The organism is Phenylobacterium sp., assembly GCF_030693625.1.
Taxonomy (GTDB): Bacteria; Pseudomonadota; Alphaproteobacteria; order Caulobacterales; family Caulobacteraceae; genus Phenylobacterium; species Phenylobacterium ferrooxidans.
Genome location: NZ_JAUYAF010000059.1, coordinates 1 through 42,457, shown reverse-complemented (window position 1 = coordinate 42,457; position 42,457 = coordinate 1). Strand labels below are relative to the sequence as shown.

Below are 42,457 nucleotides of genomic sequence, written 5' to 3'. Positions count from 1 at the left end.
GCAGCTCCGAAGGCCGCAGCCAAGCCCGCAGCCAAGAAGCCTGCCGCGAAGGCCGCCGCCCCCGCCAAGGCCGCTGCGCCGAAGGCGGCCGCGAAACCCGCCGCCAAGGCTGCGGCTCCGGCCAAGGCCGCGGCTCCGGCCAAGGCCGCGGCTCCGAAGGCCGACGCCAAGCCTCCGGCTGCGAAGGCGCCTGCCAAGGCCGCCGCGCCGAAGGCTGTGCCCAAGCCGGCTGCAAAACCCGCCGCCGCCAAGGCCGCGCCGAAGGCGGCTGCGACGCCTGCCGCCGCCGTCGCCAAGAAGCCCGCCGCGGCCAAGAAGCCTGCCGCCCCCAAGGCCGCGCCTAAGAAAAGCTGATCTTTACCGCTCACCCCGGCGAAGGCCGGGGCCCAGATCCCAAGGCTCTGCGCGTCTGGAGAAGGGTCTGGGATCTATCGGCGGACGCATCGCTCTACGACCTGGTTCCCGGCCTTCGCCGGAATGGGCGGAATGCTCGCTAGTTCGCCGACCGCCGCAGGGCGACCAGGGCCTCGTCGAGGCAGGCCCGGTCGCCGGCGATGACGATCTGGCCGCCCTGCTGGCCGACGGGGTTTCCGCGCCAGTTGGTGACCAGGCCGCCGGCCCCTTCGATCAGGGGAATGGCGCTCTCGATGTCCCAGGATTTCAGGCCGGCCTCGATGACCATGTCCATCGTGCCCGCCGCCACCATGGCGTAGGCATAGGCGTCGCAGCCCAGCCGGGCGAGCTTCGCCGCCGCGCGGACCTGGGTCCAGGCGCCCAACTCGGCGCCGCTGAAGCAGCCCTCGGGGTCGGTGGTGGCGATGATGGCGTCGGTCAGTTTGGGGCAGGCGCGCACCTTCAGCACCTTCTCGGTCCCGCGCGCGATCAGGCGCGAGCCCCCGGCGTGGCCGATGTAGAGCTCGCCGATATAGGGCTGGCCGATGGAGCCGAGCACCGGGCGGCCCTCGTGCCGCAGCCCGATCAGGGTGGTCCAGACCGGCAGGCCGGCGATGAACGCGCGGGTCCCATCGACCGGATCCAGCACCCAGACAAACTCGGCGTCCGGGCGGTCCTCGCCGTATTCCTCACCGATCACCCCGTGGTCCGGATAGTGCTCGGTGATCAGCTTGCGGATGGCCGCCTCCGCGCCCTTGTCGGCGGCGGTGACGGGGTCGAACCAGATGGCCGTGCCCTTGTCCTCCAGACCGTGATCGGCCCGGAACAGCGGGGCGATGACCTCGCCTGAGGCGCGGTTCAGGTCGATCAGAAAGCTGTCGAGAGCGGCGAGACGGTCGGGAGCGAGCATGCACCCGCTTTATCCCGCCGCTCGCGCTTCCGATATCCCCCCAGATACTGAAGCGGGGGCTTTAGACGGCCTCGTGTTCGCCGTTGAGCGACTTGGCGAGGTCCAGCAGCCGGCGGCGCGGACGCTCACCCAGCTGGTAGTAGGCGCGGATCAGGTCGAGGGTTTCCTTGCGGGCGAACATCTCGCCCCCGCCGTCGCCTTCGTTGGCCGGTTCGCGCTGGGCCAGTTCCGAGAGGCCGTCATAGAAGTAGCCGACCGGCACTTCCAGGGCTTCGGAGAGCTGCCAGAGGCGCGCGGCCGAGATGCGGTTCGCGCCGCATTCGTACTTCTGGATCTGCTGGAACCGCACGCCGCAGGCGCCGGCCAGTTGTTGCTGGGTCAGACCCAGAAGACGGCGGCGCCGGCGAAGGCGCTTACCGAGATGAACGTCGATGTCGTTACCCATGGGTTGCACCGCCCCCTTCTTCGTATCTGTTGGCGCCCGTCCCAAAGCGAGACGGTCTGGCCTGAAACCGGCAAGTCGCGCGCCAGGGGACTCCGGCTCGCGTTGCACGGATCAGGGCGCGCGTTTAGGAGGGGGCATGGCGGAGACGCGACCCTCCCTGGCCCAGCACGTCGTCTGGCGGCTCGAGGCCCTGGCCTATGACCTGGTCACCGGCCTGGCGCGGCTGTTCCCCATCGATGCGGTGTCGGACTTCGGGGCCTGGCTGTTCCAGCGCCTGGGGCCGCTGACAAGCACCCACAAGGTCGTGCAGACCAACCTGCGCATCGCCTTCCCCCAGGCCGACGAGGCCGAGATCGCGCGCCTGACCCACGAGAGCTGGGCCGAGGCCGGGCGGGTGGCCCTGGAATTCCCCATCCTCGACAAGATCGTGGGCGACCCGACCCGGGTCGAGGTGGTGAACGCCGAGCGGCTGAGGCAGATCGCCGACACCGGGGAATCGGTGGTGTTCATCTCGGGCCACTTCTCCTCGATGGAGGTGATGCCCGCTGCTATCGTGCATGCTGGGATCACCTGCCAGATCACCTATCGGGCGATGAACAACCCCCATGTGGACGAGAGCTTCCGCCGCAGCCGCTTCCGCTATGGCGTCCGGCTGTTCGCCCCGAAAGGGACCGAGAGCGCCCGCGAACTGATCCGGGCCCTGGGGCGGGGCGAGTGCGTGGCCCTGATGAACGACCAGAAGTTCAACGGCGGGGTGGCCGCGCCGCTGTTCGGCGTCACCTGCTACACCGCGCCGGGACCCTCCAGCTTCGCCCTGCGCTTCGGCATTCCGCTGCAGCCCATGTCGGTGCAACGCACCCACAAGGCGCGCTTCAAGGTGGTGGTTCACGACCCGATCCACCTTGCCAACACCGGTCACCGCAATGAGGACATCGCCGCCGGCGTCGCCCAGGTGAACGCTTTCATCGAGGACCGCATCCGCGACCGGCCCACCGAATGGTTCTGGGTCCACAAGCGCTGGCCCAACGAGGTCTACAAGCGGAGCCGTAAGTGAGCGGGGCCCTGAACGCCATCCAGCGCATGGACGCCCTGGCGGCGGGGCAGGGCGGCTTCTTCTATCCCTGGACCTCGAACCTCGGCGCCGGCGACGGCGAGGAGGCCTCTGCGGAGCTGGTGGAACGCCATCTGTCGCCGGACCTGACCGTGCTGGAGGCCGGCTGTGGCCACGGCCCCGATGTGCTGCGCTTCGCCCCCCAGGTGGCCCGCTATGTGGGTTACGATTTCTCGGAAGGCTTCGTGCGCATCGCCCGCGAGGGGGCCGACCAGGCGGGGCTGAAAGACGTCGAGCTGATCTGCGCCAACTCCAGCGCGGGCGCCAATGGCGGCCGTCCGCGCATCCCCATGGACGACGCCAGCGTGGACCTGATCGTCTCCCGGCGCGGCCCCACCAACTTCATCCTCGACGCGCCCCGCGTGGTGCGGCCCGGCGGCTGGCTGATCCAGCTCAATCCGGCGCCGTCGCCGCGCCAGGCCTGGGACGACGAATTGCCGGAGGACCTGCGGTCGGAGCCCGCCCGGGACTTCGACATCGCCGGCCACATCTCAGGCCTGCTGGCGCAGGCGGGCCTGGCCCTGCATTCGGGTTGGAGCTTCGATGTGCCGGAGCATTTCACCGACGCCCGCCAGCTCTACGCCTACCTGGCCTGGAACCAGTTCCATGGCCTGGGGCTGCGCGCCCAGCCCCTGGAAAGCGCCTTGCCGTCCCTGCAGACGGTGATGGCGAAACATGCGGGACCAGAGGGGCTGGACGTCCGGCGGCGGCGCTATCTCTGGTGCGCTCGCATCGCTTGACGGTGACAGGGTGGCAGCCCGCGCGGCGTCGATCAAGCCAAGCTATTGTGCTTTGCCAGGCCGCCGGACGTCGCTGATTTTCCCGCCATGACTTCAGATATCCATGGGCATTGGCACGGTGTCCTCGACACCGGCGCGGTGAAGGTGAAGCTCGGGTTTCGGCTCGACGGCGACACGGCGTGGCTCGACACCCGCGCCGCCGGGGTGCTGGAACTGCCGCTGGCCCGGGACGGCCAGAGGGTCGCCTTCGGGAGCGTCCCCTTCGATGTCGTGCTCGACCTGCAACGGGTGGGCGAGAGGCTGGAGGGGACCTGCTTCCACAACGCGGTCGATTTCCCGGTCAGCTTCGCGCCTGGCCTGGCGCCGCCAGCCGTCCACGCGGCCCGGCCGCAGACGCCCGCGCCGCCATTCCCGTATGAGACTGAAACCGTCACCTTCACCGGCGCCGACGGCTCCAGGCTCTCGGGAACCCTGACCCGGCCGTCGGGGCCTGGCCCTTATCCCGCGATCGTCCTCTCCTCCTGGTTTGGCCAGACCGACCGCGACCAGATGGTGGCCGGCCACAGGCCCTTCGCCCTGTGGGCCGACGAGTTGACCCGTCGCGGCTTCACCACCCTTCGCTACGACAAGCGCGGTGTCGGCGCCTCGGAGGGCCGTTTCGACACCGCCACGACGGCGGACTTCGCCGCGGATCTCGCCTGCGCCGTCGCCATCCTGCGGAACCGGACCGACATCGGCGCCGTGGGCCTGCTGGGCCACAGCGAAGGCGGCCACATCTCGGCTGACCTCGCCGCGGCCGACCCCACCATCGCCTTCTGCGTGATGATGACCCCCACCGGCGTGCCCGATGAGCTCATCCTGGAGGCTGAGATGTTTAACGCCGCGCGGGTTGTGGGCGGCGTACCCCGCGACTTCGACCGCACCGTGCGCTTTGTCCGCGCGCTTTCCGAAGCCTCCAAGGCCCCGACCGCCGGAGAGACCGTGACCCTCGCCAGGGAGATCCTGGCGGCGGAAGCCTATCCGCCAGAGCGCCTGGACAGCCGCGCCGCTATCGCCGCCTCGCCCTGGCGCCGCTACTGGGCCACCTACGACCACACGGCGGGACTTCGGGGCCTGACCTGCCCGGCCCTGGTGGTGTTCGCCGGCATGGACCTGCAGACTCCGCCAAGGGCCCACGCGGCGAAGATCATGGCCGCCAATCCATCGGCCAACGTCGTGACCCTGCCAGGCCTCAACCACTTCCTGCAGCCGGCGATCACCGGCGCGCCATCGGAGTACGGGGAGATCGAGACCACCCTGGACCCGTCGGTCATCAAGGCCGTCTGTGATTGGATTGTCGAGGTTGGCAGGCCCTAGAGCATGATCGCCTGAGACGGAACCGCGCAGCGGTCCCGGCTCAGGCGTGAATCATGCTCTCGCTTATATCTGGAGCCTGATCCACCGCATCGGCGGAATCGCGACGCGATTCCACCTCAACGGATCAGGCTCTAGGCCGGCGTCCTCGCCCCGACCATCAAGGTCGGGTCCAGGTTCCGCCCGCGCCACTTCATGCGCCAGCAGAGGTGGGGGCCCGTCGCGCGGCCCTCCTTGCCCACGGCGCCGATGACCTGACCCTGGCTCACCATCTCGCCGCGCCGGACGTCCACCCGCGACTGGTGCAGATAGAGGCTGATCAGGCCCTGGCCATGGTCGATCATGGTCAGGCCGCCCTCGAAGTGCATGCCGGTCTCGGCGAAGGCCACGACGCCGGCCGCCGGTGCGCGGATCGAGGCGCCGGTGGGGGCGGCCAGGTCGGCGCCGTAGTGGGGCGTGCGGGGTTCGCCGTTCAAGACGCGCTGGCCGCCGAACCGCCCGCTGATGCGGTACTTGGCTAGAGGCGCGATGAAGCCGGTCTTGAACCCGTCCAGGTCGGCGCGGCTGGCGAAGCCCTGGGCCTTGCGGCCCGCCTCAGCCCGGATGCGGGCCAGCAGGGCCTCGCCCGTGGGGTTGACCTGGTTATTGGCCAGGCCGCCGATCCGCTGGATGTCGAAGTCGCCGGGCGCGATCTGGGCCATGTGGCTGGCCTCGCCGTCGCCATTCACCACGCGGATGATCGCCTGGGGCTCGGCGTCGCGGTCGAAACCGACGATGAAATAGCCGGCCTCCGAAGCCAGGCCCTCATCCACCCCGTTCACGAAGACCCGGGCGCGGGGGCGGGTGCGGCCGATGGCGAAGCCGCCCTGCTGGTAGCGGCCGGTCAGCGACAGCCCGGGCCCGGCGGCGCGCGCCGGGGTCCAGAGGCTGATCGCCCCGAGACCAAGAAGGGCGCCGCGCCGGTTCAGCGGTTGGTCGCCTGCCAGCGGGCCAGGCTCTCGGCGGGGCCGGCATAGGCTTCCTGCAGCGGCGCGCTCCAGTAGCGCAGGGCCTCCAGCGGCACCTTAACCCCGGAGACGGCGCAGACCACATAGCGGCCCGGCTTCAGGACGACGAACTCGCCGTCGCCATAGTGGACGACAGCCAGGTCGGCGGTGGATCCGGAAAGGTCATGGGCGTTCATGGGCGCCATCTTAAACGAGAGGGTGGCCTCAGAACAGGTCGCCCTGCGCGGAAGGTGTCGCGGGCGGCTTGGGCGCGCGGGCGGGGCGCGCTGGCGCAGGTGGCGGCTCAGGCGCGGCGGTGGGCGTGCCGTCGATAGTGGCCTCACGCGTCGTGTCGGCGAAGACCAGGCTCACCCCCTCGCCGCTGTGCAGGGATGCGCCGTCCAGGGCCAGGGAGCCATCGGCCCGGATCACCTTGGCGAAGCCCCGGCGAGGCGGGGCCTTGGGGTCGAGGGGCGCCAGCAGCTTGGCCTGATAGGCCAGCCGCTCGGTCATCCGCTCCAGGCCGCGGGCCAGGGCTGGCTGCAGGCGGATAGAGGTTCGGGCCAGAACCTGGGCCCGCTGCTCCTGCGGACGCTGAAGCAAGGTCGGGACCAGGCGGGCGGCGGCGCGGCTCAGCTCGGTGCGGTGCGCCGCGACATTGCGTTCGAGGCCCGCCGCGAGGCGTGGTGACACGCTCGCCAGCCGCTCGGCGCGGGCTTGCTGGGGCCGCTGCAGCAGCCCTGGCGTCAAGCGTGAGGTGGCGCGGATCAGCTGTGTGTCGTGGATCGCGAAGTTGCGGTTCAAAGCGGCGGCCAACCGGCTGGCCGTTAGATTGAAGCGCTGGGCGGCCATTTCCACGAGGTCTCGAACCCGGTCCAACGCCCGCTTGGCGTTGGCCACTCGCTGCCGGCGATCCTCGACGATGCGGCCGCCCTGGCGGTGCAGGCGCGACGTCAAATCGAGGGTGGCGGCGCGCAGCTCGGCCAGGACGGGTGTAGCCATCTCGGCGGCCGCCGTCGGCGTCGGCGCGCGGCGGTCTGAGACGAAGTCGATCAAGGTGGTGTCGGTTTCGTGCCCCACCGCCGAGATCAGCGGGATGGTCCCGGCGGCCACCACCCGGGCCAGGCCCTCGTCGTTGAAGGCCCAGAGATCCTCCACCGACCCTCCGCCGCGCGCCACGATCAGCACGTCGGGGCGCGGCACAGGGCCGTCCGGGGCCATGGCGTTGAAGCGCTGAATGGCGTTGCTCACCTGGGCGGCGGCGGCGTCCCCCTGGACCACGCAGGGCCAGACGATCACCCGGCAGGGCCAGCGGTCGCGGATGCGGTGCAGGATGTCGCGGATCACCGCCCCGGTCGGGCTGGTGATCACGCCGACCACCATCGGCATGGCGGGCAGGGGGCGTTTGCGCGAAGTCTCGAACAGCCCCTCGGTCTGGAGCCTGGCCTTCAGCCGCTCCAGCTGGGCCAGCAGGGCGCCGACGCCCGCGGCCTCCATGGTCTCGATGACGATCTGATAGCGGGAGCCGGCGGGGTAGGTGGTGATCTTACCGGTGACGATCACCTCCAGCCCCTGCTCGGGCCGGACCGACAGGTTCTTCACCGAGCCCTTCCACACCACCCCGTCGATGGCGGCGCGCTCGTCCTTCAGCGTGAGATAGACGTGGCCGTTGCCGTGGTGGGTGACCTTGGACAGCTCGGCGCGCAGACGGACGAAGCCGTAGGCGTCCTCAAGCGTGCGCTTCAGCGCGAACGCGAGTTCCGAAACGGAATAGGCTTTGGCGTTGGAGTCGGTCGACTCTGCCAGGACATCTGTCATGGCAGGAGATTAGCGAGGGCCGGGTCGAAACCCAAACCCTCGCCCGCTCTCCAGGCGGTAAACTAGATGTAGCGGCGCAGCGAACGGGCCAGTTCGTTGGGGCCCGAGCGCTTCTTGGCCTGGGCCGGCTGATAGGCGACCCGGGCGTGTTCGGCGCAATAGGGGCCGTCATCCTGGCGGCGGCCGCAGAAGGTGAAGCCATCGGTGGAGGGATCGCCGATCGGCCACTTGCACATGTGGGCGCCGAGCGTCAGCACGGTGGCCGAGCCGGGGGCTTCGTCGATATAGCGGACCGGGGCCGGCACGGGCGCCTGGGCCACCAGGGGCTCGGCGATGCGACGCGGGGCGGCCGGCTGCGCCACAGCGCGTTGCGGACGCGGGGCCTTGAAGACCGGGCGGGCGGGCTTGGAAGGGGTGGCGCGGCCCGACAGGCCCAGCCGGTGCACCTTGCCGATCACCGCGTTGCGCGTGACGCCGCCAAGCTGCTTGGCGATCTGGCTGGCCGACAGGCCGTCCTGCCAGAGCTTCTTGAGATTTTCGACGCGTTCGTCTGTCCAACCCATGGTCTTGCTCCGCGTGTCCTGGTTCCATCAGCCCCGCGCGGCAGACCCAGGATCAATATGTTGTGGCAGCGCGCTACTCACGACATCACCAACTACCAGATATCGTAAACAGATCCTTAAGACCCACAATAGGCGCCCCTGTCTTCATCCACAGGAACCACATATAGCGTCGGAAGGCCGCACTCTTGCGCTTCCCGCGGCCTGGGCGCACATGAGCGCCCATGAAGGATATGCCCGACGCCGCAGCCGTTATGCCGCCCGAGCCCCGGGACTATCACGGGGTCAACTGGGCCGGCTTGCGCACCCTCTATCTCCGCGAGATCCGCCGGTTCTGGAAGGTGGGGATGCAGACCCTGGCGGCCCCGGTGGTCACCGCCCTGCTGTACATGATGGTCTTCGTGGTGGCCGCCCAGGGCGCGAGGGTCCCGGTCCATGGCGTGGCCTTCGCCACCTTCGTGGCGCCCGGCCTGATCATGATGCAGATCCTCAACAACGCTTTCGCCAATTCGTCGTCGAGCCTGCTGCAGGCCAAGATGAACGGTCTGACCGGCGACTTCCTCACCCCGCCCCTGACGCCCCTGGAGCATGTGGCCGGCTTCGCGCTGGGCGCCGCCACCCGCGGCATCGTGGTGGGCGCGGTCACCTGGCTGGCTGTCCTGCCCTTCGCAGACCTGCCGGTCACCCACCTCTGGGCGATCCTCTATTTCGGCGCCGGCGCCTCGATGATCCTGGGCCTGCTGGGCGTCATGGCCGGCCTCTGGTCGGAGAAGTTCGACCACATGTCGGCGGTTACCAACTTCATCATCATGCCCATGACCTTCCTGTCGGGCACCTTCTATCTGGTGGAGCGCCTGCCCGAGCCCTTCCGCTCGGCCAGCCACTACAACCCGTTCTTCTATCTGATCGACGGCTTCCGCTACGGCTTCATCGGCCATGCCGAAGGCTCGCTGATCGCCGGCATGGGCATGACCGCCGGCCTGGTGATCGCCTTCAGCTGCATCTGCCTGTGGATGTTCGAGACCGGCTACAAGCTCAAGACCTGAGCGCGTCACACACCGGTCGTCGCCCAAGAATATTGACAGAGCGGGGTTCGAAGACGAAAACGTCGAGCCTTCCTGTCCCCGCCGCCACGCGCCGGGGACGCTTCTCTTTTGGGAGGTATCCCCAGTGACTGAAAAGACCGCGACGCAAGCCGCGCCCGTCCCCAGCGATCACATCATGGGCGTGTACAACCGCACCCCGCTGGCGTTCGAGCGAGGCGAGGGCGCGCGACTTTTCACCACCGATGGGGAGGCCTACCTCGACTGCATGGCGGGCATCGCCGTGAACGCGCTCGGCCACGCCAATCCCAAGCTGGTTCAGGCGGTGAAGGACCAGGCCGAAAAGCTCTGGCACGTGTCCAACATCTTCACGATCCCGGGCCAGGAAAAGCTCGCCAAGGTGCTGACCGACGCGACCTTCGCCGACGAGGTGTTCTTCACCAACTCCGGCGCCGAGGCCATCGAGTGCGCCATCAAGACGGCGCGCAAGTATCACTGGGCCAAGGGCCAGCCCGAGCGCATCGACATCATCGGCTTCGAAGGCTCCTTCCACGGCCGGACCCTGGCGGCGGTGAACGCGTCGGGCAACAAGGCCTATCTGGAGGGCTTTGGCCCGCCGATGCCGGGCTTCGTCCAACTGCCCTACGGCGACCATGAGGCGTTGAAGGCGGCCATCGGCCCGACCACGGCGGCCATTCTCATCGAGCCCGTGCAGGGGGAAGGCGGCGCCCGCGCCCTGCCCGAGGTCTGCATGCGCGGTTTGCGCCAGCTGTGCGACGAGCACGGCATCCTGCTGATCTATGACGAGATCCAGTGCGGCCTGGGCCGGACCGGCAAGCTGTTCGCCCACGAATGGGCCGGCGATGCGGCCCCGGACATCATGGCGGTGGCCAAGGCGCTGGGCGGCGGGTTCCCGGTGGGCGCCTGCTTGGCCACGGCCGAGGCCGGCCGCGGCATGACGGTCGGCAGCCACGGCTCCACCTACGGCGGCAACCCGCTAGCCATGGCCGTGGGCCTGGCGGCCATGGAGGAGCTCAACAGCCCCGAGCTCCTGGCCCACGTCCGGGAGGTCGCCGGCTACTTCGTGCAACAGCTCTCGGGCCTGCAGGAACGCTTCCCCGACGTGGTGGAGGACATCCGCGGCAAGGGCCTGCTGATCGGCATCAAGTTGAAGACGCCGAACCGCGAGTTCATGCAGCACGCGCGCGACCAGCACATGCTGATCGCCGGCGGCGGCGACAACTGTGTGCGGCTGCTGCCGCCGCTGACGCTGACCCTGGAAGAAGCCCAGGAAGCGATGTCGAAGCTGGAGGCGTCCTGCGAGGCGGCGCGAACCCAGGCGAAAGCCGCAGCCTGACCTAACTCCGCTCATCCCGGCGAAGGCCGGGACCCAGATTAGGACTCCTCGCTCCCAGGCTGAACCTGGGCCCCGGCCTTCGCCGGGGTGAGCGGGAGTTGGGAGATTCCCCGATGACCCAAGTCAGACACTTCCTCGACCTCTGGCGGATACCCCCCGCCGACCTGCGCGTGATCCTCAATGACGCCAAGGCCCGCAAGGCCGCGCGCAAGGGCTGGACCCAGGGCCGCATCGACGCCGACGCGCCCGGCGCCGAGCGGACCCTGGCCATGATCTTCGAGAAAAACTCCACCCGCACCCGCTTCTCCTTCGACGCCGCCATGCGCCAGCTCGGCGGCAATGTAATCATCTCCACGGCCAACGACATGCAGCTGGGCCGCGGCGAGACCATCGAGGACACCGCCATGGTGCTCTCGCGGATGGTCGACGCGGTGATGATCCGCGCCAACCGTCACACCGATCTGGAGACCTTCGCCGAGGTTTCCAAGGTGCCGCTGATCAACGGCCTATCGGACAAGAGCCACCCCTGCCAGATCCTGGCCGACCTGCTGGCCTTCGAGGAACGCTGCGGGTCTGTTGAAGGTAAAACGCTGGCCTGGATCGGGGACGGCAACAACGTCTGCTCGACCTTCATCCACGCGGCGCCCGTGTTCGGGTTCAAGCTGAAGATCGCCAGCCCCGCCAAATACCATCCCGACCGCGTCGATCTCGCCCGCGCCGCCGACCTGCAGGGCCGGATCGAGGTGAGCGACAATCCGCTGGAGGCTGTCACCGGCGCCGACTGCGTCATCACCGACACCTGGGTCTCCATGGGCGACACCGACCGCGACGACCGGCTGGCGGCGCTGGGCCCTTATCAGGTCACTGAAGCCCTGATGGAAAAGGCCAATCCCGGCGCGGTCTTCATGCACGACCTGCCCGCCCACCGGGGCGAGGAGGTCACCGGCGAGGTGCTGGACGGTCCCCGCTCGCTCGCCTGGGATGAGGCCGAGAACCGCATCCACGCCCAGAAGTCGATCCTGGCCTGGTGTTTTGGCGCCATCGGCTGATCTGCCACGCTCGCAAAGCGGCGGGCCTTTCCCTATATGGCCCGCCCATGAGCATCGACACCACCGCCGCCCCCGACGACCTCGTCGCCCCCTTCCAGATCGAGGGTGAGCCCGTGCGCGGCCGCCTGGCCCGCCTGGGCGCCGCCGTGGACGAGATCCTGGCGGCCCACGACTATCCCGAAGCCGTCGCCAACCTGCTGGGCGAAGCCTGCGCGCTCGCGGCCCTGGTGGGCTCCAACCTGAAGTTCGACGGGCGGCTGATCGTCCAGGCCCAGGGCGACGGCCCGGTCCGCTACGTCGTGGTGGACTACGACACCGACGGCGCCCTGCGCGGCTATTGCCGCTATGACCCCGACGCCGTGGCCAAGGCGGCCCAGGGCTTCGTGCGGCCGGGCGCCAAGACGCTTTTGGGGGAGGGGGTCTTCATCATGACTGTCGACCAGGGCGCCGACATGGACCGCTACCAGGGCATCACCACCATCGAGGGCGAGACCCTGGCCCTGTGCGCCGAGCAGTACTTCGCCCAGTCGGAACAGACCCCCACCCGGGTGCGGCTGGCGGTGGGCCAGGCCGATCTCGGCGACGGCCTGCGCTGGCGGGCCGGCGGCATGCTGATCCAGAACATCGCCGAGGACGAGAACCGTGGCCCGACGGCGGAGGCCTGGGTCCGCACCCAGGCTTTCTTCGAGACCATCGGCGAGGACGAGCTGATCGACCCCACCATCTCGGCCGAAACCCTGCTGTTCCGCCTGTTCCACGAGGACGGGGTCCGGGTCTTTGAGGCCAAGCCGCTGAAGGCCTTCTGCCGCTGCTCCCAGGACCGCATCGAGAGTGTGCTGACCTCGTTCTCGCCCGAGGAGCGCGCCGAGATGGTGGAGGACGACGGCCTGATCAAGGTGACCTGCGAGTACTGCTCCAGCACCTATTCCGTCGACCCGGCGGATTTGAAGGCTGAGGCCTGAGAACCCTCCCCTATCGAGGGGGGTAAGCCCTCAGGCCGCGTCCAGGGCCCGTTCGACGTCGCGGATCAGGTCGCCTGACCCCTCCAGCCCGACGCTCATCCGCACCCAGCCCTCGGTGAGGCCGATGCTCAGGCGCTCGGCCTCCGGCATGGAGCGGTGGGTGGTGGTGGACGGGTGGGTGGCCATGGACTTGGCGTCGCCCAGGTTGTTGGAGATGTCGACGATGGCGAGGGTGTCGAGGAAGCGCCAGGCGGCCTCGCGGCTGCCCAGGTCGAAGGCCACGACGCTGCCGCCGCCCGACATCTGGTTGGCGATGATGGCGGCCTGGGGGTGGTCGGGGCGGCCGGGATAGATCACTCGCCGGCACTTGGCGTGGGCGCCGATGGCGTCGGCCACCTTGGCGGCGTTCTGCGTCTGGCGGGTGACCCGCAGCTCCAGGGTCTCCAGAGCCTTGACCAGCACCCAGGAATTGAACGGCGACAGCGCCGGCCCGGTGTGGCGCAGCAGGTCCTTGTAGCTCTCGGTCATCAGCTCCGCGCCGCCGAGGATCGCGCCCCCCAGCACCCGGCCCTGGCCGTCGATATGCTTGGTGGCCGAATAGACGACGATGTCGGCGCCCAGCGCCAGCGGCTTCTGGAAGAGCGGGGTGGCGAAGACATTGTCCACCACCAGTTTGGCGCCGGCCGCATGGGCGACGTCGGCGACGGCTCCGATGGCGGTCACCTCCAGCAGCGGGTTGGCGGGCGTCTCCACCAGGAAGGCCTTGGTGTTGGGCCGCACGGCGTTCTTCCAGGCCTCGATGTCGGTGGCGTCGACAAAAGTCACCTCCACCCCGTAGCGGGGCATCAGCTCCGACAGGATCCAGCGGCAGGATCCGAACAGGGCCCGGCCGGCCACGATGTGGTCGCCGGCCCGAACCAGGCCCTGCAGGGCCACATGCACCGCGGCCATGCCCGACGCGGTGGCGCGGCACTGCTCGGCGCCTTCCAGCAGCGCCAGCCGGTCCTCGAACATCTGGGTCGTGGGGTTGCCGAAGCGCTGGTAGATGAAGCCCGGCTCCTCGCCGGAAAACCGCTTGTCGGCCGCGCTGGCGCTCTCGTACGAGAAGCTCTGCGTCAGGAAGAGGGCCTCGGAGATTTCGCCATAGGGAGAGCGGGCCATACCGCCGCGCACCAGCTTGGTCTCTTGCTGCCAGGTGTTCGGATCTTCGGCCATGGGGCGCTCCTTTAAAGGGTCCGCAGAAAGCGCCTTCGCGCGCCAAACCGGAATCCAGTTTTCCTGCGAAAGCCTTCAGGGAGGGCGGCATGAACCTCACGGCGCGCCTCGGGGTCAAGCTTCAGCATTCGCCGTCTGGCTGAATCGGCTTCCGACTTGCTCAAAAACACGGCAACCTCAGCTTAACTACAGGGAGGACACCACCTAATGCCGCTCAATATGCTGTTTCGCCTTCTCGGCCTGATCCTGGTTGTGCTGGGCCTGCTCAACGTCGCCATCGGCTTCCTGCCGGCCTCGGTCCTGGCTTCCATTCCGAAACAGCTGATGCTGGTGGAAGGGTTCGCCCAGTCGGTGAGCCTGCTCGGGCTCGGCGCCATGATCTACCTGCTGGCCGAGATCGCCGCCAAGCGTCCCGCCAAGAGCTACTAGCCCACGATGCCGGTCAATTTCGCGATCCGGGTCTTCAGCCTGATCCTGACCTTTTTCGGCGCGCTGAACCTCGTGATCCTGGCCCTGTCGGACCATCTGCAAAGCTGGGTTCCGGCGGTGCTGCGCCCGGCCGCCAATTTCGGTGAGGCGCTCGCCCTGTTCGGGGTGGGCGCCGCCGTCGCCATGCTGGCCGAGATCGCCGCCAAGGTCGGACGGAGCAAGCACTAGGCGGGCGGGGGGTGGGTGAAGGAGAGACCCCAGCCCCCGCTATACCGCTCACCCTGGCGAAGGCCGGGGCCCAGATCCTATGGCTAGGCCCGTCCGGAGAATTCCGAGCGGGCCTTTCTGCGTTCTCGGCGCTTTACGATCTGCGTCCCGGCCTTCGCCGGGATGAGCGGCGTTTGGACCATCCCAACCAACACGCCGCACTTGCCAACTCTCGCCCTCCCGGCGAGTGTCCCGCCGATGACCGACGCGACCCGCGCGGGGATTCTCCCCTGCCAATCCATCGATGACCTGATCGCCCAGGGCGCCATCGCCTCGGCGACGCCCTTCGACGCCGATCAGGTGCAACCCGCCAGCCTCGACCTGCGCCTGGCCGCCCGCTGCTGGCGGGTGCGGGCGAGCTTCCTCCCCCGCCTGGGCCGCACGGTGGCGAGCCGCATCGCCGACGTGGCCATGCATGAACTGGACCTCTCCAGGGGTGCGGTTCTGGAGAAAGGCTGCGTCTATATCGCCGAGCTGCAGGAGCGGTTGCACCTGCCGCCGGGCGTTTCGGCCCGCGCCAATCCCAAGAGCTCCACCGGCCGCGTCGATGTCTTCGTGCGCCTGCTGTCGGACAACCAGCCGGCCTTCGATGACGTGATCGAGGGCTATGACGGCCCCACCTATATCGAGATCGCGCCCCAGACCTTCTCCATCCTGGTGCGCGCCGGCACCCGGCTCAACCAGCTGCGTCTGAAGCGCGGCGCCCCGCCGAAACTGCTCACCAAGAGCGTCGGGGTCGACCTCTCCGACGGGGTCGCGGGGTTCCGCGCGCGCCGCCACGCCGGCGTCATCGACATGGACAATGTCGACGGCCACGACCCGCGAAACTACTGGGAGCCGCTGATCCCGCAGAACGGCGAGCTGCTGCTGGATCCGGGCGAATTCTACATCCTGGCGTCCAAGGAGGCGATCGAGATCCCGGTGCTGCAGGCCGCCGAGATGACCCCCATCGACCCCTCGGTGGGCGAGTTCCGGGTTCACTACGCCGGCTTCTTCGACCCCGGCTTCGGGACTGAGGAGGCCCAAGGCGTGGGCTCCAAGGGCGTGCTGGAGGTCCGCAGCCACGAGACTCCCTTCCTGTTGGAAGACGGCCAGACCGTCGCCCGCCTGGTCTATGAGCCCCTGACCGCCAAGCCCTCGCGCCTCTATGGCGACCAGGGCAGCCACTACCAGCGCCAGGGCCTGAAACTCTCCAAGCACTTCCAGCGCTGGACCGCGAACCGCTAGTGCAGGCTGAGGCGAAATCGCTGGGGCTGACGCTCCGATGGTGGCTGATCCTCGCCACCTACCTGTTGGCGGCGATCAATTTTGGTGTGACGCGTCTGCGCTTGAACGCGCCTTCCCAAATCTATGAAGCATTGGACCCGTACGCTGGCTTGATCGGGACTCTGTCGTTTCTGGGATGGTGTGGAGTCACCGGCTATGTCGTCCGGCGCTACCGTCGACGGGCCTGGCCGGTGCTGGTCGGCGCGCCGTTCGCCGTGTTCACCGCATTGGGCGTGGCCTGGTATATTCTAGCGGTCCTGTTCAGCGGCCAACTCTGACCTAAAACGTTCGTCGGCGCGGGGAGACGCAAGGCGTCGGCTCCAAGGTTGCGCTGGAGCCAGCCACGAAACTTGACCGATGACAAGGTCGCTTGACATATTGAGACATGTCATGTTTGCTTGTCATATAGACAAGGACGCATATCATGACCGATCCTCGAACCCGCAAGCTGCGTCGCCAGAGCCTGATCGGACTCGGTGGCCTGATGATGCTGGGGCTGCTGATGGTGCTGCTCAGCCGCATCCAGGGCCTCGAGCGGCCGGTCCGGATCGTCGGCGCCACCGTGCTGGTCTCCGTCATCGTCGTCTGGTGGACGGTCTTCGCCATCCGCATCTACCGGGCTCAGGACGAGTATCTGCGGCAGGCCGAGCGGGTGGCTTGGTACTGGGGTGGGCTGTTTGGCCTGCTGCTGTCCTTCCCGGCCTTCGTCTTCATCGGCATGGGCGGCCTGACCTGGCTCTGGCCGGCCGTCGAGACCAGCCCGAGCCTCGGGCGCGCCTTCACCTTGGGCTACATGTTGCCCCTGGCCATGCAGGTCACCGGCGCCCTGGCTGTGGGCCTGTGGTGGCGGCTGGCCCGGCGATGAAGAACCGCCTCAAGGTCCTGCGGGCCGAGCGGGACTGGAGCCAGGCCGAGCTGGCCGCCCACCTCGACGTCTCGCGCCAGAGCGTCAACGCCATCGAGACCGGCAAGTATGATCCCAGCCTGCCGCTGGCGTTCAAGATCGCGAGGCTGTTCGGCCTCCCCATTGAGGCCATCTTCGAGGCCTAGATCGTCCGCACACTGCGGCAGGTCGCCACAGCCAAGCTGTTGATCGCGTTAACCATATTTAAGTTCGACTCACGGTTTCCTTGGCAAGAGGGGCCAGGAAACCGCCATGCCCGATGCGACCTATATCGCCTTCGTACCCACCGCCAAGCGCGACCGCTTGCGAGCGATACTGCAGACCGAAGACACCGGCCCCCTGGCCTGGCGCGAACAGCGCACGATGTTCGGCAGCGAATTCTACTTTTCCGGCCCCCCCGGCCTCGCCCGCAAGGCCCAGGCCTATGTCGCCGAATGGGTCATCACCGGTTAGGCGCTTGAGTGGGCCCCGGAGACCCGCTAGAGAACCCCTACTGCAAGCCTTACCTGATAAGGCATCTGCGGGCGTAGCTCAGGGGTAGAGCGTCAGCTTCCCAAGCTGAATGTCGTGGGTTCGAATCCCATCGCCCGCTCCAACACTTAGCTCAAATTCACCCGACCGGTTTTGCAGCTGGTTTTGCAGTCTTCGTTCCACTGGCGTTCTCGCGCGCCTCGTCTAGCCGCCGAATCTTGTCCCGTAGCAAGGCGTTCTTGTTCACGTAACGGTCGATGATGCGCTCGACCTTGTCCGCCGACCAGCCGAGCAGTTCGGCGATTTCGGTCGGCTTGAAGCCGGCTAGGTAAGCTTTGGTGGCGAAGGTGCCGCGGGCGTCATGGAAGTGGAGGGTGTCCTCCTTGATGGCCGTCATGGCCTTGTTCCAGCTTGAGCTAAATCCGCTCTTCCACCCAAGTCGGGGTTTAGCTTGGTGACGCTTTCGGCAATCGCCCTTTGCTGAAATTCCGGGCCCCGCAGCCTTTCATGCCGTCGGGGTCGTGGCGGCGAAGCCATGCCTCAGTGAGGTCCGCGGACCCGTGGAGGTGGATAGCGCATCTCGCCGTTGATCTTCACGTAGACCTCGTCGAGATGCCATCGCCAGTGGGTGTGAGCGCGCATCCACACCGAGGACTTCTGCCCCGATGATCGGGCTCAGCTTGCGGACTTCAATGGTCTCATAGGTCATTGCGCGTTCCTCCCTGCATTCTTCTTGTGCTGATCTCCGCCCGTGATCCGGCCTGCATAGTTCACCGAGACGCGGCCGGTTGAGTTCCCGATCTCACACAGGTTAGCTCGCCTTCTTGAGCCATCCTGCGCGGTCGTAGCCCCGATCCTCAAAGCTGGGCGGCCGGCTCTTGAACTTGTCGGTGGCAAGCCACAGACGCTTAAGGTGCCGCCGACGATCGAGCTCTTCCCAATCCTGGAATTCCGTACGGGAGTGGAAGAGGACGTAGTTGTTGATGAACTGCATGTCCCCGGGCTCCAGGACCATGTCCAACCGGAACTCGGGATTGACGGTCAGCGCATCGAGCGTGTCGAGCGCCTCAATCTCCAAGCCGGTCAGGCGAGGCAGCTCCGGGAACCGCTGGGCCGAGTTGATATAGCCGCGGATATACCGATTGAAGAGTCGGCCGTCGTGGCGGGTGAACACCGGCATCTCATAGTAAGGCTTGCCGTCCTTGGGATGCTCGCCGCGCCAGTCGTAGAAGAACGGCTGGTAGAGCCGTTCCAGCAAGTCGGGCCGCGTGCGGGCGATCTCGTTGTGGCAGGCGACGGAGCTCACCAGGCTGCTGAGACCGCCGCTCTTGGCGTCGCGCAGGCAAAGCAGGCCCACAAGGTCCGAACCATCGGTATGGAAGGGGAGATGGACGTTCGTCTCGTAACCCCGGACGTGAGGGTTCGTAATGCTCTTGCCGGTATCCAACACATCGCCCAGCAGATCGCCGCGGGCGTTCTGGGGCCAAGGCCGGCCGATGTAAGTCCCCATGCCCCAATAGATGGAGCCGGCGTCTTCCTTCGAATAGCGATCCACGGGAAGCCCGCGTATCAGGACGAAGCCGCGGCCATCGACGAGCTCGTCGGTCAGTGCGTCCAGCGTGTCCGAAAGGCTGTCCAGCGGGAAGTCGGCGCGAGAGATCTGATCTCCGGACAGCCCCTTGGCCTTGGCGTGCGCGAGGGCCGCGTCCAACTCGTCGATTTCACCTGCGGAGAGCCGGTAAATCCACTGGTCGTTCTCCGCCATGCGCGCACCGCGCCAATCCGCTCTTGATGTCAGGATTGATTTGTCGGCGACCATGAAATCCTCCTCTGGCTCGCTCAGCGCTGGATTAGCTCGCGCGTTTTTAAGCAGGCTAAAGAAGACTCTTTAAGTTGTCGAGGGAGCGATGACCAACCCTCGCCCCATGCAGGCGGCGGTCCGCCTTGACTAGGGGGGCGCGGCGATTAATGTTTGACCATTAACGCCGCCGGGTGGGTCAAATCGCGTGTTGGCGTCTGCCCGCCAGCGAAAGCAGAGGCGGGGTCAGGAACACATGGGCGGGACGATTGTGGCGGACGCCGACCTACTGGCGAACGTTCGAGCCATCGCAGCCGACATGGCCAGCGAGCGCATGGAGCGGCAACGCCGCCGCCATCTGGAGCGGTCGGATTTCGAGCGCTTGGCGGACGCGGGATATCTGCTGACCGGCATACCCGCTGACCAAGGTGGTCTCTGGCGTGGCGTCCGCGCGTCAGTGCGGCAATATTCGGAGTTGATCTATACGATCGCGCGAGGCGATCCCTCGGTCGCGCTGGTGGCCTCCATGCACCCCGTAGTTCTGGTCTACTGGCTGGCCAATGACGCCGCGCCGGATCCCTATGCGAAAGCTTGGACCGAACAGAGGGACCAGTGCTTCCAGACGGCCCGCGACCGGCATTGGTGGGGTACGATCACGTCCGAACCCGGCAGCGGCGGCGACATCATGAAGACCCGCACAGTGGCCGAACCGGACGGCGCCGGGGGATATCGTCTGACCGGGGACAAGCACTTCGGGTCCGGATCCGGCGTCACATCCTACATGATCACCACGGCCAAGCCGACGGGCGGCACGGCGCCGACCATGTTCTTCATGGATGTGCGCGACGCTGATTGGACAGGTGCTCAGGGCATGAAGCTCACTGCCGATTGGGACGGCCACGGCATGAGCGCCACCCAAAGCCACGGCTTCCGCTTCGACAACTATCCGGCTCAGGCCATCGCCTGGCCGGGGGCGGCCCAGTCCGGCGGCGGCGCAGCCGCCCAACTGAGCGCCTGCATGTTCACCTCGGTCATCGTCGCCGTGGTTGAAGAGGCGATCGCCACCGCAAGGGCGCGGTTGGGGCCCAAGAAGGCGGAAATGCGCGCCTATGAGCAGGTCGAGTGGACGCGGGTGGTCAACCAGGCCTGGACGATCCGGCAGGTCTACGAAGGCATGCTGACGGCTGTGGAGCAGGACAAGGTAGGCGTCACGGCCGCCTCGCGGGGCAAGGCCGTCATAGCCGAACTCGCCGAGTCCAGTCTGACGCTGCTCAGCCGCGTTGTCGGCGGCGGCTCGTTCTCGCGCGCGGCGCCCTTCGGCCAGTGGGCGCAGGATGTTCGCGCTCTGGGGTTCCTGCGGCCGCCGTGGGGACTTGCCTACGACCAGCTTCATGCAATGTCCTGGGCCGACTGAATGCCCCCCGCCTCCGCCCGCGACACGACCACCCGCGATCGGCTGATCAACACTGCCGAGCGACTTTTCGCCCTGCATGGGCTGGACGGCGTCTCCCTCGACCGCATTCGACGCGAGGCCGGAGAGAAGAACACTTCGGCGTTGCAGTATCACTTCGGAAACAAGCAGGCCCTGTTGCGCGCCGTCTTCGAGGCGCGTCTCAGTGTGATCGACCGGCGCCGCCTGGGGATTCTGCGGGACCTCGACATAGCCGATCGCGACAGAGCCATGCGGGGATGCGCCGAGGCGCTGGTTCTACCGTTCGCCGAGCATCTCTCCGGACCAGGCGGCGAACGCTACTACGTGCGCTTCGTCGGGCAGGTTTACAGCGACCCGCGTACGGAATGGTCGGCACTTCTAGCCGGAGGGCGCAACGAAGGAGTCTACCAGGTCGGACAGCTTCTGGCCCAACTGCTGCCAGAGGTTGCCCAGGGCGTCGTCAAGACACGCCTGGAGTTGGTGGTCGGCCTGATCATTCATGGCCTCTCGGACCGGGAGAAATCCCTTGCGGCCAACACGCGCCGGCCGGCGCTGTCCACGGCGGCGTTTGTCAGCCTGCTGGTCGATACCTGTGTCGGCGCGCTCAGCGCCCCACACTCCCGGCTCAGTCAGCGCGAGGTCAACAATGCCGGCCGACGCACAGCATAGGGTCGCGATTAGTCCGACGCGGGACGCCTGGCCAGGGGACGGGGTAGACACCGCATTGCGGGAGAGTGAAGACCGAGCCCCAGCACGCGGCTTTAATGCTCCACAAAACCCGGGATCTCTTGGTCCGGCAGAAGACCATGCTGATCAACGCCCTTCGCGGTCACGTGAGCGAATTCGGGATCGTCTCAGCGCAGGGCTTCGCCGCCTTGACACCCTGGGCCGGAACGTCACGCTACGCGACAGGATGAACGGCTAAGCCATGACGTACGGGTCGATCAGCGTCGGTGTGGTCGGAGTGGGCTGGTTCGGGGTGAGATGGTGCTTGCGGGTCGATGCGTTGGGGTTGGTTCACCGCTATCGTGCGGCAGTGGTCGCGTGAGGATCGGTTGACCGTGGCGGCGGACCAGCAAGCGGCTGCGCCGGGAGGGACTTTGCGCCGTTCCGCATGGCGACGATGGGCGATCATGGCGCTCGGGCCCCTCGTGGTTCTGGCTGTGCTGGCCTATTTGTTCCTGATCAGCGGCCGATTCGAGACCACCGACGACGCCTATGTCCAGGTCGCCAAGACGCCCGTGGCGCCTTCCATCGGCGGCCGTGTCGTCGAGATCTACGTGAAGGAGAATCAGCCCGTGCTGCGTGGCCAGGTGTTTTTCCGCCTGGACCAGCGCGACCTGCAGGAGTGTGACGACCTCGCCCAGGCCCTGGTGGCCGACGCGTAACTCGCCGTCAGCCAGGCGCGGGCCGCCTACCAGCGCGAACTTGCAAATGTGGCCGGCGCGCGCAGCAACCTTGCGTTCGCCACGCGCGAGGTAAGCCGCCAGCGCCAGCTCAATGCGGCCGGCGCCACCGCGGGCCAGGTTGTCGACCAGGCGGTGCACGCGGCGAACCAGGCGCGCGACCAGCTGTCGGTGGCTGAGCGTCAGGCCGCCCAGGCCTTGGCGGCGCTTGGCGGGAATCCGGGCATCGGCGACGGCGCGCCCGGCGTTATGCAGGCCAAGGCCCAATTGGCGCGCGCCCGGTTGAACCAGGACTTCGCCACAGTCGTGGCGCCCGCCGACGGCATCGTGGCGCGTGTCGATCAGATAGCGGTGGGGGCCTACCTCAACGCCTCCCAGACAGCCTTCTGGCTGCTCTCGGGCCGCGCGTGGATCGAGGCGAACTTCAAGGAGGATCAGATTGGCCACATGGAGGTGGGCCAGCCCGTGGAGATCGAAGTCGACGCCTATCCCGGCGGGCCGCTGGACGGCCGTGTGGCGAGCTTCGCGCCCGGCACCGGCCAAGCGTTTTCCGTCCTGCCCGCTCAGAACGCCACGGGCAATTGGGTGAAGGTCACCCAGCGCCTGCCCGTGCGCATCGAATTCGATCGACCGCCACCCGAGCGCGCCGCCCGCGCCGGCCTGTCGGCCACGGTGAAGGTCGACGTGCGCAGCGCCTCGGCGCGCGAGTAAGGCTGGGCATGGCCGCCGCCCGCTCCCGCCTCTTCCTCGCTACCGCTTCGGCCGCCGCCCTGGCGCTCGCGGCCTGCACGACAGTCGGGCCGGATTTCCAGACGCCGGCGCCGGTCAGCACGGCCCCCGGCTACGCCATGGCCGGCGAACAGCCGCCGCCCGGCGTGCGCCTGGATCCGGACGCGCGTATGGCGGGACCCTGGTGGCAGGCCTTCGGCTCGCCGGCGCTGGACGGGGTGGTGCGGCTGGCGCTCGCCGACAGTCCGAGCGTCGCCGAGGCCCGCGCTAAGCTGGAGCGCTACCAGGCCGCCCAGCAGGAAGCGACCGGCGAGCGTGGACCGCAGGCGGAGGCCAACGCCAACGCCCAGCGCCAGAAGTTCAACCCGGCGGCCTTCGGATTCCAAAGCGCCGCAGACGCGCCCGGGCCCGTCGGCTTCTCCCGCGCCCGCACGTTCGACCTGTTCTCGCTGGGAGGCCGGGTCAGCTACGACCTCGACCTGTTCGGGGGCGGCCGCCGCCGCGTCGAGGCCGCCGCCGCGCGCGCGGAGCAGGCCGTGCACGAGGCTGACGCCACCTACCTCGCGCTCAGCGCCAACGTCGCGCTGGAGGCGATGCGGATCGCAGGCCTGCGCGGCGAGCTCGCGGCCCTGGAGGCAATCGTCGCCGACGACCGCACCCTGCTGGACCTGGCCCACAAGGCCTTCGCCATCGGCGGCATCCCGCGTAGCACGGTGGTGCAGATCGAGGCTCAGCTCGCCGAGGATGAGGCGATCCTGCCGCCGCTCCGCCGCCGCCACGACGCAGCGCGCCACCAGCTGGCCCTGCTGGTCGGCCGGCCGCCCGCCGACTGGACAGCCCCGGACTTCGACCTCGCGCAATTCACCGTCCCGGCCGTCACGCCGGTCAGCCTCCCGTCAAATCTCGTGCGTCGCCGCCCGGACATCCTGGCCGCCGAGGCCGAACTGCACGCGGCGACCGCTGCGATCGGCGTCGCCCTGGCCGACCAGTATCCGAACATCCGGCTCTCCGCGAACGGCGCGCTGTCGGCCCTCGATCCCGCCGACCTGATCTCACCCGACGCCGCCGGCTGGACCCTGCTGAGCGGGGTGACGGCTCCGGTGTTCGACGGCGGGGCGCGAAAAGCGCGGACGCGCCAGGCGGAGGCTGAGGCCCGCGGGGCTCACGCCCGCTATCGGCTCACTGTCCTACGCGCGTTCGTCGAGGTCTCCGACGCCATGGCGGCGCTTCGGACCGACCAGCAAAGGCTGGACGCGCTCAAACGGGCGGTGGCGCTGAGCGGTGAGTCGGCCGACGTCACGCTTGTCGCCGCACGCTTGGGCGCGCGGACTGCCAGTGAGGTGTTGCAGTCGCGCCGCCAACTCGACCGCAACCGTCGTGACCTGGCGGAGGCTCAGGCCGAGCGGCTCGCCGATCTCGTCACCCTGTACGCGGCCTCGGCGGCCGACTGGCGCGCCACGGCGGCGCCCGCTTCCATTCGGGGAGGGCCCGATGGCGCTGGCGCAGGACGTTAAGAACCGCATCCCCATCACCGGTTGGCTGATGCTGGCGACGCTGATGTACACGCTGGATTCAACCATCGCTAACGTCGCTCTGTCGCACATGCAGGGAAGCCTCTCGGCATCCCAGGACGAGATCACCTGGGTGCTCACTTCCTATATCCTTGCAACCGCCGTGATGACGCCGCTGGCCGGCTGGCTTGCCCAAAAGATCGGGCGCAAGCGCATGCTTGTCTACTCGATCGTCGGCTTCACCATCGCCTCGATGCTCTGCGGCCTTGCCCAGAACGTGCCCCAGATGGTCGGCTTCCGAGTGCTACAGGGCATGGCCGGCGCGGGACTGATGCCGCTCTCGCAGGCGGTGATGCTCGATATCTTTCCGATGACGATGATCCCGCGGGTGATGAGCCTGTGGAGTGCAGCGGTGATCATGGGGCCAATCGTCGGTCCCACCCTGGGGGGCTGGATCACCGAGGAGTTGGACTGGCGGTGGGTCTTCTTCATCAATCTGCCGTTCGGGATCCTGGCCACCTTGGGCATCATCCGGTTCATGGGTCGCGACACTGGCGGACGCGAGCGACCGTTCGACTTCATCGGCTTCGGCGGGTTGATCGCGTTCGTCGTCGGGCTGCAGATGATGCTCGACCGCGGGCCGGGCCGCGATTGGTTCGATTCTAAGGAGATCTGGGTCGAGGCGGCGATCGCCGTGGCGGGCCTCTGGGTCTTTATCGTCCAGACTGCCACGTCCGAGCACCCCTTCTTCCACCGTGACCTCGCCAAGGACGGCAACTTCATCGGCACGACGGTCTTCAGCTTCCTCGTCGGCGTGTTGCTGTTCTCAACCACGGCGCTTCTGCCGTCTTTCATGCAGACCCTGCTCGGCTATTCGGCCACCCAGGCCGGCCTCGCCAGTATCCCCCGCGGCGTGGGCTCCCTGGTGTCCTTCCTTCTCGTGCCGACCATCATGGCCCGGTTTGGCCCCCGCACCAGCCTCGTCAGCGGTCTTGCGCTTAGCGTCCTCGGGCTCTGGATGATGGGCGGCTTCAACCTAGAGATGACCTCCAGCCCTATCCTAATCAGCGGATTCGTACAGGGCCTCGGGGTCGGCCTCCTTTTCTCGCCTCTCAGCAAGCTCGCCTACGTGACGCTTGACCAGAGCCATCGGGTCGAAGGCACTATCGTCGCCACCATGGCCCGCAGCCTGGGCTCCAGTGTAGGAATCTCGATTGTCCTGGCCGCGGTGTTGCGCAACAACGCGGCCGGCCACAGCGAGCTCGCAAGTCGCATCGACCCGTCCAGCCCGATGCTCAGGGATCTGCTGCCAAGTCTGATGGACCCCCGCACGGAGAGCGGGCTGTGGCTCCTCAACAGTGAGGTCGCCCGCCAGTCGGGAATGATCGGCTATGTGAATATCTTCATGTGGATGGCGCTTGTGGTCTGCGTCACCGTTCCCGCCGTCTTCCTCCTAAGGCCACCCCGTACGCCGGCCCCCGACACCCTGGAAATCCACACGGAGTAGAGTGCTGTCCTGACGCTCAGTGTTGGTCCAAGCGCATCGTGCCCTGGGACGGCGGGCCAAACAGGTTCCTCAATAAGGGCTCAAACGGACGCAGGGGGATGTCTTCACGTCAGCTGTACGCGACCTGTGCGGACCGCTGATCCGGACCTTTCCGGCTACGGCCGGACGTTCCGGCGGGCAGCGTCTAGCTGGACCCGGGCGTTCCAGCAGCGAGGCCCGCCGCGGCGCTGGCCTCGGGCGATGAGTCGAAATAGCGGACGGGGCTGGCGGAGCGGGCTATCGCGACCGCCTAGCTGCCGTCGGCATAACCGGCGGCTATCTTTGGACTGCCAAAGCCCGAAGATCGGTGCTGTCGGTCCAAGGGCAACTTGTATTGGGGCAGTGAGGGCAGGAGAAGCCTGGTTCTAGACTAACTTTGGGCTGGCATTGCCCGCCAGAGCCCTCTGCGAAAAGTCCGGCCGGCCGGCCGGCACGCTGCGCTGACAGCTCCGCGCACCGGCCTCTTGCAACACCCGCCGAGCAAGGCTCAGATTAACCCAGGACTCTCGTTATGGCTGGATGAGAAATGGGGGTCACGTCGTGGACGGTCGGAGGCGGCGGGTTCTAAACGCGGGACCACGACCCTGCCCGACGGCTCAAGTAACACCGCGACATCGTTGAGACCGGCAATGACGCTGGCGGCAGGACGAGCCGATCCGAAGTCTGACTTGGGGGTCCGCCCGACTACGCGCTGCCTGCGCCACTCGCTCGCCGAACGCGGCCGGGCGACTGCCAACCCCGTGATAGATGAGCAATTTTGCACGCGTTCGGCAGGCGGAACGACGCACACGACGCAACCTAGCGACACAGATCCGTTTGGCTCGCTATTCGCTCATGAGGTAAGCGCCCCGACCGCTCGCCAGCAGCTCGCCGTCTGCGCTCCGAATCTCGGTCTGGGCCGTCGAAAGCCTGCGACCGACCTTGATCAGTTGCGCGGTGGCATGAAGCGGGCCTTCGGTAGCTGGCCGGTGATAGTCAACGACGAGATTGGCTGTCGCGGAGACCCGGTGCTGGTTCACGAGCAGCACGTAGAAGCCGGTGAGATCTATGAGAGAGCCCAAAACGCCACCGTGAGCCGATCCGATTCTTGGATTGGAGACAATCTCGGGACGCCAGGGCATTCGCAGCTGAAGCTCAGTGCGCGTAACCCTCACCGCCTCCAAACCGAGCCAGGTATGAAATGGGGCCACCGACAGGGTGGTATTGCACCACTCCAGAGAAGGGACTGCATCGCCTCCGCTTTGCTCAGTCATGGCCCGCCTCCTGAGCTAGGTTGGCCAAGAACCCGGTCACAGCCGCCAGAAACGCATCATTGTTGTCCCCCGCTACCATGTGACCTGCGCCTGCGAGGTCGGAAAAGCGGCCGTAACGCATCCGCGCTACAAACGCGCGGGCTTCGTCTTCCGCGACCAGCTCGCTGATCCGGCCCCGGACGAGGTGGACTGGGATGGCGATGGATTCGCACCGCGCGTCGAAGTCGGACATCAGCTGCGAGGGAGCTCTTCCACCGGTAACGAACCTCGGATCCCAATGCCAGCGATAGCGACCATCGGCGCCCAAACGCAGGTTCTTCGCCAGACCCGAAAGATCTTGCCGCTTCGGCCGGTGCGGCAGGTAGCTGGCGATGCACTCCGAAGCTTCATCGAGGCTTGCGAACCCGTGCTCGAGGTTCGCACCCATGAAGCCCATGATCTTGGACACCCCGGCGGGGTCCATTTTTGGAATTATGTCGACCAAGGTGAGGGAGTTGAACGTGCCTGGCGCGATGACAGCTTCAGCGCAAAGCCCCGCCAAACCGCCAAGCGAGGCTCCGATCAGCGAGGGACGATCCCCTAGTTCATGAGCAACATCGATCAGATCGCGTGCGAAACGCTCGATCCGGTAGTCGCCGTCGGCCGACCATCCACTGTCGCCGTGACCTCGTAGATCGACCGCGACGGCTCGCCAGCCCGTCTGCGCCAGAGATCTGGCCGTTGCACGCCAGGAGTGGCGGGTCTGACCCCCTCCATGGGCGAGGATCACCGAGCCCATTTCCGGACGGCCAACCATTTCGGCGAGTAGTTCAACGCCGTCGTCGGCCACGAACCGCCTGATCTCGGCTGACATCTGTTCTATCCCCCTTGCTCGCCAAACCCAGAGCACATGGCTTTCACCTCAGCTTGGATCTTGGATCAGCACCGTGTCTTAGGTGCGACAGCAAACGCGCCCGAATGGCTCGATTGTATGTGCATTCAGCAAACTGGCCCGAGGACGATGATCCATCGGTTTGCTTCGGGCTTCATGTAAACTGCTTAGCGCCTGCGAGCGCCTGCTCGGCGCCGCTCACTAGATCGTTCAGCACTTCCCGTGCCGGCCGGATCGCCTTGATCAGGCCCAACCCCTGACCAGCGAAGCCCGGCGCGATGTCCTTTCGCTGGTCGTGGCTCGCCGCGGCCAGCACCGGGCCTGCGATCATCGACTGGAACGGCATCGGGAGCGGCTGCTTATCCGCGTCCAACCAGGCTTGGGCCCACTTGTTGCGCACCAGCCTAGCAGGCTTGCCGGTGACCGATCTCGAGACCACCGTGTCGGCGTCCCCTGACTCCACCAGAACTTCCTTCTGGAACTGTTGGATGCCGGCCTCGTCGGTGGCCAGGAACGCGGTCCCGACCCAAGCGCCTTCGGCCCCCAGCATCATAGCGGCGGCAACGCCACGTCCGTCGGCGATGCCCCCGGCGCCCAGGACCGGAACACGCCCGCCCATGGCGTCCACCACCTGAGGGATCAGCGCCATCGTTCCGATCGGCGAGTTATGCCCGCCGCCGTCATGTCCCTGCGCAACGACCACGTCCACACCCGCGGCCGCAACCTGAAGGGCGTGCTTAACCGAACCGATGACGGCCATGACCTTGGTCCCGTTCTCACGCATCCGCTCCATCCAAGGCCCCGGATTGCCGAGCCCTGCAGCGTAGACCGGCACCTTCTCCTCGACGACCACCTCCATCTGCTCCTCGAAGAACTCCTTTGAGAAGAACATCGGGCCGCCTTGATCGTTTACGTTAGGTTCGCGGCGGGGCCTGGCGACTTTCGTCAGACCCTCCTGGCGCATGAACTCGTCAGCGAAGGCCTGGTAGTCGCTGACCAGCTCCAAAGCTGAGGGCTTACCAGCCCCTGCGGCGTCGGTGGGATCGCGCCTGACCGAGGCTGGCAGAAGCGTATCAACTCCGAATGGCTTGTCTGTGAGAGATCTCACTTCGCGGATCCACTCGCGCAGCTCCTCGGGCGAGCAGGCTGCTGCTCCAAGGACGCCCAGCCCTCCTGCGTTGGAAACGGCCGCCGCCAGCCGCGGAACGCTAGCGCCACCCATCCCCGCCAGAACGATCGGGTACTGAATGCTCAAGATATCGCAGATGCGGCTGTGCAGGGGCATTACGAGGTTCCTGTCTGCAGTGGTGAATCTTGTCGCGGCCGACGGACGTCGATCAGGCTGGCGGGGGCGAACCCTGTCATGCGCGCGCCGCCCGTTGTGTGGCGCTGTCCCTTGACTTGGAGAGGCGGAAGCCGCGGTAACTCTCGGCGGCGACCTGGTTGCAGATCGAGCGGTAGTGGCCGCCGACATAGGGCATGAACACGCGCGGCTTCCCGGGAATGTTGGCCCCGATGTACCAACTGTTGGCCCTCGGGAAGAGGGTCTTGTCGGCGGCCTCGTTGACCTTCTCGACCCAGTCCTCCTGGGCCTGCGGGTCGGCCTCGATGACCTCCACGCCATTGTCTTGCAGCCAGCCCAGGCAGTCGCTGATCCAATCCACGTGCTGCTCGCAAGAGCTGATCATGTTCGAGAGCACCGAGGGGCTGCCCGGGCCGGTTATCGTGAAGAAGTTTGGGAAGCCCGCGATCTGCAGACCCAGGTATGTCCTCGGCCCTTCGCGCCAGGCCTCGGCCAGGGTGAAGCCACCCCGCCCGAGTATGTCCAGGTTCAGTAGCGCGCCGGTCATGGCGTCGAAGCCCGTGCCGAAGACAATGGCCTCAACGGGATACTCCTGGTCGCGCGTCCGCACGCCGGCCGGCGTGATCGCCTCGATGGGCTCCTTGCGAAGGTTCACGAGGGTGACGTTGTCGCGGTTGAAGGTGTCGTAGTAGCCGGTGTCGACGCAAATCCGCTTGGCGCCGATGGGATGGTCGTCCGGCAGCAGGGCCTCAGCCACTTCCGGATCCTTGACGATCTCGCGTATCTTCTCGCGCACGAAGTCGGCGGCCGCGTCGTTGGCGACGGGATTGGTCAACAGGTCCGCCAGGGCGCCGAGATAGCCCGCTCCTCCGATGTTCCACAGTTCCTCGAACCTGGCGCGCTGTTGCTCGGCGGTGAGGCTTCGGAAGGGGCTGCCGCCCGCGATCCCAGCCGTGCCCTCCAGCACCATCTGCCGGTAGGCGGGGTACTGCTCCCAGAAGGCGGAGTAGTCCTCGTCCCGTAGGGGCGCATTGCGTGCCGGGACGCTGAAGTTCGGCGTGCGCTGGAAGACGAAGACGTGGCCGGCCGTCTTCGCGATTTCTGTGATCGACTGGATCGCCGACGACCCCGTGCCGATCACACCAACGCGCCTGCCTTCGAAACTCACCGGTTCGTGGGGCCACCGGCCGGTGTGGAAGGTTTCCCCCTCGAAGCTGTCCTGACCCGGCAGGTCTGGAGCTCGAGGCACGGACAGGCACCCCGTGGCCATGATGCAGAAGCGGGCGTTGACGCGGTCGCCCCGGTCCGTCGTCACCGTCCAACGGCGGGCGACCTCGTCCCAGACAGCCGACGACACCTTGCTCTCGAAGGCGAAGGCGCGCTTGAGGTCGTACTTCTCGGCGACGAACTCTGCATAGGCGAGGATTTCCGGCTGGGCGGCGTACTTCTCGCTCCAGCGCCACGCCTGCTGCACCTCCGGCGACCATGTGTAGGAGTAGAAGAGGCTCGGGATGTCGCAGCGCGCGCCGGGATAGCGGTTCCAGTACCAGGTGCCGCCGACACCGCCCGCCGCATCGAAGCCCTGAATGCTCATCCCGAGCTTGCGCAGGCGGTGGACCATGTAGAGCCCACCAAAGCCGGCTCCGACCACGACTGCGTCCACCTCCGCCACGATGGGCGCCCTATCCTGGCTCACGCGCTCAGTCCTCCACTCTTCTTGTCGTTCTCGGTCGTCTCTGTGGCCCTGACGCCGCGAAGAACCGCCTCCACGAGTTCGGAGATAAAATCCTGCATCTTGGCCACCATCGCCCCGCGCAGCCGTTCAGGTGTGGTTCGAACGTGGTTGGTCACCGCGCCAACGACCAGGTCCATCATCAGCCCGGGATTGACAGCTGGCGTGATCTCACCACGGGCAATGGCCCGCCGCACGATGGCGCGGCCGTGTCGTATCGTGGCTTCCGAATAGGGACGCAGGAAGTCCAGCATCTCAGGATGCTGCGCGGCGTCCAGGCTCATCCGCGGGTGAGCCTCGCTGTAGGGGCCCGTGAGCGTGCGAGCGATCATCCAGGCGAGCTCCTCCAGGTCCCCGCGAATGCACCCGGTATCAATGGTGGCCACAGTCAACCACCGGGCCTGGAACGTATGCCTCAGGAGTTCGCCCCGGTTTGGCCAACGACTGTAGAGCGACGCCTTTCCGACCCCTGCCCGGCGCGCCACTGTATCGAAGTTGAACCCGGACCAGCCGGCCTCGGCATAAAGAGCCATGGCCGCATCGAACACGCGCGCTTCAAGCGACGGGTCGCGCGGTCGACCTCTTGCGGCGGTCAGGGTGGCGACCTCAGTCATTTCCGAGCTTTAGCCTTGCGCCGGGACGAAGGGTAGGTCTTTCTGACGATTGTCGTCCGATATTCGCCGGGCGCAGCTTCGGAGGAGCCATGAACAGCCTCGCGGCGGAAGAACGCCTGGCGTTCCAGCACTCCACGGCGCGCCTGCTGGCCGACCGCAGCACCGAAGTCGACGTGCGTCGGACCATGGAGACACCGTCCGGCTACGATGCGGACCTCTGGAAAGCGATGGCTGACCTCGGCGTGGTGGGTCTCATCATAGACCCCGCCTACGGCGGCGCGGGCGCTGGGCCGGTCGAGGTGGAGGTGGTGTTCGAAGAGGCAGGCGCGGCTCTGCTTTGCTCCCCCCTCCTATCCTCCGGCGTGCTCGCCGCCGGCCTTCTGCAGGCGCTCGACGACGAAGACGCCAACCTCCGGCTGCTGCCGGCTATCGCCGATGGTTCGCTGATCGCCACCGCCGCCCTAACCGGCCCTCGCGGAACCTGGACGCCAGGGGCCGTCGCGGTGCGGGCGCGCGCCGAAGGCGACGCCTGTCGCCTCGACGGCCGGGCCAGCTTCGTCACCCACGCCCACGTCGCCGACGTGTTGCTGGTCGCCGCCAACGCCGCAGATGGGCTCGCCATCTTCGAAGTTGAGGCTCGCGCCGCCGGTGTGGCGGTGACTCCGGCGCCCACCTTCGACCATACCCTACGGATTGCAGAGGTCGCCTTTGACGGCGCTCCGGCTCGGCGCATCTCCACAAGCCGCCCGGCCTGGGACGCCGTCGAGGAGGCTCTGAGCCTGGCCCGCGTCGCCTTGGCCGGAGAGCAGGCCGGCGGAGGCCGCCGCGTGCTTGAATTCACGGTCGACTATGCCAAGACCCGGCTCCAATTCGGCCGCGCCATCGGCAGCTATCAGGCCATTAAGCACATGGCCGCCGACCTCCTGCTGGAGTCCGAGAGCGCCACGTCGGCCGCTCGCCATGCCGCCGCCCAGCTCGCCGCCAGCGCCTCGGACGCCAAAGCCGCCGTCGAGCTCGCCGCCTTCGCCTGCGCAGACGCCTTCGTGAAGATCTGCGCCGACGCGATCCAGATGCACGGCGGCATCGCCTTCACGTGGAACCACCCCGCTCATCTCTACCTGCGACGAGCGCGTTCCGACGCCCAATTGTTCGGCGCCGCGGCCTTCCACCGCGAGCGCTACGTCTGCGAACTGGAGGCCGCCCATGGCTGACGACGCCGCCGCGCCCGTCACCGACGACGGCCTGCGTGAGGAGGTTCGCGCCTTCCTTGAAAACCAGTGGACGGGCCTGTTGCAGGGCGAGACCGAGCGCAAGGCCTGGTTCGCCAAAGTCGTCGAGGCCCGGTGGGCCGTTCCACGCTGGCCGACCGAATGGATGGGCCGCGGCCTGGGCGACGTTCAAGCCCGCATTGTGGAGAGCGAGTTCGCCGCAGCCGGGGCTACGGGTACAGGCCAGGACCGCACCAACCTTTGGGCAAACACCCTGCTCGCAGGCGGGACCCAAGAGTTGAAGGAGAGGCTACTACTGCCGCTCCTGCGCGGGGAAGTCGGCATGTGCCTGCTCTATTCCGAGCCGGGCGCAGGCTCGGACCTGGCAGGCATCCGCACCCGCGCAGACCGGCAAATCGATCACTTCCTCATCAATGGCCAGAAGGTCTGGACTAGCTACGCGGCGACGGCCGACTACGGAATGCTGATCGCCCGGACCGACTGGGACGTGCCGAAGCATCGAGGGATCAGCTTCTTCTTCCTGCCGATGAAGCAGCCCGGCGTGGAGGTCCGGCCGCTCAGGCAGATCACTAACGAGAGCCAGTTCAACGAGGTCTTCCTCACCGACGCCATCTGCCCGGAGGAGAACCTGCTGGGCGAGCTCGGCCAGGGCTGGGGCGTGCTGCAGACCGCGCTCGCCTACGAGCGGTCAGTCATGGGTGAAGGCGCGCGCGGGCCCAGGAGCGGCGTGGCCGAGAGCAAGAATGAGGAGCCGCTGATTGCACTGGCACGGGAGGCCGGCGCCCTGAGCGATCCGCTGATCCGCCAGGAAATCTCGAAGGTGATCGGCCTGAAGAAGCTGAATGCCCTCAATACCGCTCGCGCGAAGGCCGAGATGAAGCAGGGCACGTCGTCGGCGCTGATGAGCCTCGGCAAACTGGCGATGTCGCGCATTCTGCACGAAGAGGCGCGCGTACGGACCATGATCCTCGGCGCCGGCAGCCTGCTCGAGGGGCCGGACTTCCCCAGGGCCGAGGACGCCAACTTCCTGACGCTGAACGCCTACTTCACGTCGATCGGGGGCGGTACCGATCAGATCCAGCGCAACATCATCGGCGAGCGCGTGCTGGGCCTTCCCAAGGAGCCGGAAGTAGACCGAGATATTCCCTTCCGCGACGTCCGCAGCGGCTAGTCGAGACCGACGACCACAAGAACAAAAACCAGGAGGGAAACATGGGCTGGAACTCCGGAGACATACTCGACACCATCGAGACCGTGCTGCCGGCCGCGGCGCCGGCCTTCATCCATGGCGAGCGGGTGGTCCCCTGGAGCGACGCGACACGCTTCTCCAATAACCTCGCCCGGGCGCTTATCGCTCGCGGGTCCGCTCCCGGCGACAAGATCGCCATCTATGTGCGGAACCGGCCGGAATACCTCATCGCCCTGTCGGCGCCTTTCAAAGCGCGGCTGACCCACGTGAACGTCACCGATCGGGCCCTGCGCTCCAGCAACGGTAAGCCCGACTACCCGGCTGCTAAGGCCTGCGCCGAAGCCGGCGCGGCTGAGGCGGCGAGCGCATGACCGAGGGCCGTGATGCTTGAGCGCCGCGAGCGGGTGGTGATCATCACCATCAACAGGCCACGGGCGCGCAACGTCGTGATCCCCGCCGTCGCCGCTGAGGCTCCAGTTAGAGTTGAGGAAAGAAAATGAGTGACGACGCCGCGGCCATCCCGGTGATCGTGGGGGTGGGCCAAATCAACGACCGGCCCGAGGACCCGCGCCAAGGGCTCGATCCCATCGGCCTGATGGAGGCCGCCTTGCGCGAGGCCGACCGGGACGGCGGGGGTGGCTGGATCGCCCGCCTGGAATCGCTCGCCGTCGTCGATCAGCTCTCGTTCCGCCAGCTCGGCGACGTTTCTGGCCCGCTTGCAGCCAAGCTCGGGATCATGCCGAGGCTCTGCTACAAGAGCTCTTACCCTGGCGGCGACACCCCCATCTTGATGCTCAACGAGGCGGCCCGCCGGATCGCTGAGGGCGAGATCAAGGTCGCTGCCGTCGCGGGCGGCGAGGCGTTGCGGACAGCCGCCCAACTCGCCGCCTTGAAGGCGGGAGATGATCCCTCCGCGCATAACGCCCTGCGGCAGGCGACCGGCCGCGCTGGTCCTCGCTCTCTGCAGCAGCGCTATGGCCTGACGGCGCCGGTGGACATCTACCCGCTCTACGAGAATGCCGGCCGCGCCGCCTACGGGCAGACGTTGGTCGAAGCGCAGACCGAGAGCGGAGAGATCTGGTCCCGGTTCAGCCAGGTCGCCGCCGAGAACCCCGGCGCCTGGATTCGCAAGCCGATGTCTCCCGAGGCCATCGTCACCCCCTCCGCCGACAACCGCCGGATCGCCTTTCCCTACAACAAGCTGATGGTGGCCAACTCGTCGGTCAACCAGGGCGCGGGCTTTATCGTGACGAGCTTGGCCGCGGCGCTTGAGGCCGGCGTGCCCGAGCGCCGGTTGGTCTATGTCGGAGCGGGCGCGGCGGCCCATGAGCCAAGCGACTACCTGAGGCGTGACCGCTACGACCGCTCGGTCAGCATGGCCGTCTCGCTAAACCGCGCCATGGAGCTGAATGGCGTGACCACCGCCGACCTCGACTTCGTCGAGCTCTACAGCTGCTTTCCATGCGTGCCTAAAATGGCGCGGCGCGTGATCGGCTGGCCTGTGGAGAAGCCTGCGACAGTGTTTGGCGGCCTGACCTTCGGCGGCGGCCCGATTGGTAATTACATGAGCCATGCGGTCGTCAGCATGGTGCTGAAGCTGCGCGAGAGTGGGCGCAAGGGCCTCCTGTTCGCCAATGGAGGCTACGCCACCAACAATCACACCATCGTAATTGGCCGCCAGCCCTTTCCCCTGGGCGCCGTGCTTGCCGACTTCGACTCCCAACGCGAGGCGGAGGTCGCTCGCGATGCTATCCCGCCGCTCAACGAAAGCTACGTCGGGCCGGGGACTATCGAGACCTACACCGTGCTCTACGAACGCGACGGGCGGACACGGTTTGGCGTTGTGGTCGGCCGCAGTCCAGCCGGCGAGCGCTTCTTGGCCAAGGTGCCCGCCTCGGATGAAGTCGGGCTTTCGTTTCTCACGAGCGGAGAGGTGGAGCCGGTGGGGTCCAGCGGCCAGGCCGTCCCGGGCTCGCACGACGATGTGGAGTGGCGGTGCTCCTACTCCGCGTGAGGTCGTACCCCGCTATGGAAAGCGCGCGTCGCGAGCTGCCCGCTACCGTCGACGATCTGCTCCGCGCGCCGGGGACACGACCAGAACGCCTTTTGGCACGCGGTCGAAGTCCCACTTGGTTCCTCGCCCAGGTACGGGAGCAGCAGGCGCAGACGGAATGTCGGTCGACGGCGGAGCTCGCTCTCCACCGATCTACTAACCACAGGCTCGCTGGGAGCCGCCGGCGTCGGCATCTGAACGGCGAGTTTCTGGCGCCGAGCTAACGGAAGCTCCTGGCGCCCAGCGGACTCTCGGCCCTGGCCGGAAGCAAATTTCTAGGGGCCGCGAGAGTTTTGCAGTCAGCACCCAACGCGTTGAATTCACGTGATGACTTTGAGGGCGGTTTTGCCGTTAAGGTTCGGAGAGAATACCGGAATTGACAGCTTCCCAAGCTGAATGTCGTGGGTTCGAATCCCATCGCCCGCTCCAGTCCTTTCCCGAAGTCCGTGCCTGTCGCGCCGCAGCGTCGAACCCGGCCCTTTGATCGGCGTCAAGGCGGCCATCGCGGGCAGGCGCAGGATGCGATGACCGGAGGACAGCCCATGACCTACCAAGACATTCTCGTTCACGTTGACGAACACCCGTCATCCAAGCCTCGCGCCGCGGCCGCGGCTGCGCTTGCGGCGCGCCTGAACGCCCGCCTGACCGGCGTCTTCCTGAAGTCGGAGTTCCTGCGGGACGCCATGGTGGCGGAGTCGCTGGCCTATATGCCCCCTGACGCGCTCCAGGCGCTGATCGAGGAGGAAGCGGCGGCTCGCCTGCAGGCCTCCGAGGCCGCCCGCGGGATCTTCGAGGCCGAGGCGCGTCGAGCGGGCGCCAACTCCGACTGGCTGGTGGTCGATGGCCGTGACCAGGAATTGATCGCCTGTGCGCGCCGCTTCGACCTGACGGTGTTCCCACCGATCGCCAAGGTCAGCTTGAGCCTGAATGACATATCAGCCGCCGCCGTGGCCCTCGGCAGCGGGGGGCCGGTCCTGGTGATCCCGGAAGGCGGCGCCCCGCCGGCCCTGGCCGAACGGGTTGTCGTCGCGTGGAAGGGATCGCGGGAATCCGCCCGGGCGTTGCGGGACGCCTGGCCGCTGTTGAGCCAGGCCAAGGAAGTGCATGTCCTGATCGTCTCGCCGCGTGGCGAGGGGGGGCCGGACGGACTGCTGCAGCGCCACCTGGAGAACCACGGCCTCAAGGCCAACCTCATCGTCGACCGCAGCCATGACGCCTCGGCAGGCCAGATTCTTCGCGACCATGTCGCGGCCCTCAAGGCCGATCTCGTGGTCATGGGGGTCTATGGTCGCCCGCGGCTTCAGGAACTCGTGCTGGGCGGGGTGAGCCACGACCTCCTGGCTGAGCCGCCCTGCGCGCTGCTGATCTCTCACTGAGGTGCGTCCGCCCTGGCCTGGATCGTTAGGCCGCCCCTCGACACCGCGCTTCGGCGCCCCTGTGGAGCCCGCCAATGCCCCTCCTTGGCCGCTGTCTTCTGTTGAGCCTCGCGACTCTCGTGCTCTCCGCGTGCAATCCGCGTCCGCTGCCGCCCAACGTCACGCCACCCCAGGCCGCTGAGGCGACCCCCGCGCCGTGACCTTCGCCAGGCTGGGATGGAACGCGGCTCAGCGATCGGTCCCGAAGTCAGGCGTCACCATCGCGGACGCGCGGCGCCACCCATCCGAGGCCCTTCCAGGGCCCGGTTCGGGGCTGGGTTGGCGCTATTGCGCCGTCCAGAGCACAGGCGTGGCGGCGGGCAGTTGTCGGAAGGTCTCATAGGCGCGGCGCATGTCGCTTTGGACATAGCTGGGCCGCTCCGTCATCCGGGTCAGCCACCCGGCGACGCGGGGCGCGGCCTTCAGCAGGGCGGCGCCCTCCGGGGTTCGACCGAAGAACAGCAGGTGCGGCAGAAGGAAGGCGTCCGCCAGGGTCAGCTGATCGCCCACCAGGTAGCCATCGTCACCGACAGCGTCGTCGATCTGGCGGATCTGCGCCAATAACGCCGCGCGCGCTGACTGGAGGAAGGCTGCGTCGGTGTCGAACCCCCAGGCCGGCCGCACCAGCCGCTCCTTCACGAAGCGGTTCATAACCGGGAATACATAGGCGTTGACGATGCTGATCCAGCGCAGGACATGCGCCTGGCCCAGGGGATCGGCCGGTTGCAGGTCAGGGCCGGGGAAGGCGCGGTCGATATAGTGCGCGATCGCCAGGGTCTCGTAGAGCACCACCTGGTCATGCTGGAGCACCGGCATCTTGCCAAACGGGTTCAGCAGCAGGTGGGCCTCAGACCCCAACTCCAGAGGCTCGAGGCGGTACTCGACCCCCTTCTCGTCGGCCACCTGCATGGCGGTCCAGAGATAGGCGCTGTCGGCCATCGAGTGGAACGTGATCGTGGCCATCGCCCGCCTCTCCGAGCCGAACCGCTCGCCGAGCGGATCGTGACCCGTCTCAGGTGGCCATGCGCGCCAGGGCGCAACGGTTGGCGATACGGAACTCGCGGGCGCCGGTGAATTCGACCACCAGGGCGCCCTGCAGCTGCGTCAGCATCCGCGAGACCGTCTCGATGGTCAGACCGAGATAGTCGGCCATATCCTGGCGACCCATGGGCAGGTTCACCGTTCCTGCGGGCCGCCGGTCGGCCAGGCCCATCAGGAAGCTGGCCACACGCTCGCATGCGGTCTTGCGTCCGAGCAGGAGCAGGTGCTCCTGGGTCCGTTCGAGTTCCCGGTTGGTCGCGGCCCAGAGCAGGTTTTGAAAGGCTTCCTCGCCCGCCGCCGCCCGCAGCGCGGACGCCTTCAGCACCAGAATGACGCAGTCGCCGACCGCTTCGGCGGCGTAGCGATGGGTGGGGCCGGCCTCGATGCCGAACAGGTCATTGGCGTCATAGAAGTCGCCGATCTGGCGGCGCCCGTCGCTCAGCAGCCGTGACGTGCGAACCGCGCCCGAGATGACCCGGTAGATCAAGTCGGCGTCCTCGTCCTGGCCGTAGATTTCCTCGTCCTTGGCGAAGGCCATTCGCACGCCCATTTGCCACATCAGGTCCGCGGCCTCCGTTTGCGGGCGGGCCATCAGTCCAGCGTAGCCTGCGCGGGCGGTTTGGATTTGGGTTTGGACGGCGCTCATCGATCGTCTCCGGTTTGATGCGCAATGGCTACGCGTCACGGGTGAGCGGCGAAATTCGGGAGCGTCCCCTAAGTAGATCTACGGAGGCGGGTGGATAGGGCGAGCCGGTTCCGTTCGCCATGGTCAACCGGAGCGTCGTCGCCCCACTTGATCGATCGCAAAGCGATGAACACGCCGCCGGGCGAAGAAGACGGGCAGCAGAAGGAAACCCCCATGTCCAAGTCGATCACCAAGACCGTCGCCAACACTGTTGATGAGGCCCTTGAGGACGTCATGCACGAATTGAAGCGCGCCGCCCGCGACGTCGGCGGAGACCTCGAGGACTCCATCGCCAAGGCGTCGGAAGCGCTCAACCGCGCCGCCCATGCCCTGGCTGACGAGGCGCGCGACCGTTCGGTCAGCCTCGTCCAGGCCACGGCGGACGAAGCCAAGCGCCATCCAGTCGCCACCGCTGCTGCGATCGCCACAGCCGCGGCCGCCCTGGTGGGTCTTGTGGTGGCCGCGCGCCGGACCAAGACCTAGGAAACGATTATCCCGCTTCCAGTCGACCCAGAGCTGCTGCCAGGATTTCTCCTGGCGGTGGCCCTCGTCGAACTGACCCCAGGCCCCAACATGGGGTATCTGACCATCGTCGCCTCGAGATGGGGCCGACCGGCCGGGCTAATGACCGTGGCGGGGGTCACCCTGGGGCTCACCGTCTACATGCTGGCGGCCGTGGCCGGTCTTGGCGCGATCGTCATGCGCGTCGCCTGGCTCTACGCGCTCCTGCAGTGGGCGGGTGTCGGATTCCTCCTGTGGCTCGCCTTCGAGGCCTGGCGCGGTGGGCCCGCGCCTCGGCCGGGCCACCAGGCGGAACCGCCGGCCCGGGGGCGTCTGTTCGCCCGCGGCCTGATCGCCAACCTGCTCAATCCCAAGGCCGCCGTGTTCTACGTCGCCCTGTTGCCCGGCTTCACCAACCCGGCCCGCGGTGACCCTGCCACCCAGGCCCTGGCCCTGGGCGCGATCCATGTTGTTGTCAGCATCATGATCCACACCGCCATCGTGCTGGCCGCCGGGAGCGTGAGCTTGGCCCGGTGGGAGACGCCGAACCTCCGGCGCCGTCTCGACCAGGGTGTCGCCGTCGGCCTGGCGCTGATTGCGCTATGGCTCGGCTGGGAGACGTTCCAGTCTACCTGACTTCTTCGTCAGTCCTCGATCGGGAAGGGCGCCACTCTGGCCTTGAGGGTCACCGGCGGATCGTCCACCGGCACGGCTCTCTGGCTGGCCGGCGGGCGGCGCCGATGGGCCGGCCAGAACACCGCGGCCAGCGCTCCCAGGGCCGCCATGACGAAACCGACGCTCTCGCGGATCGGGTGAAGGGGTGGACGGTCGCTGACATCCTGAGGAGGCATGGACTTCTTCCTGGGCTCTGAGCCCCAGCGTGCAGGCCAAGGCGGCGTGCGACACGGGCTCACTATCGGATATCAATGGGACAGGAGGACCGGGACCTGAGCGTGGCGAAGCATGTGCTCGGTCGCGCCGCCCAGGACCATCTCCCGCAGCCGCGAGTGGCCATAGGCGCCCATGACCAGCAGGTCTGGCCGCGTCTCGCCGAGATATCCATCCAAGGTCTCGCCGATCCCGTGTCCATCGGTCTCGACGTAGTCGATGGCCGTCTCGATTCCGTGCGTCTGCAGGTGACGGGCCGCGTCCTGCGCCAGGCCGCCGACCGCCGAGGCCTTCTCATTGAGAATGGTGAGAACCCGCACCCGACGCATGCCTCGCAGGATCGGCAGCGCGTCGGCCATGGCCCGGGCTGCGGGAACCCCGCCGTCCCATGCGACCACAGCCACGCCATCGGTGAGCTTGGGAGCGGCGGGAATCTCGCTGCGCATCAGCAGCACCGGGCGGCCTGAGTTGAAGATCACGGTCTCGGCCACCTCCTTCTGGCCATCCAGGGCGGCGCTTATCGGTACAATGCAAAGGTCGCGGGCCCGGGCCTTGCGGGCGACATGAAGCGCGAAGTCCGGCAACCCGGCGGTTTCGAGAAGCGTGCCGCGGAAGACGCCGGTGTCCTCCGCGCGTCTCTTGAAGCGCTCCAGGACGTGATTGCAGGCGGCCAGGCTGCGGGCCTCCTCCTCGCGCGCGAGATCGGTCAGGCCGATCAGGCGCTCGGCGAGGATGTTGCTCCTCACCGGGATCGAGAGGCGCAGCGCCAGCGCGGTGAGTTGCCCACCCAGGCGGGCGGCCAGGCCCACGGCCGCATCAATGGCGGCGTCGGGGGTCGGCTCCGGATAGGTGTCGAGATGAAGCAGAATGTCTTGCAGGCTCATGGGGCGCTCCAGGGATGTGAGGTCAGCATGACCCAGTCCCGAGGTCCCGCCTTGACCTAGCGCAACCGCCGACCTGGCGAAGGCCAGGCGAGCAGGACAAGAGGGATCACGGCTGCGACGCCGACAAGGGCCAGACCCAAGAGGCCCACTGGGGTGAAGAACCGGCTCAAGGCTTCCCGGTGATCGGGCGCCAGGAGCGCGCCGGCCACCTCGCCCATCAGCACGACGCAGGCGCCGGTCAGCCCGATGGCCGCACGCCCCACCGGCCGGCGGCCGATCAGGTTCAGTCTCTCCATCCAGCGGACGGTGAGGACCATGACCGCGGTGAGGAGCGGCGCTTCAAGGCCGACAGCGGCGAGCGGGCCAATCAGGGGGGCCACGACCATGACCCGCAGAGGCCCGAGTATCCATCCGCCGGCCAACAGGGCCAGCCCATAGAGGACTCCTAGCGTCCAGCTTGGCCAAGAGGGGCGGGAGGGACTGGGCTCCACCTCAGCGTCCTGGCCGGACGCCCGCGCCCAGCGGACAGGCGTACTCGGCCTCCACCGCCTGGCGGATGGCGTCGGCGGCGGCCTGCGGCCGGTTTGCACGATCACGGCCCAGCCGCAGCAGCAGGGCCGTCTGCACGGCTTCGGCCGAGAGGTTCGCTGGGGGACAGATGGTGCGCCGCGTCGCGGGACGCCGCGCCTGGCCGGCCAGCAATTGATCCACCGCGCCCACGAGGTAGCCGAGGCACAGGGCCGGTGAGTCGTTCTGAGGGGCGCACAGCACCGTCAGGTCCTCGGTGCTGATGAAGCCCTGGACGCTCGGCGGCGCCGGTGGAAGCGCCGTGACCAGCGAGAGGATAAGGAGCCAGCTCATGCGGCGAAGGTAGGGGGACCGCCGCGCCGCGCCTTGATTTCCCGCAATTGACCCAGATCAAGGGCCGTGGCGTCCTCGCGGGGCATTGAAGCCTGGGGCGCGATAAGCCCGGCGAAGCTAAGGGGACCGGTTGCGGCGCGAGATGGTCGAGCGCGCGGCCGGAATTCAAGTCGATGGATTACAAGGCCGCGTTCAGCACCGCTCTTGAGCAGATTCACGCCGAGGGTCGTTACCGGG

General features: G+C 67.4%; 49 protein-coding genes, 1 tRNA gene and 1 pseudogene. 30 read left to right on the top strand and 21 right to left on the bottom strand.

The genetic code is table 11. From position 1 onward, the window contains the following. A partial coding sequence (locus tag Q8N10_RS12250; RefSeq protein ID WP_305663931.1) for a hypothetical protein occupies positions 1 to 354 on the top strand: 354 nt, incomplete at its 5' end. A gap of 139 nt (positions 355 to 493) precedes the next feature. On the opposite strand, the gene hisN is transcribed toward Q8N10_RS12250, so the two are convergent. Together hisN and Q8N10_RS12240 are read right to left on the bottom strand one after the other, a co-directional pair. Then, positions 494 to 1,303, bottom strand: a complete 810-nt coding sequence (gene hisN, locus Q8N10_RS12245; RefSeq protein WP_304780979.1) for a histidinol-phosphatase — start codon at positions 1,301 to 1,303, stop codon at positions 494 to 496. Positions 1,304 to 1,364: 61 nt separating this feature from the next. Beyond that, a complete protein-coding gene (locus Q8N10_RS12240; RefSeq protein ID WP_215906474.1) occupies positions 1,365 to 1,748 on the bottom strand; it encodes a helix-turn-helix domain-containing protein in 384 nt (127 codons plus the stop codon). Between the two features lie 136 nt (positions 1,749 to 1,884). Between Q8N10_RS12240 and Q8N10_RS12235 the strand changes: the two genes are divergently transcribed. The 3 genes from Q8N10_RS12235 (at position 1,885) to Q8N10_RS12225 (ending at position 4,955) form a co-directional block, all read left to right on the top strand. Beyond that, positions 1,885 to 2,802, top strand: coding sequence for a lysophospholipid acyltransferase family protein (locus Q8N10_RS12235; RefSeq protein ID WP_304780974.1), 918 nt, complete (start codon positions 1,885 to 1,887; stop codon positions 2,800 to 2,802). Then, on the top strand, positions 2,799 to 3,599 hold the full coding sequence (locus Q8N10_RS12230; protein WP_304780972.1) for a bifunctional 2-polyprenyl-6-hydroxyphenol methylase/3-demethylubiquinol 3-O-methyltransferase UbiG: 801 nt from the start codon (positions 2,799 to 2,801) through the stop codon (positions 3,597 to 3,599). Before Q8N10_RS12235 ends, Q8N10_RS12230 begins: the two co-directional genes overlap by 4 nt. 87 nt (positions 3,600 to 3,686) lie before the next feature. After that, complete coding sequence (locus Q8N10_RS12225; RefSeq protein ID WP_304780970.1) at positions 3,687 to 4,955, top strand: S9 family peptidase; 1,269 nt, start codon at positions 3,687 to 3,689, stop codon at positions 4,953 to 4,955. A gap of 131 nt (positions 4,956 to 5,086) precedes the next feature. Here the strand turns inward: Q8N10_RS12225 and Q8N10_RS12220 are convergent, their stop codons facing one another. The 4 genes from Q8N10_RS12220 to Q8N10_RS12205 form a co-directional block, all read right to left on the bottom strand. Beyond that, on the bottom strand, positions 5,087 to 5,773 hold the full coding sequence (locus Q8N10_RS12220) for a M23 family metallopeptidase (protein WP_304780967.1): 687 nt from the start codon (positions 5,771 to 5,773) through the stop codon (positions 5,087 to 5,089). A 143-nt stretch (positions 5,774 to 5,916) separates the two neighbouring features. Continuing rightward, complete coding sequence (locus tag Q8N10_RS12215; protein ID WP_215342380.1) at positions 5,917 to 6,135, bottom strand: DUF2093 domain-containing protein; 219 nt, start codon at positions 6,133 to 6,135, stop codon at positions 5,917 to 5,919. A gap of 28 nt (positions 6,136 to 6,163) precedes the next feature. Continuing rightward, complete coding sequence (gene xseA, locus Q8N10_RS12210) at positions 6,164 to 7,756, bottom strand: exodeoxyribonuclease VII large subunit (RefSeq protein WP_304780963.1); 1,593 nt, start codon at positions 7,754 to 7,756, stop codon at positions 6,164 to 6,166. Between the two features lie 62 nt (positions 7,757 to 7,818). Beyond that, the gene (locus Q8N10_RS12205; RefSeq protein WP_215342376.1) at positions 7,819 to 8,319 is read right to left on the bottom strand and encodes a GcrA family cell cycle regulator; all 501 of its coding nucleotides are present in this window, start codon (positions 8,317 to 8,319) and stop codon (positions 7,819 to 7,821) included. 221 nt (positions 8,320 to 8,540) lie between these two features. On the opposite strand from Q8N10_RS12205, the gene Q8N10_RS12200 reads away from it, so the two are divergent. The 4 genes from Q8N10_RS12200 to Q8N10_RS12185 all read left to right on the top strand — a co-directional run bounded on the left by Q8N10_RS12200 (position 8,541) and on the right by Q8N10_RS12185 (position 12,727). Continuing rightward, positions 8,541 to 9,362: an ABC transporter permease gene (locus Q8N10_RS12200; RefSeq protein WP_304780957.1), complete on the top strand. Its 822-nt coding sequence runs from the start codon at positions 8,541 to 8,543 to the stop codon at positions 9,360 to 9,362. 175 nt (positions 9,363 to 9,537) lie between these two features. After that, positions 9,538 to 10,716 carry an aspartate aminotransferase family protein gene (locus Q8N10_RS12195; protein WP_304781189.1) on the top strand — a complete coding sequence of 393 codons (1,179 nt, stop codon included), beginning with the start codon at positions 9,538 to 9,540 and terminating at the stop codon, positions 10,714 to 10,716. Between the two features lie 113 nt (positions 10,717 to 10,829). Continuing rightward, complete coding sequence (gene argF / locus Q8N10_RS12190) at positions 10,830 to 11,765, top strand: ornithine carbamoyltransferase (protein ID WP_304780955.1); 936 nt, start codon at positions 10,830 to 10,832, stop codon at positions 11,763 to 11,765. A gap of 47 nt (positions 11,766 to 11,812) precedes the next feature. Next, positions 11,813 to 12,727, top strand: a complete 915-nt coding sequence (locus tag Q8N10_RS12185) for an Hsp33 family molecular chaperone (protein ID WP_304780952.1) — start codon at positions 11,813 to 11,815, stop codon at positions 12,725 to 12,727. Between the two features lie 30 nt (positions 12,728 to 12,757). On the opposite strand, the gene metZ is transcribed toward Q8N10_RS12185, so the two are convergent. After that, positions 12,758 to 13,942: an O-succinylhomoserine sulfhydrylase gene (gene metZ, locus Q8N10_RS12180; RefSeq protein WP_304780949.1), complete on the bottom strand. Its 1,185-nt coding sequence runs from the start codon at positions 13,940 to 13,942 to the stop codon at positions 12,758 to 12,760. Positions 13,943 to 14,149: 207 nt separating this feature from the next. On the opposite strand from metZ, the gene Q8N10_RS12175 reads away from it, so the two are divergent. From Q8N10_RS12175 to Q8N10_RS12140, 8 genes are all read left to right on the top strand, one after another. Further along, entirely contained in the window at positions 14,150 to 14,371 is a 222-nt protein-coding gene (locus Q8N10_RS12175) for a hypothetical protein (protein WP_304780946.1), read from the top strand. A 6-nt stretch (positions 14,372 to 14,377) separates the two neighbouring features. Beyond that, a complete protein-coding gene (locus tag Q8N10_RS12170) occupies positions 14,378 to 14,599 on the top strand; it encodes a hypothetical protein (RefSeq protein ID WP_304780943.1) in 222 nt (73 codons plus the stop codon). Positions 14,600 to 14,836: 237 nt separating this feature from the next. Beyond that, positions 14,837 to 15,865 carry a 2'-deoxycytidine 5'-triphosphate deaminase gene (locus Q8N10_RS12165; protein WP_304780940.1) on the top strand — a complete coding sequence of 343 codons (1,029 nt, stop codon included), beginning with the start codon at positions 14,837 to 14,839 and terminating at the stop codon, positions 15,863 to 15,865. Further along, positions 15,865 to 16,182 (top strand): hypothetical protein, encoded by a 318-nt coding sequence (locus tag Q8N10_RS12160; protein ID WP_304780937.1) that lies wholly within the window; start codon positions 15,865 to 15,867, stop codon positions 16,180 to 16,182. The genes Q8N10_RS12165 and Q8N10_RS12160 overlap by 1 nt, the downstream gene beginning before the upstream one ends. Before the next feature lie 146 nt (positions 16,183 to 16,328). Next, positions 16,329 to 16,769: a hypothetical protein gene (locus Q8N10_RS12155; protein ID WP_304780934.1), complete on the top strand. Its 441-nt coding sequence runs from the start codon at positions 16,329 to 16,331 to the stop codon at positions 16,767 to 16,769. Beyond that, positions 16,766 to 16,954: a helix-turn-helix transcriptional regulator gene (locus Q8N10_RS12150; protein ID WP_304780931.1), complete on the top strand. Its 189-nt coding sequence runs from the start codon at positions 16,766 to 16,768 to the stop codon at positions 16,952 to 16,954. The genes Q8N10_RS12155 and Q8N10_RS12150 overlap by 4 nt, the downstream gene beginning before the upstream one ends. A gap of 106 nt (positions 16,955 to 17,060) precedes the next feature. Further along, positions 17,061 to 17,261, top strand: coding sequence for a hypothetical protein (locus Q8N10_RS12145; RefSeq protein WP_304780929.1), 201 nt, complete (start codon positions 17,061 to 17,063; stop codon positions 17,259 to 17,261). Positions 17,262 to 17,328: 67 nt separating this feature from the next. Further along, positions 17,329 to 17,403: transfer RNA gene (locus Q8N10_RS12140), tRNA-Gly, on the top strand. Between the two features lie 15 nt (positions 17,404 to 17,418). Here Q8N10_RS12140 and Q8N10_RS12135 read toward each other — a convergent pair. Further along, positions 17,419 to 17,676: a helix-turn-helix domain-containing protein gene (locus tag Q8N10_RS12135; RefSeq protein ID WP_304780925.1), complete on the bottom strand. Its 258-nt coding sequence runs from the start codon at positions 17,674 to 17,676 to the stop codon at positions 17,419 to 17,421. Positions 17,677 to 18,090: 414 nt separating this feature from the next. After that, positions 18,091 to 19,098, bottom strand: coding sequence for a TauD/TfdA family dioxygenase (locus Q8N10_RS12130; RefSeq protein ID WP_304780922.1), 1,008 nt, complete (start codon positions 19,096 to 19,098; stop codon positions 18,091 to 18,093). 235 nt (positions 19,099 to 19,333) lie between these two features. Here Q8N10_RS12130 and Q8N10_RS12125 point away from each other — a divergent pair, with 235 nt between their 5' ends. From Q8N10_RS12125 to Q8N10_RS12095, 7 genes and pseudogenes are all read left to right on the top strand, one after another. Beyond that, on the top strand, positions 19,334 to 20,491 hold the full coding sequence (locus tag Q8N10_RS12125; protein ID WP_305663930.1) for an acyl-CoA dehydrogenase family protein: 1,158 nt from the start codon (positions 19,334 to 19,336) through the stop codon (positions 20,489 to 20,491). Next, positions 20,492 to 21,178: a TetR/AcrR family transcriptional regulator gene (locus tag Q8N10_RS12120; protein ID WP_304780917.1), complete on the top strand. Its 687-nt coding sequence runs from the start codon at positions 20,492 to 20,494 to the stop codon at positions 21,176 to 21,178. It abuts the gene before it with no gap. A 65-nt stretch (positions 21,179 to 21,243) separates the two neighbouring features. Beyond that, positions 21,244 to 21,375 (top strand): annotated as a pseudogene (locus tag Q8N10_RS12115) (IS110 family transposase); the annotation flags it as partial. A gap of 267 nt (positions 21,376 to 21,642) precedes the next feature. After that, positions 21,643 to 21,897 (top strand): biotin/lipoyl-binding protein, encoded by a 255-nt coding sequence (locus Q8N10_RS12110; RefSeq protein ID WP_305663929.1) that lies wholly within the window; start codon positions 21,643 to 21,645, stop codon positions 21,895 to 21,897. Positions 21,898 to 21,945: 48 nt separating this feature from the next. After that, a complete protein-coding gene (locus tag Q8N10_RS12105; RefSeq protein WP_305663928.1) occupies positions 21,946 to 22,626 on the top strand; it encodes an efflux RND transporter periplasmic adaptor subunit in 681 nt (226 codons plus the stop codon). Between the two features lie 8 nt (positions 22,627 to 22,634). Further along, positions 22,635 to 24,158, top strand: a complete 1,524-nt coding sequence (locus tag Q8N10_RS12100) for an efflux transporter outer membrane subunit (RefSeq protein ID WP_304780911.1) — start codon at positions 22,635 to 22,637, stop codon at positions 24,156 to 24,158. After that, entirely contained in the window at positions 24,136 to 25,662 is a 1,527-nt protein-coding gene (locus Q8N10_RS12095) for a DHA2 family efflux MFS transporter permease subunit (protein ID WP_304780907.1), read from the top strand. Before Q8N10_RS12100 ends, Q8N10_RS12095 begins: the two co-directional genes overlap by 23 nt. Before the next feature lie 863 nt (positions 25,663 to 26,525). On the opposite strand, the gene Q8N10_RS12090 is transcribed toward Q8N10_RS12095, so the two are convergent. The 5 genes from Q8N10_RS12090 to Q8N10_RS12070 all read right to left on the bottom strand — a co-directional run bounded on the left by Q8N10_RS12090 (position 26,526) and on the right by Q8N10_RS12070 (position 31,474). Continuing rightward, positions 26,526 to 26,954, bottom strand: coding sequence for a PaaI family thioesterase (locus Q8N10_RS12090; protein ID WP_304780904.1), 429 nt, complete (start codon positions 26,952 to 26,954; stop codon positions 26,526 to 26,528). Then, positions 26,947 to 27,807, bottom strand: a complete 861-nt coding sequence (locus Q8N10_RS12085; protein WP_304780902.1) for an alpha/beta fold hydrolase — start codon at positions 27,805 to 27,807, stop codon at positions 26,947 to 26,949. The genes Q8N10_RS12090 and Q8N10_RS12085 overlap by 8 nt, the downstream gene beginning before the upstream one ends. A gap of 172 nt (positions 27,808 to 27,979) precedes the next feature. Continuing rightward, on the bottom strand, positions 27,980 to 29,110 hold the full coding sequence (locus Q8N10_RS12080) for a nitronate monooxygenase family protein (RefSeq protein WP_304780899.1): 1,131 nt from the start codon (positions 29,108 to 29,110) through the stop codon (positions 27,980 to 27,982). 76 nt (positions 29,111 to 29,186) lie between these two features. Continuing rightward, on the bottom strand, positions 29,187 to 30,824 hold the full coding sequence (locus tag Q8N10_RS12075) for an NAD(P)/FAD-dependent oxidoreductase (protein WP_304780896.1): 1,638 nt from the start codon (positions 30,822 to 30,824) through the stop codon (positions 29,187 to 29,189). After that, on the bottom strand, positions 30,821 to 31,474 hold the full coding sequence (locus tag Q8N10_RS12070; protein ID WP_304780893.1) for a TetR/AcrR family transcriptional regulator: 654 nt from the start codon (positions 31,472 to 31,474) through the stop codon (positions 30,821 to 30,823). Before Q8N10_RS12070 ends, Q8N10_RS12075 begins: the two co-directional genes overlap by 4 nt. An 89-nt stretch (positions 31,475 to 31,563) precedes the next feature. Here Q8N10_RS12070 and Q8N10_RS12065 point away from each other — a divergent pair, with 89 nt between their 5' ends. The 5 genes from Q8N10_RS12065 (at position 31,564) to Q8N10_RS12045 (ending at position 37,321) form a co-directional block, all read left to right on the top strand. Continuing rightward, a complete protein-coding gene (locus Q8N10_RS12065; RefSeq protein ID WP_304780890.1) occupies positions 31,564 to 32,685 on the top strand; it encodes an acyl-CoA dehydrogenase family protein in 1,122 nt (373 codons plus the stop codon). After that, entirely contained in the window at positions 32,678 to 33,874 is a 1,197-nt protein-coding gene (locus tag Q8N10_RS12060) for an acyl-CoA dehydrogenase family protein (RefSeq protein WP_304780888.1), read from the top strand. Before Q8N10_RS12065 ends, Q8N10_RS12060 begins: the two co-directional genes overlap by 8 nt. A gap of 41 nt (positions 33,875 to 33,915) precedes the next feature. Beyond that, positions 33,916 to 34,263 (top strand): AMP-binding protein, encoded by a 348-nt coding sequence (locus tag Q8N10_RS12055; protein ID WP_304780885.1) that lies wholly within the window; start codon positions 33,916 to 33,918, stop codon positions 34,261 to 34,263. 125 nt (positions 34,264 to 34,388) lie between these two features. Next, positions 34,389 to 35,906: an acetyl-CoA acetyltransferase gene (locus Q8N10_RS12050; protein ID WP_304780882.1), complete on the top strand. Its 1,518-nt coding sequence runs from the start codon at positions 34,389 to 34,391 to the stop codon at positions 35,904 to 35,906. A 581-nt stretch (positions 35,907 to 36,487) separates the two neighbouring features. Beyond that, positions 36,488 to 37,321, top strand: a complete 834-nt coding sequence (locus tag Q8N10_RS12045) for a universal stress protein (protein WP_304780879.1) — start codon at positions 36,488 to 36,490, stop codon at positions 37,319 to 37,321. Positions 37,322 to 37,645: 324 nt separating this feature from the next. On the opposite strand, the gene Q8N10_RS12040 is transcribed toward Q8N10_RS12045, so the two are convergent. Continuing rightward, positions 37,646 to 38,323, bottom strand: a complete 678-nt coding sequence (locus Q8N10_RS12040; RefSeq protein WP_304780876.1) for a glutathione S-transferase family protein — start codon at positions 38,321 to 38,323, stop codon at positions 37,646 to 37,648. 49 nt (positions 38,324 to 38,372) lie between these two features. Next, a complete protein-coding gene (locus Q8N10_RS12035; RefSeq protein ID WP_304780873.1) occupies positions 38,373 to 39,047 on the bottom strand; it encodes a helix-turn-helix domain-containing protein in 675 nt (224 codons plus the stop codon). A gap of 213 nt (positions 39,048 to 39,260) precedes the next feature. Between Q8N10_RS12035 and Q8N10_RS12030 the strand changes: the two genes are divergently transcribed. Together Q8N10_RS12030 and Q8N10_RS12025 are read left to right on the top strand one after the other, a co-directional pair. Beyond that, positions 39,261 to 39,569 carry a hypothetical protein gene (locus Q8N10_RS12030; RefSeq protein WP_304780869.1) on the top strand — a complete coding sequence of 103 codons (309 nt, stop codon included), beginning with the start codon at positions 39,261 to 39,263 and terminating at the stop codon, positions 39,567 to 39,569. A gap of 57 nt (positions 39,570 to 39,626) precedes the next feature. Further along, a complete protein-coding gene (locus Q8N10_RS12025; RefSeq protein WP_304780867.1) occupies positions 39,627 to 40,223 on the top strand; it encodes a LysE family translocator in 597 nt (198 codons plus the stop codon). Between the two features lie 8 nt (positions 40,224 to 40,231). On the opposite strand, the gene Q8N10_RS12020 is transcribed toward Q8N10_RS12025, so the two are convergent. The 5 genes from Q8N10_RS12020 to Q8N10_RS12000 all read right to left on the bottom strand — a co-directional run. Next, complete coding sequence (locus Q8N10_RS12020; protein WP_304780865.1) at positions 40,232 to 40,438, bottom strand: hypothetical protein; 207 nt, start codon at positions 40,436 to 40,438, stop codon at positions 40,232 to 40,234. A 72-nt stretch (positions 40,439 to 40,510) separates the two neighbouring features. Further along, positions 40,511 to 41,359, bottom strand: coding sequence for a universal stress protein (locus Q8N10_RS12015; protein ID WP_304780862.1), 849 nt, complete (start codon positions 41,357 to 41,359; stop codon positions 40,511 to 40,513). A 56-nt stretch (positions 41,360 to 41,415) separates the two neighbouring features. Then, positions 41,416 to 41,739 (bottom strand): hypothetical protein, encoded by a 324-nt coding sequence (locus tag Q8N10_RS12010; protein ID WP_304780859.1) that lies wholly within the window; start codon positions 41,737 to 41,739, stop codon positions 41,416 to 41,418. 112 nt (positions 41,740 to 41,851) lie between these two features. Next, entirely contained in the window at positions 41,852 to 42,220 is a 369-nt protein-coding gene (locus Q8N10_RS12005; RefSeq protein WP_304780857.1) for a Rap1a/Tai family immunity protein, read from the bottom strand. Next, a partial coding sequence (locus Q8N10_RS12000; protein ID WP_304780854.1) for a hypothetical protein occupies positions 42,217 to 42,457 on the bottom strand: 241 nt, incomplete at its 5' end. The genes Q8N10_RS12000 and Q8N10_RS12005, both read right to left, overlap by 4 nt.

Excerpts from the sequence above, each read along its gene's own strand:
- hisN (WP_304780979.1), bottom strand. The coding sequence starts at position 1,303 with ATGCTCGCTCCCGACCGTCTCGCCGCTCTCGACAGCTTTCTGATCGAC.
- Q8N10_RS12240 (WP_215906474.1), bottom strand. The coding sequence starts at position 1,748 with ATGGGTAACGACATCGACGTTCATCTCGGTAAGCGCCTTCGCCGGCGC.
- Q8N10_RS12235 (WP_304780974.1), top strand. The coding sequence starts at position 1,885 with ATGGCGGAGACGCGACCCTCCCTGGCCCAGCACGTCGTCTGGCGGCTC.
- Q8N10_RS12225 (WP_304780970.1), top strand. The coding sequence starts at position 3,687 with ATGACTTCAGATATCCATGGGCATTGGCACGGTGTCCTCGACACCGGC.
- Q8N10_RS12215 (WP_215342380.1), bottom strand. The coding sequence starts at position 6,135 with ATGAACGCCCATGACCTTTCCGGATCCACCGCCGACCTGGCTGTCGTC.
- xseA (WP_304780963.1), bottom strand. The coding sequence starts at position 7,756 with ATGACAGATGTCCTGGCAGAGTCGACCGACTCCAACGCCAAAGCCTAT.
- Q8N10_RS12205 (WP_215342376.1), bottom strand. The coding sequence starts at position 8,319 with ATGGGTTGGACAGACGAACGCGTCGAAAATCTCAAGAAGCTCTGGCAG.
- Q8N10_RS12200 (WP_304780957.1), top strand. The coding sequence starts at position 8,541 with ATGAAGGATATGCCCGACGCCGCAGCCGTTATGCCGCCCGAGCCCCGG.
- Q8N10_RS12195 (WP_304781189.1), top strand. The coding sequence starts at position 9,538 with ATGGGCGTGTACAACCGCACCCCGCTGGCGTTCGAGCGAGGCGAGGGC.
- argF (WP_304780955.1), top strand. The coding sequence starts at position 10,830 with ATGACCCAAGTCAGACACTTCCTCGACCTCTGGCGGATACCCCCCGCC.
- Q8N10_RS12185 (WP_304780952.1), top strand. The coding sequence starts at position 11,813 with ATGAGCATCGACACCACCGCCGCCCCCGACGACCTCGTCGCCCCCTTC.
- metZ (WP_304780949.1), bottom strand. The coding sequence starts at position 13,942 with ATGGCCGAAGATCCGAACACCTGGCAGCAAGAGACCAAGCTGGTGCGC.
- Q8N10_RS12175 (WP_304780946.1), top strand. The coding sequence starts at position 14,150 with ATGCCGCTCAATATGCTGTTTCGCCTTCTCGGCCTGATCCTGGTTGTG.
- Q8N10_RS12170 (WP_304780943.1), top strand. The coding sequence starts at position 14,378 with ATGCCGGTCAATTTCGCGATCCGGGTCTTCAGCCTGATCCTGACCTTT.
- Q8N10_RS12165 (WP_304780940.1), top strand. The coding sequence starts at position 14,837 with ATGACCGACGCGACCCGCGCGGGGATTCTCCCCTGCCAATCCATCGAT.
- Q8N10_RS12155 (WP_304780934.1), top strand. The coding sequence starts at position 16,329 with ATGACCGATCCTCGAACCCGCAAGCTGCGTCGCCAGAGCCTGATCGGA.
- Q8N10_RS12150 (WP_304780931.1), top strand. The coding sequence starts at position 16,766 with ATGAAGAACCGCCTCAAGGTCCTGCGGGCCGAGCGGGACTGGAGCCAG.
- Q8N10_RS12145 (WP_304780929.1), top strand. The coding sequence starts at position 17,061 with ATGCCCGATGCGACCTATATCGCCTTCGTACCCACCGCCAAGCGCGAC.
- Q8N10_RS12135 (WP_304780925.1), bottom strand. The coding sequence starts at position 17,676 with ATGACGGCCATCAAGGAGGACACCCTCCACTTCCATGACGCCCGCGGC.
- Q8N10_RS12130 (WP_304780922.1), bottom strand. The coding sequence starts at position 19,098 with ATGGTCGCCGACAAATCAATCCTGACATCAAGAGCGGATTGGCGCGGT.
- Q8N10_RS12125 (WP_305663930.1), top strand. The coding sequence starts at position 19,334 with ATGGGCGGGACGATTGTGGCGGACGCCGACCTACTGGCGAACGTTCGA.
- Q8N10_RS12120 (WP_304780917.1), top strand. The coding sequence starts at position 20,492 with ATGCCCCCCGCCTCCGCCCGCGACACGACCACCCGCGATCGGCTGATC.
- Q8N10_RS12110 (WP_305663929.1), top strand. The coding sequence starts at position 21,643 with ATGGCGCTCGGGCCCCTCGTGGTTCTGGCTGTGCTGGCCTATTTGTTC.
- Q8N10_RS12100 (WP_304780911.1), top strand. The coding sequence starts at position 22,635 with ATGGCCGCCGCCCGCTCCCGCCTCTTCCTCGCTACCGCTTCGGCCGCC.
- Q8N10_RS12095 (WP_304780907.1), top strand. The coding sequence starts at position 24,136 with ATGGCGCTGGCGCAGGACGTTAAGAACCGCATCCCCATCACCGGTTGG.
- Q8N10_RS12090 (WP_304780904.1), bottom strand. The coding sequence starts at position 26,954 with ATGACTGAGCAAAGCGGAGGCGATGCAGTCCCTTCTCTGGAGTGGTGC.
- Q8N10_RS12085 (WP_304780902.1), bottom strand. The coding sequence starts at position 27,807 with ATGTCAGCCGAGATCAGGCGGTTCGTGGCCGACGACGGCGTTGAACTA.
- Q8N10_RS12080 (WP_304780899.1), bottom strand. The coding sequence starts at position 29,110 with ATGCCCCTGCACAGCCGCATCTGCGATATCTTGAGCATTCAGTACCCG.
- Q8N10_RS12070 (WP_304780893.1), bottom strand. The coding sequence starts at position 31,474 with ATGACTGAGGTCGCCACCCTGACCGCCGCAAGAGGTCGACCGCGCGAC.
- Q8N10_RS12065 (WP_304780890.1), top strand. The coding sequence starts at position 31,564 with ATGAACAGCCTCGCGGCGGAAGAACGCCTGGCGTTCCAGCACTCCACG.
- Q8N10_RS12060 (WP_304780888.1), top strand. The coding sequence starts at position 32,678 with ATGGCTGACGACGCCGCCGCGCCCGTCACCGACGACGGCCTGCGTGAG.
- Q8N10_RS12055 (WP_304780885.1), top strand. The coding sequence starts at position 33,916 with ATGGGCTGGAACTCCGGAGACATACTCGACACCATCGAGACCGTGCTG.
- Q8N10_RS12050 (WP_304780882.1), top strand. The coding sequence starts at position 34,389 with ATGAGTGACGACGCCGCGGCCATCCCGGTGATCGTGGGGGTGGGCCAA.
- Q8N10_RS12045 (WP_304780879.1), top strand. The coding sequence starts at position 36,488 with ATGACCTACCAAGACATTCTCGTTCACGTTGACGAACACCCGTCATCC.
- Q8N10_RS12040 (WP_304780876.1), bottom strand. The coding sequence starts at position 38,323 with ATGGCCACGATCACGTTCCACTCGATGGCCGACAGCGCCTATCTCTGG.
- Q8N10_RS12035 (WP_304780873.1), bottom strand. The coding sequence starts at position 39,047 with ATGAGCGCCGTCCAAACCCAAATCCAAACCGCCCGCGCAGGCTACGCT.
- Q8N10_RS12030 (WP_304780869.1), top strand. The coding sequence starts at position 39,261 with ATGTCCAAGTCGATCACCAAGACCGTCGCCAACACTGTTGATGAGGCC.
- Q8N10_RS12020 (WP_304780865.1), bottom strand. The coding sequence starts at position 40,438 with ATGCCTCCTCAGGATGTCAGCGACCGTCCACCCCTTCACCCGATCCGC.
- Q8N10_RS12015 (WP_304780862.1), bottom strand. The coding sequence starts at position 41,359 with ATGAGCCTGCAAGACATTCTGCTTCATCTCGACACCTATCCGGAGCCG.
- Q8N10_RS12005 (WP_304780857.1), bottom strand. The coding sequence starts at position 42,220 with ATGAGCTGGCTCCTTATCCTCTCGCTGGTCACGGCGCTTCCACCGGCG.